This is a genomic window from Curtobacterium sp. AC273 (assembly GCF_979253735.1).
Genome location: NZ_CEEDDU010000005.1, coordinates 53586 through 109168 on the forward strand (window position 1 = coordinate 53586; position 55583 = coordinate 109168).

Annotated in this window: 56 protein-coding genes and 16 pseudogenes (2 of these 72 cut by a window edge); 22 read left to right on the plus strand and 50 right to left on the minus strand. The window is 72.4% G+C overall.

All coding sequences use genetic code 11. The features are described 5' to 3' along the window. Positions 1-232, minus strand: partial view of a Mur ligase family protein gene (locus tag ACZ8AI_RS07180; RefSeq protein WP_464857629.1) — the 5' end (the start) only. It extends 614 nt beyond the left edge of the window; the window shows 232 of its 846 coding nt (coding positions 1-232); the start codon lies at positions 230-232; its stop codon lies off the left edge, out of view. 72 nt (positions 233-304) lie between these two features. On the opposite strand from ACZ8AI_RS07180, the gene ACZ8AI_RS07185 reads away from it, so the two are divergent. The 10 genes from ACZ8AI_RS07185 (at position 305) to ACZ8AI_RS07230 (ending at position 6011) form a co-directional block, all read left to right on the plus strand. Further along, the gene (locus ACZ8AI_RS07185) at positions 305-586 is read left to right on the plus strand and encodes a hypothetical protein (RefSeq protein ID WP_464857631.1); all 282 of its coding nucleotides are present in this window, start codon (positions 305-307) and stop codon (positions 584-586) included. Then, positions 547-1509, plus strand: a complete 963-nt coding sequence (locus tag ACZ8AI_RS07190; protein ID WP_464857633.1) for a mevalonate kinase family protein — start codon at positions 547-549, stop codon at positions 1507-1509. Before ACZ8AI_RS07185 ends, ACZ8AI_RS07190 begins: the two co-directional genes overlap by 40 nt. Then, positions 1433-1966, plus strand: a complete 534-nt coding sequence (locus ACZ8AI_RS07195; RefSeq protein WP_464857635.1) for a GHMP family kinase ATP-binding protein — start codon at positions 1433-1435, stop codon at positions 1964-1966. The genes ACZ8AI_RS07190 and ACZ8AI_RS07195 overlap by 77 nt, the downstream gene beginning before the upstream one ends. Further along, the gene (locus tag ACZ8AI_RS07200) at positions 1921-2208 is read left to right on the plus strand and encodes a hypothetical protein (protein WP_464857637.1); all 288 of its coding nucleotides are present in this window, start codon (positions 1921-1923) and stop codon (positions 2206-2208) included. Before ACZ8AI_RS07195 ends, ACZ8AI_RS07200 begins: the two co-directional genes overlap by 46 nt. Positions 2209-2376: 168 nt before the next feature. Then, positions 2377-2943, plus strand: coding sequence for a hypothetical protein (locus ACZ8AI_RS07205; RefSeq protein WP_464857639.1), 567 nt, complete (start codon positions 2377-2379; stop codon positions 2941-2943). Next, the gene (locus ACZ8AI_RS07210) at positions 2940-3164 is read left to right on the plus strand and encodes a hypothetical protein (RefSeq protein WP_464857641.1); all 225 of its coding nucleotides are present in this window, start codon (positions 2940-2942) and stop codon (positions 3162-3164) included. The genes ACZ8AI_RS07205 and ACZ8AI_RS07210 overlap by 4 nt, the downstream gene beginning before the upstream one ends. Before the next feature lie 281 nt (positions 3165-3445). Next, positions 3446-3961, plus strand: a complete 516-nt coding sequence (locus tag ACZ8AI_RS07215) for a hypothetical protein (protein ID WP_464857643.1) — start codon at positions 3446-3448, stop codon at positions 3959-3961. 129 nt (positions 3962-4090) lie between these two features. Next, complete coding sequence (locus ACZ8AI_RS07220; protein WP_464857645.1) at positions 4091-4528, plus strand: hypothetical protein; 438 nt, start codon at positions 4091-4093, stop codon at positions 4526-4528. Between the two features lie 153 nt (positions 4529-4681). Beyond that, the gene (locus ACZ8AI_RS07225) at positions 4682-5305 is read left to right on the plus strand and encodes a hypothetical protein (RefSeq protein ID WP_464857647.1); all 624 of its coding nucleotides are present in this window, start codon (positions 4682-4684) and stop codon (positions 5303-5305) included. Between the two features lie 16 nt (positions 5306-5321). After that, on the plus strand, positions 5322-6011 hold the full coding sequence (locus ACZ8AI_RS07230; protein ID WP_464857649.1) for a hydroxymethylglutaryl-CoA synthase: 690 nt from the start codon (positions 5322-5324) through the stop codon (positions 6009-6011). Here ACZ8AI_RS07230 and ACZ8AI_RS07235 read toward each other — a convergent pair. From ACZ8AI_RS07235 to ACZ8AI_RS07245, 3 genes and pseudogenes are all read right to left on the minus strand, one after another. Then, complete coding sequence (locus ACZ8AI_RS07235) at positions 5969-6415, minus strand: SRPBCC domain-containing protein (RefSeq protein WP_464857651.1); 447 nt, start codon at positions 6413-6415, stop codon at positions 5969-5971. The genes ACZ8AI_RS07230 and ACZ8AI_RS07235 overlap by 43 nt on opposite strands. Positions 6416-6539: 124 nt before the next feature. Next, positions 6540-6890 (minus strand): annotated as a pseudogene (locus tag ACZ8AI_RS07240) (SRPBCC family protein); the annotation flags it as partial. Positions 6891-6997: 107 nt separating this feature from the next. Beyond that, a pseudogene (locus tag ACZ8AI_RS07245) lies at positions 6998-7326 on the minus strand (ArsR/SmtB family transcription factor); the annotation flags it as partial. On the opposite strand from ACZ8AI_RS07245, the gene ACZ8AI_RS07250 reads away from it, so the two are divergent. Then, positions 7250-7960, plus strand: a complete 711-nt coding sequence (locus ACZ8AI_RS07250) for a DUF7882 family protein (protein ID WP_464857653.1) — start codon at positions 7250-7252, stop codon at positions 7958-7960. The pseudogene ACZ8AI_RS07245 and the gene ACZ8AI_RS07250 overlap by 77 nt on opposite strands. 273 nt (positions 7961-8233) lie before the next feature. Here the strand turns inward: ACZ8AI_RS07250 and ACZ8AI_RS07255 are convergent, their stop codons facing one another. From ACZ8AI_RS07255 to ACZ8AI_RS07330, 16 genes and pseudogenes are all read right to left on the minus strand, one after another. Next, complete coding sequence (locus ACZ8AI_RS07255; protein WP_464857655.1) at positions 8234-8524, minus strand: hypothetical protein; 291 nt, start codon at positions 8522-8524, stop codon at positions 8234-8236. Positions 8525-8689: 165 nt separating this feature from the next. Next, positions 8690-9229, minus strand: a complete 540-nt coding sequence (locus ACZ8AI_RS07260) for a hypothetical protein (protein ID WP_464857657.1) — start codon at positions 9227-9229, stop codon at positions 8690-8692. A 211-nt stretch (positions 9230-9440) separates the two neighbouring features. Then, positions 9441-9905: pseudogene (locus ACZ8AI_RS07265) on the minus strand (flavodoxin domain-containing protein); the annotation flags it as partial. 4 nt (positions 9906-9909) lie between these two features. Next, complete coding sequence (locus ACZ8AI_RS07270; RefSeq protein WP_464857659.1) at positions 9910-10521, minus strand: hypothetical protein; 612 nt, start codon at positions 10519-10521, stop codon at positions 9910-9912. After that, a complete protein-coding gene (locus ACZ8AI_RS07275) occupies positions 10484-11167 on the minus strand; it encodes a GltB/FmdC/FwdC-like GXGXG domain-containing protein (protein ID WP_464858114.1) in 684 nt (227 codons plus the stop codon). The genes ACZ8AI_RS07270 and ACZ8AI_RS07275 overlap by 38 nt, the downstream gene beginning before the upstream one ends. A 393-nt stretch (positions 11168-11560) precedes the next feature. Continuing rightward, positions 11561-12774: pseudogene (locus ACZ8AI_RS07280) on the minus strand (FMN-binding glutamate synthase family protein); the annotation flags it as partial. Positions 12775-12876: 102 nt separating this feature from the next. Beyond that, positions 12877-13530 carry a glutamate synthase central domain-containing protein gene (locus tag ACZ8AI_RS07285; protein WP_464858115.1) on the minus strand — a complete coding sequence of 218 codons (654 nt, stop codon included), beginning with the start codon at positions 13528-13530 and terminating at the stop codon, positions 12877-12879. A gap of 370 nt (positions 13531-13900) precedes the next feature. Beyond that, a pseudogene (locus tag ACZ8AI_RS07290) lies at positions 13901-14131 on the minus strand (glutamate synthase central domain-containing protein); the annotation flags it as partial. Positions 14132-14181: 50 nt separating this feature from the next. Then, positions 14182-14658, minus strand: a complete 477-nt coding sequence (locus tag ACZ8AI_RS07295; RefSeq protein WP_464857661.1) for a hypothetical protein — start codon at positions 14656-14658, stop codon at positions 14182-14184. Further along, positions 14606-15901 (minus strand): annotated as a pseudogene (locus ACZ8AI_RS07300) (class II glutamine amidotransferase domain-containing protein). Before ACZ8AI_RS07300 ends, ACZ8AI_RS07295 begins: the two are co-directional and overlap by 53 nt. Then, positions 15816-16088 carry a hypothetical protein gene (locus tag ACZ8AI_RS07305; protein WP_464857663.1) on the minus strand — a complete coding sequence of 91 codons (273 nt, stop codon included), beginning with the start codon at positions 16086-16088 and terminating at the stop codon, positions 15816-15818. Before ACZ8AI_RS07305 ends, ACZ8AI_RS07300 begins: the two are co-directional and overlap by 86 nt. 22 nt (positions 16089-16110) lie before the next feature. Continuing rightward, positions 16111-16908 carry a fructosamine kinase family protein gene (locus ACZ8AI_RS07310; RefSeq protein WP_464857665.1) on the minus strand — a complete coding sequence of 266 codons (798 nt, stop codon included), beginning with the start codon at positions 16906-16908 and terminating at the stop codon, positions 16111-16113. A gap of 126 nt (positions 16909-17034) precedes the next feature. Beyond that, complete coding sequence (locus tag ACZ8AI_RS07315) at positions 17035-17190, minus strand: hypothetical protein (RefSeq protein ID WP_464857667.1); 156 nt, start codon at positions 17188-17190, stop codon at positions 17035-17037. 1197 nt (positions 17191-18387) lie between these two features. Next, positions 18388-18984, minus strand: a pseudogene (locus tag ACZ8AI_RS07320) (histidine kinase); the annotation flags it as partial. Between the two features lie 177 nt (positions 18985-19161). Then, a pseudogene (locus tag ACZ8AI_RS07325) lies at positions 19162-19590 on the minus strand (LysR substrate-binding domain-containing protein); the annotation flags it as partial. Then, entirely contained in the window at positions 19511-19750 is a 240-nt protein-coding gene (locus ACZ8AI_RS07330; protein WP_464857669.1) for a hypothetical protein, read from the minus strand. The gene ACZ8AI_RS07330 and the pseudogene ACZ8AI_RS07325, both read right to left, overlap by 80 nt. A gap of 431 nt (positions 19751-20181) precedes the next feature. On the opposite strand from ACZ8AI_RS07330, the gene ACZ8AI_RS07335 reads away from it, so the two are divergent. The 3 genes from ACZ8AI_RS07335 to ACZ8AI_RS07345 all read left to right on the plus strand — a co-directional run bounded on the left by ACZ8AI_RS07335 (position 20182) and on the right by ACZ8AI_RS07345 (position 21920). After that, a complete protein-coding gene (locus ACZ8AI_RS07335) occupies positions 20182-20871 on the plus strand; it encodes a hypothetical protein (RefSeq protein ID WP_464858116.1) in 690 nt (229 codons plus the stop codon). Next, positions 20778-21416 (plus strand): EamA family transporter, encoded by a 639-nt coding sequence (locus tag ACZ8AI_RS07340; protein ID WP_464857671.1) that lies wholly within the window; start codon positions 20778-20780, stop codon positions 21414-21416. The genes ACZ8AI_RS07335 and ACZ8AI_RS07340 overlap by 94 nt, the downstream gene beginning before the upstream one ends. A 171-nt stretch (positions 21417-21587) precedes the next feature. Then, positions 21588-21920 (plus strand): hypothetical protein, encoded by a 333-nt coding sequence (locus tag ACZ8AI_RS07345; protein WP_464857673.1) that lies wholly within the window; start codon positions 21588-21590, stop codon positions 21918-21920. A gap of 228 nt (positions 21921-22148) precedes the next feature. Here the strand turns inward: ACZ8AI_RS07345 and ACZ8AI_RS07350 are convergent. The 6 genes and pseudogenes from ACZ8AI_RS07350 to ACZ8AI_RS07375 form a co-directional block, all read right to left on the minus strand. Next, positions 22149-22343: pseudogene (locus tag ACZ8AI_RS07350) on the minus strand (FAD-dependent oxidoreductase); the annotation flags it as partial. Beyond that, entirely contained in the window at positions 22319-23029 is a 711-nt protein-coding gene (locus ACZ8AI_RS07355; RefSeq protein ID WP_464858117.1) for an FAD-dependent monooxygenase, read from the minus strand. The gene ACZ8AI_RS07355 and the pseudogene ACZ8AI_RS07350, both read right to left, overlap by 25 nt. Next, positions 23007-23138: pseudogene (locus tag ACZ8AI_RS07360) on the minus strand (FAD-dependent oxidoreductase); the annotation flags it as partial. The pseudogene ACZ8AI_RS07360 and the gene ACZ8AI_RS07355, both read right to left, overlap by 23 nt. Positions 23139-23347: 209 nt before the next feature. Then, a complete protein-coding gene (locus ACZ8AI_RS07365) occupies positions 23348-23692 on the minus strand; it encodes a hypothetical protein (protein WP_464857675.1) in 345 nt (114 codons plus the stop codon). Then, positions 23656-24324, minus strand: a complete 669-nt coding sequence (locus ACZ8AI_RS07370) for an acyltransferase family protein (RefSeq protein WP_464858118.1) — start codon at positions 24322-24324, stop codon at positions 23656-23658. The genes ACZ8AI_RS07365 and ACZ8AI_RS07370 overlap by 37 nt, the downstream gene beginning before the upstream one ends. A 700-nt stretch (positions 24325-25024) precedes the next feature. Then, positions 25025-25216 (minus strand): annotated as a pseudogene (locus ACZ8AI_RS07375) (TetR family transcriptional regulator); the annotation flags it as partial. 64 nt (positions 25217-25280) lie between these two features. Here ACZ8AI_RS07375 and ACZ8AI_RS07380 point away from each other — a divergent pair. Beyond that, positions 25281-25391: pseudogene (locus ACZ8AI_RS07380) on the plus strand (NAD-dependent epimerase/dehydratase family protein); the annotation flags it as partial. A 34-nt stretch (positions 25392-25425) separates the two neighbouring features. Next, a complete protein-coding gene (locus ACZ8AI_RS07385) occupies positions 25426-26190 on the plus strand; it encodes a Rossmann-fold NAD(P)-binding domain-containing protein (RefSeq protein WP_464857677.1) in 765 nt (254 codons plus the stop codon). On the opposite strand, the gene ACZ8AI_RS07390 is transcribed toward ACZ8AI_RS07385, so the two are convergent. The 3 genes from ACZ8AI_RS07390 to ACZ8AI_RS07400 all read right to left on the minus strand — a co-directional run bounded on the left by ACZ8AI_RS07390 (position 26166) and on the right by ACZ8AI_RS07400 (position 28707). Beyond that, a complete protein-coding gene (locus ACZ8AI_RS07390) occupies positions 26166-27626 on the minus strand; it encodes an NAD(P)/FAD-dependent oxidoreductase (RefSeq protein WP_464857679.1) in 1461 nt (486 codons plus the stop codon). The two genes, ACZ8AI_RS07385 and ACZ8AI_RS07390, sit on opposite strands and share 25 nt — an antisense overlap. A 105-nt stretch (positions 27627-27731) precedes the next feature. Further along, the gene (locus ACZ8AI_RS07395; RefSeq protein ID WP_464857681.1) at positions 27732-28280 is read right to left on the minus strand and encodes a dihydrofolate reductase family protein; all 549 of its coding nucleotides are present in this window, start codon (positions 28278-28280) and stop codon (positions 27732-27734) included. Positions 28281-28296: 16 nt separating this feature from the next. Then, positions 28297-28707, minus strand: coding sequence for a hypothetical protein (locus ACZ8AI_RS07400; RefSeq protein ID WP_464857683.1), 411 nt, complete (start codon positions 28705-28707; stop codon positions 28297-28299). Positions 28708-28811: 104 nt separating this feature from the next. Between ACZ8AI_RS07400 and ACZ8AI_RS07405 the strand changes: the two genes are divergently transcribed. Further along, on the plus strand, positions 28812-29615 hold the full coding sequence (locus ACZ8AI_RS07405; RefSeq protein WP_464857685.1) for an alpha/beta fold hydrolase: 804 nt from the start codon (positions 28812-28814) through the stop codon (positions 29613-29615). Positions 29616-30506: 891 nt separating this feature from the next. Here the strand turns inward: ACZ8AI_RS07405 and ACZ8AI_RS07410 are convergent. The 8 genes and pseudogenes from ACZ8AI_RS07410 to ACZ8AI_RS07445 form a co-directional block, all read right to left on the minus strand. Next, the gene (locus ACZ8AI_RS07410) at positions 30507-30884 is read right to left on the minus strand and encodes a VOC family protein (RefSeq protein WP_464857687.1); all 378 of its coding nucleotides are present in this window, start codon (positions 30882-30884) and stop codon (positions 30507-30509) included. A gap of 71 nt (positions 30885-30955) precedes the next feature. Then, positions 30956-31963 carry a LacI family DNA-binding transcriptional regulator gene (locus ACZ8AI_RS07415; protein WP_464857689.1) on the minus strand — a complete coding sequence of 336 codons (1008 nt, stop codon included), beginning with the start codon at positions 31961-31963 and terminating at the stop codon, positions 30956-30958. Between the two features lie 45 nt (positions 31964-32008). Further along, positions 32009-32440, minus strand: a complete 432-nt coding sequence (locus tag ACZ8AI_RS07420; RefSeq protein WP_464857691.1) for a hypothetical protein — start codon at positions 32438-32440, stop codon at positions 32009-32011. Positions 32441-32813: 373 nt separating this feature from the next. Then, complete coding sequence (locus ACZ8AI_RS07425; RefSeq protein ID WP_464858119.1) at positions 32814-33749, minus strand: SGNH hydrolase domain-containing protein; 936 nt, start codon at positions 33747-33749, stop codon at positions 32814-32816. 163 nt (positions 33750-33912) lie between these two features. Next, positions 33913-35172, minus strand: a pseudogene (locus ACZ8AI_RS07430) (acyltransferase family protein); the annotation flags it as partial. After that, entirely contained in the window at positions 35169-35855 is a 687-nt protein-coding gene (locus tag ACZ8AI_RS07435) for a Gfo/Idh/MocA family protein (protein WP_464857693.1), read from the minus strand. The pseudogene ACZ8AI_RS07430 and the gene ACZ8AI_RS07435, both read right to left, overlap by 4 nt. Then, positions 35819-36193, minus strand: a complete 375-nt coding sequence (locus ACZ8AI_RS07440) for a Gfo/Idh/MocA family oxidoreductase (RefSeq protein WP_464857695.1) — start codon at positions 36191-36193, stop codon at positions 35819-35821. The genes ACZ8AI_RS07435 and ACZ8AI_RS07440 overlap by 37 nt, the downstream gene beginning before the upstream one ends. Beyond that, positions 36190-37221, minus strand: coding sequence for a Gfo/Idh/MocA family protein (locus tag ACZ8AI_RS07445; protein WP_464858120.1), 1032 nt, complete (start codon positions 37219-37221; stop codon positions 36190-36192). The genes ACZ8AI_RS07440 and ACZ8AI_RS07445 overlap by 4 nt, the downstream gene beginning before the upstream one ends. Before the next feature lie 107 nt (positions 37222-37328). On the opposite strand from ACZ8AI_RS07445, the gene ACZ8AI_RS07450 reads away from it, so the two are divergent. The 4 genes from ACZ8AI_RS07450 (at position 37329) to ACZ8AI_RS07465 (ending at position 41000) form a co-directional block, all read left to right on the plus strand. Further along, positions 37329-38342, plus strand: a complete 1014-nt coding sequence (locus ACZ8AI_RS07450; protein ID WP_254785924.1) for an ABC transporter permease — start codon at positions 37329-37331, stop codon at positions 38340-38342. After that, positions 38339-39268: a carbohydrate ABC transporter permease gene (locus ACZ8AI_RS07455; protein WP_071291165.1), complete on the plus strand. Its 930-nt coding sequence runs from the start codon at positions 38339-38341 to the stop codon at positions 39266-39268. Before ACZ8AI_RS07450 ends, ACZ8AI_RS07455 begins: the two co-directional genes overlap by 4 nt. Positions 39269-39272: 4 nt before the next feature. Beyond that, positions 39273-40397: an extracellular solute-binding protein gene (locus ACZ8AI_RS07460; protein ID WP_464857699.1), complete on the plus strand. Its 1125-nt coding sequence runs from the start codon at positions 39273-39275 to the stop codon at positions 40395-40397. Between the two features lie 75 nt (positions 40398-40472). Then, positions 40473-41000, plus strand: a complete 528-nt coding sequence (locus ACZ8AI_RS07465) for a hypothetical protein (protein ID WP_464857701.1) — start codon at positions 40473-40475, stop codon at positions 40998-41000. Here ACZ8AI_RS07465 and ACZ8AI_RS07470 read toward each other — a convergent pair. From ACZ8AI_RS07470 to ACZ8AI_RS07480, 3 genes are all read right to left on the minus strand, one after another. Continuing rightward, positions 40987-41865, minus strand: a complete 879-nt coding sequence (locus ACZ8AI_RS07470) for a PASTA domain-containing protein (protein ID WP_464857703.1) — start codon at positions 41863-41865, stop codon at positions 40987-40989. The two genes, ACZ8AI_RS07465 and ACZ8AI_RS07470, sit on opposite strands and share 14 nt — an antisense overlap. 694 nt (positions 41866-42559) lie before the next feature. Continuing rightward, positions 42560-43189 (minus strand): CatA-like O-acetyltransferase, encoded by a 630-nt coding sequence (locus tag ACZ8AI_RS07475; protein WP_464857705.1) that lies wholly within the window; start codon positions 43187-43189, stop codon positions 42560-42562. 20 nt (positions 43190-43209) lie between these two features. Further along, complete coding sequence (locus ACZ8AI_RS07480; protein ID WP_464857707.1) at positions 43210-43905, minus strand: maleylpyruvate isomerase family mycothiol-dependent enzyme; 696 nt, start codon at positions 43903-43905, stop codon at positions 43210-43212. Positions 43906-43946: 41 nt separating this feature from the next. Here ACZ8AI_RS07480 and ACZ8AI_RS07485 point away from each other — a divergent pair, with 41 nt between their 5' ends. Next, entirely contained in the window at positions 43947-44492 is a 546-nt protein-coding gene (locus ACZ8AI_RS07485) for a YbaK/EbsC family protein (RefSeq protein ID WP_464857709.1), read from the plus strand. On the opposite strand, the gene ACZ8AI_RS07490 is transcribed toward ACZ8AI_RS07485, so the two are convergent. The 10 genes and pseudogenes from ACZ8AI_RS07490 to ACZ8AI_RS07535 all read right to left on the minus strand — a co-directional run. Beyond that, positions 44485-45060 carry an HAD family hydrolase gene (locus ACZ8AI_RS07490; protein WP_464857711.1) on the minus strand — a complete coding sequence of 192 codons (576 nt, stop codon included), beginning with the start codon at positions 45058-45060 and terminating at the stop codon, positions 44485-44487. The two genes, ACZ8AI_RS07485 and ACZ8AI_RS07490, sit on opposite strands and share 8 nt — an antisense overlap. 43 nt (positions 45061-45103) lie before the next feature. After that, entirely contained in the window at positions 45104-45472 is a 369-nt protein-coding gene (locus ACZ8AI_RS07495) for a VOC family protein (RefSeq protein WP_464857713.1), read from the minus strand. A 19-nt stretch (positions 45473-45491) separates the two neighbouring features. Beyond that, a pseudogene (gene hrpA, locus ACZ8AI_RS07500) lies at positions 45492-49351 on the minus strand (ATP-dependent RNA helicase HrpA). A 28-nt stretch (positions 49352-49379) separates the two neighbouring features. After that, positions 49380-51248: a thioredoxin domain-containing protein gene (locus ACZ8AI_RS07505; protein WP_464857715.1), complete on the minus strand. Its 1869-nt coding sequence runs from the start codon at positions 51246-51248 to the stop codon at positions 49380-49382. Between the two features lie 79 nt (positions 51249-51327). Continuing rightward, positions 51328-51858 carry a nucleoside/nucleotide kinase family protein gene (locus tag ACZ8AI_RS07510; RefSeq protein ID WP_464857717.1) on the minus strand — a complete coding sequence of 177 codons (531 nt, stop codon included), beginning with the start codon at positions 51856-51858 and terminating at the stop codon, positions 51328-51330. A gap of 4 nt (positions 51859-51862) precedes the next feature. Continuing rightward, positions 51863-52930, minus strand: a complete 1068-nt coding sequence (locus ACZ8AI_RS07515; protein ID WP_464857719.1) for an NAD-dependent epimerase/dehydratase family protein — start codon at positions 52928-52930, stop codon at positions 51863-51865. Between the two features lie 49 nt (positions 52931-52979). Next, positions 52980-53885 carry a sulfurtransferase gene (locus ACZ8AI_RS07520; RefSeq protein ID WP_464857721.1) on the minus strand — a complete coding sequence of 302 codons (906 nt, stop codon included), beginning with the start codon at positions 53883-53885 and terminating at the stop codon, positions 52980-52982. A 303-nt stretch (positions 53886-54188) separates the two neighbouring features. Further along, positions 54189-54680: an MFS transporter gene (locus ACZ8AI_RS07525; RefSeq protein ID WP_464857723.1), complete on the minus strand. Its 492-nt coding sequence runs from the start codon at positions 54678-54680 to the stop codon at positions 54189-54191. Positions 54681-54783: 103 nt separating this feature from the next. Continuing rightward, a pseudogene (locus ACZ8AI_RS07530) lies at positions 54784-55203 on the minus strand (MFS transporter); the annotation flags it as partial. A gap of 106 nt (positions 55204-55309) precedes the next feature. After that, positions 55310-55583, minus strand: a pseudogene (locus ACZ8AI_RS07535) (MFS transporter); its annotated part runs 29 nt beyond the window's last position; the annotation flags it as partial.

Below are 55583 nucleotides of genomic sequence, written 5' to 3' on the forward strand. Positions count from 1 at the left end.
CGCCGTGACCGTGCCGCCCCGGCAGCGCCGCGAAGAGCACACCCGGCCGGACGTCGGTGGTCGCCAGCGCGACGCCCGTGACCGTGACGTCGACCTGCGGCTCGGGTAGGGCCGAGTGCGCGTGCGACGTCGGCGAGCAGGGTCTGGCGGGGCGCCTCCGGGCGGTGGGCGTGCGACATCGCGGCTCCTCGGTTCGGGTCGACCCCGATGGTGCGACGCGCTCCCGGAGCACGGTCCCAGGATTGCGCGTTCGGGACCGGCGGGCGCTGCGTGGTGCGAGCCGGTTAGGCTGACGTGACCCACGATGACCAGCAACGACCTCGACAACCCAGCGACCACTGGAGCCGGCGACACCCGCCGCACCGGTAGGGCGTCGTCCCACGGCAAGACGATCCTGATCGGGGAGCACGCCGTGGTCTACGGCGCCCCCGCTCTCGTGCTGCCGGTCCTCGACGCCCGGGTCGTCGCCACCGTGACACCCATCGAGCCAGCAGCGGCGAGCACCGGCACCGGCACGACCGCCCCGGCCACCACCTCGAGTCCGCGGTGCACACCGGCCCGCTCGACCTCGCCCCCGCCGCCGTGATGCCGACCGTCACCGCCGTCACCGCGACGCTCCGCCACTTCGGCAGCACCGACCAGCAGTTCCACGTCCGCGTCGACAGTGAGGTGCCGACCGCCCGCGGCATGGGCTCCAGCGCCGCGGTCGCCGCCGCCGTGACCGCCGCCGTCGCCGATGCCCTGGGCGAGACGCTCGACGTGGAGACCCACCACGAGCTCATCCAGGAGTGTGAACGGGTCGCCCACGGGCGTCCCTCCGGACTCGACGCCCACGGGGTCGTCGCGGACGCCCCCGTCTGGTTCGAGGGCGGCCGCATCGAGCCGGTCGAACTCGGGGCCCGGTTCACCTTCGTCGTCGCCGACACCGGGGTCCCCCGGGCACACCCGCGAAGCCGTCGCGGCCGTGCGCGCTCGCCACGACGCCGACCCGGCCGCCGTCGACGAGGTGGTCGACCGCATCGGTGGACTCGCCCGCCGCGCACGGGGGACACTCGTGGACGGCGACGCACAGGCGCTCGGTGCCACGATGGACGCCGCGCACGGACTCCTCACCGCACTCGACGTGTCGAGCAACGACCTGGACCGGCTCGTCGACGCCGCACGTTCCGCGGACGCCCTCGGCGCGAAGCCTTCACCGGCGGTGGGCGCGGCGGATGCGTCCTCGCCCTCGCCCTCGGACGGCGAACACGCGGAGCGCATCGCCGCCGCGCTGCGCGGCGGCAGGTGCCGCAGCCACACTGGACCACTACGATCGGAGACCGCGCTTTGATGACCGCTCACCGCCGTCGCGCACCCCCAACATCGCCCTCGTCAAGTACTGGGGCAAGGCGGACGCGACGCTCGGCGCTGCCCGCTAACGGGCAGCGTCTCGATGGGGCTCGACGTGTTCCCGACGACGACGACCGTCACCGTGGACGGTGGGTCGCGGGTCGGCCTGGAGGCACGTGACGCGTTCACCCTGAACGGTCGCGTCGTCGAGGACGAAAGCGCCCTGGTACGGGTGCAGCAGTTCCTCGACCTCGTGCGCGAGCTGCCGGACAGCGACGCGCGCGCCAGCGTCGTCTCGGAGAACACCGTGCCGACCGGCGCCGGTCTGGCCTCGAGCGCCTCCGGCTTCGCCGCCCTCGCCACCGCGGCGTCGGCGGCCTACGGGCTCGACCTCTCCCCGCGCGACCTGTCCCGGCTTCGCCCGGCGCGGATCGGGTTGGCGACCCGGTCGATCCCCGGTGGCGTGGCGGTCTGGCACGCCGGTGATGGAAGCCGGGGCTCCTACGCCGAGCCGATCCCCGCGCCGCCGATGGCCATGGTCGTCGTGACCATCGACGCGGAGACCCGAAGCCGATCGGCTCGCGCGAGGCCATGCGCCGCACCATCGCGACCTCGCCGTTCTACCCGGCCTGGGTGACCTCGACGACCGAGACGGTGGGGGACATGCTCACCGCGTGTGCCGCCGGCGACTTCACCCGGATCGGCGAGCTCACCGAGAGCAACGCGCTCCGCATGCACGCCACCATCGAGGGTGTTCCCCCCGATCCGCTACCTGAACGCCCGCAGCGTCGCGGTGTTCGACGCGGTCGCCGAACTGCGCGCATCCGGGGTCGAGGGCGTACGCCACGGCCGACGCCGGACCCAACGTCGTCGTCCTGACGAAGCCCGAGGACCGGTCCGCCGTCGCGTCCGCGCTGTCCGGCTTCGGCGACGTCATCGAGTCCGGCACTGGACCCGCCCGCGCGCGTGGTCCGCTCCGAAGGAACGGGGACGCCCGAGCGGGCGCCGCCCCGACCAGGAGGAGCGCACCGAGAGTGATCGAGTTCCGTGCCCACGGCAAGCCTGTTCGTCGCGGGCGAGTACGCCGTCGTCGAGCCGGGCCAGCCGTCCGTGCTCATCGCGCTCGACCGCGCCATCACGGCACGGGTGACCGAGGGCCACGGTGCCGGCAGCATGTACTCCGAGGAGTACGGGCACCTGCCGCTCACCTGGACCCGCGCCGAGGACGGCATCGCACTCGACACCGAGCACCACCCCTACGACTACGTGATGGCGACGATCGACCTGGTCGAGAAGCTCCGCGGCGAGCAGGGCATCGCCGCCTCGTTTCCACGACCTGCGGATCCACAGCCAGCTCGACGACGCCAGCGGCCGGAAGTTCGGCCTCGGGTCGTCCGCGGCGGTCACCGTCGCGACGGTCGGTGCCCTCGACCGCTTCTACGGCCTCGGGCTCTCGCAGCGGAAGCGGTTCCAGTCGCCCTGCTCGCGACGATCCGGGTGAACCCGCGCGCGTCCGGCGGGGACCTCGCGGCAAGACCTTCGGCGGCTGGCTCCGCCACAGCAGCGCGCCGGACCGCGAGCGCCTGGCCGCGCAGCTCGACCGTCGCAGCGTGACCGAGATCCTCGGCGACGCCGAGGCACTGGGAGGGGTTCGACGTCCAGCGCCTCCCGGCGCCGGAGAACCTCGAGCTCCTCGTCGGGTGGACCGGTTCGCCGGCGTCCACCACGAAGCTCGTCGGCGTCGTCCGCCGGCACCGCAACGGCGGGTACCAGGCGTTCCTCGACGAGAGCCGGGCCTGCGTCGACGACCTGACCACGGGCCTCCAGACCGGTGACGCGGACCGCACGCTCGGCGCGCTCCGCCGTGCACGCGGGCTGCTGCAGCGCCTCGGCGCGTCCGTCGGCTCGCAGATCGAGACCGAACGCCTCGCCACCCTGTGCGACGTCGTCGAGGCCGCGGGCGGGGCGGCGCGCCGTCCGGTGCCGGCGGCGGCGACTGCGGCATCGCGGTCGTCCCGGCGGAGACCGGACTCGCCGGTATCCACCGCGCCTGGGAGGCGCACGACATCAGAACACCTCAGCGTCGGCGGTGCAAGCGCTCAAGAAGGGAGCGTCGATGACTGACCTGCTGACCCCGATCCCCACGAAGTGGGTGGGGCCGATCCGCATCAGCGGCAACGCGGTGGAGGGCGAGCACGAGGTGCCGCTCGCCACGTACGAGTCGCCCCTCTGGCCGTCCGTCGGCCGCGGCCGCTCGTGTCTCGCGCATGGTCGAGGGCGGCATCGTCTCGACCGTCGTCGACGAGCGCATGACCCGCTCGGTCGTGGTCCGTGCCGACAGCGCGGCCGCCGCACACCCTCGGCCGACCGGGCGGTCCTCGCCCGGCAGGACGAGCTCGAGCAGATCGTCGCCGGGCAAGAGCCGGTTCGCGAAGCTCATCGAGGTGCACCCGGAGATCGTCGGGGACCTGCTGTTCCTGCGCTTCGCGTTCACGAGGGCGACGCCTCCGGGCACAACATGGTGACGCAGGCGGCGAGCAAGCGCGCCGGCGATCTCTCGCGTGGGAGCCGGGCCTGCGGTACGTCTCCGTCTCCGGGAACTTCTGCACCGACAAGAAGGCCACCGCGGTGAACGGCATCCGTAGTCGCGGCCCAGGAACACGATCGCCGAGATCATCATCCCGGGCGAGATCGTCGAGAAGCGCCTGTATCGGTGCGTCGGCCGCGCGGATCGCCGAGCTCAACGTCGCTGAAGAACCTGGTGGGCTCGACCATCGCCGGGGCCATCCGCTCCGCGAACGCGCACTACGCGAACATGCTGCTCGGGTTCTACCTCGCCACCGGGCAGGACGCGGCGAACATCGTCGAGGGGTCCCAGGGCATCACGAGCGCCGAGGACCGCGACGGCGACCTGTACTTCGCGACCTCGCTCCCGCACTCGTCTTCCGTCGGCACGGTCGGCAACGGCAAGGGCGGCGACCTGCCCGTCGTGGAGGACGCTTCCTGGTGCGCCTCGGCTGCCGACAGGAGCGGGCCCGAGCCGAACGCCCGACGCCTGGCCGCCCTGTGTGCCGCGACCGTCCTCTGCGGGGAGCTCTCCGCTGCTCGCCGCGCAGACCCTCAACCCGGGCGAACTGGATGGCCGCGCATGTCGCCATGGAACGCCGGGGCGCGAAAGCCCGCAGGGGGAGCAGCATGACCGCGCCGCAGCCGCTCTCCGTCGGCATCCACGACATCGCGATCGCGACCGGACACCACGTCCTCGAAGCTCAGATGAGCCTGGCCGAGCGCCTCGGCGTCGACCTCGGCGAGAAGTACCACGTCGGCATCGGGCAGGACGCGCTGTTCAAGCGTGCCCGCCGCCGACGAGGACATCGTCACGATGGGTGCGGCAGCCGCGAAGGAGAGCAGGATCATCGACCGGCACGGCGTCGAGGGCATCCGCACGGTGCTCTTCGCGACCGAGTCCGGTGTCGACAAGTCGAAGGCCGCTGGGGTAAGTTCGTGCAGCGGGCTGCTCGGTCTGCCGCAGAACGTCCGCGTCGTCGAGCTGAAGCAGGCCTGCTACGGCGGGACCGCAGCCGTGCAGCTCGCCCTCGAAGCGTCGCCCGCGCGCCGCACGAGCGGGTGCTCGTCATCGCCGCGGACGTCGCGCGCTACGACGTCGAGACCGCCGCCGAGCCCACGCAGGGGTGCCGGCGCCGCCGCGATCCTCATCGCGGCCGATCCTGACCTCATCGAGTCCGAACCGGCCGCTGGGGTCTTCACCGCGGACGTCGACGACTTCTGGCGTCCGAACGACCGCTCGACCGCCCTGGTCGACGGCCGCCTGTCGGTGAGCGCGTACGTGAACGCCTTCGTCGGCGCGTGGGACGACTCCTCGCGGCGCAGGGCGGGCCGGCGTACGAGGACATCGTGCGGTTCGTCCACCACCAGCCGTTCACGAAGATGGCGATCAAGGCGCACCGGAAGCTGACGCAGCACAAGTCGGGGTGCCGTTCGACGAGTCCGAGCTCGCGATCGGCTTCACCTACAACCGGCAGACCGGCAACACCTACACGGCGTCGCTCTTGATCGGGCTGGCGGCGCTGCTCGACCTCGACGACGACCTCGGCGAGGAGCGCATCGCCCTGTTCAGCTACGGTTCGGGCAGCGTCGGCGAGCTCATCACCGGCATCGTCCGGCCCGACTACCGCGACCACCGCCGCGTGGGCCGCGTGCGCGAGCTGCTCGACGCCCGGGTCCCGCTGACGGTCGACGCCTACCGCGAGCTGCATGCCGGCGGTGCTCGCGACGAGCGAGGACGTCGAGCGTCCGCGCGTGACCTCCGCGCCGTACCGCTTCGCGGGCGTGCGCGGCGGTGCCCGGCCACTACGAGGCGACCGCGCAGGACTGACCGGGCCGCCGGCCGGGCCGGCCCCGACGCCCTCGCGACGTGGACGGTGGTGCGCGGCCGCGATCTGTCGCTTCCGCGCACGAGACGCAGCCGGCGGACGGCCGGGAGGCGCGGTGCCAGCTGGCACCGCGCCTCCCGGCCGTCGCCACCACGTCGCGGGCGTGAGATCGCAGTCTGGTCGGTCCGCGCGGCACGGCCGCGTCCCGAAGTGCGATCTCGGGCGACCGGCCGACCGGCTGGCGGTCACGCCGCGGCGGTCAGGACCTCGCGTTCGAGCCGCTGGTAGCTCGTCTCCATGCCGTCCGTCATGCCGGTCGCGAGGATCATGTCCCGCTGGGCCAGGTCGGGGTGGGTGATGAGCAGCGTCATCAGGGTGACGCCGTCGGCCTCGGCGAACTGCAGGTCGTTGACGTTGGCGGGGAACGGTGCACCGGTCATGCGCTCGGTGGTGACCATGCGGCGCTCGGGCTCGATGACGAGGTTCTCGCCCTCGAAGCCGAACGCCTCGCCCGCGGTGTCGCCGACCGGTGCCCACGCCTGCCGGAACGACCCGCCCACGACCAGGTCGTTCTCGCACGCGGTCATCTCCCACCCGTCCGGGCCGAGCAACCAGCGGCGCATCAGCTCCGGCTCGGTGTGGGCGCGCCAGAGCAGGTGCTGGGGCGCCTCGAACGCGCGGGTGATCCGCACGTGGGTGTCGTCGACGAGCTCGGTGACGGTGCCCTTGCCGGAGCGCGTACTCCCGCAGGTCGGCGAGCACCACGTCGAGCTGGCCGAACGCCTGCGTGTAGCCCTCCTGCATGCCCATCTCGACGAGCTGGTCGAGGTCGGCGGACGACGCGAACGCGGTGACGACGGTGACCCGCGACCCGGCGTCGACGGACTCGAACGACAGCACCGTCTCGCTGCCCGGCATCGACTCGTCGACGTCGCCGTCCTCTGTCGCGAAGAGGTCGCGGAAGACGATCCGCCGGGGTGCGTCCACCTCGCTGATCTCCCACATCGACAGGAAGCGCTCGTTCTGCGGTGAGGTCATCCGGTAGTGGGCGAGACCCCCGGGGCGCAGGTCGAACGACGTGAAGGTGGCGGGGAACCCGGGCGGGCCCCAGAAGCGCTCGAGCTGCCGCGGGTCGGCGAAGGCGCCCCAGAGTCGCTCGACGGGCACCGGGAACTCGGCGACGAGGTCATCGTGGTTCCTCGGGATCGGTGTGGACGGACGTGGTCGGCATCATCGGCTCCTGGTATCTGTGTGGGTGTCTCGATCGGCGTCGGGTCGTCCCCGAGCAGTGCGTCGAGCCGGTCGATCCGGCTGCGCCAGAGGTCCGCGTAGGTGTCGAGCAGACCGCGGACCCGGTCGATCTGGCTCGGTTCGGCGCGCACGATCCGCGTGCGGCCGCGGGGTGCTTCGTCACGAGTCCCGCTCCTTCGAGGACGGCCACGTGCTTCTGGACGGCGGCGAACGACATGGCGTACGCGTCCGCGAGCTCGCTCACGGACGCCCCGCCGACGAGGGTGCGACGGACGATGTCCCGCCGGGTCGCGTCGGCCAGGGCGTGGAAGACCCGGTCGACCTCGGTGTCGCTCCAGTTCGATTCGTACAACCATTTGGTTGCACGTTACGCGCGTCCGTCCTCCCCCCCCCCCCTCCCCCCCCCCCCCCCCCCCCCCCCCCCCCCCCCCGGGGGGTGTAGAAGGACTCATGGGTCAGCTCATCTACGACGGCGAGGTCCTCGACCTCCGGATCGACGACCGCGCCCTCGCAACCTGCAGATCGTCATCGTGAACATGCTCAGGCGGGAGCACCGGTTCGTGTTCTCGTGGAAGGACGACGTCGTCCACGGCAACGGCCGGAGCAGCATCTGGCTGCACTGCCCGGACGTCAGCCTCCACTTCAAGTTCGGCGGCAGCCGCGTGCCGTCGATCAACCGCAGCTGGCTCGAGGAGCTCTACGCTGCGGCGAGCCTCGAGGTGCCGGTCTCGTCCTGGACGCCGGAGCCGGCGGACACCAGCACGGCGGACGACTCGGCGTGGTCGCGCGCCGTGGTGCCGGGCGACGCCGACGATGCGTCCGAGGACCGCCACGCCCCGGCGGGGACCCGGCCTGAGCAATACCACAGGGGCGATCGTCGGTCAACGGGTTCCGCCGTCGCGCGCATCGACGTACGGTGCTCCTACCGCGATTGCGGTCCTCGCCGGAACAGGGACCGGGGTGGACACGTCCGCGGTCGAGGGTGAACCACGTGGTGGGAGTCCTGGATCCGGGCCTCCCGGGCCACGAACGCTCCTCGCTCGCCGCCCCGGCGTGGTTCGGGTTCCGCACCGGGGCGGCGGACACCGCGCTCCGTCGCGCGCGCGCGGGGTCAGGTACACTCGCGGACGTACCGATTCCCCGCGCCGCATGTCGGCCAGGGTACGCCTGCGCGTCGTCCTCGCCGCGGCCGCGCTGCGTCCCGATGACGGACAGCAGCGCCGACTCGATCGTCCTTCGCCATCCGCGAGGCGTCGCCGCTACACGTACACGTGCCCGCCGTCCTCGAGCCACCGGTACAGCTCCGCGCCCTGCTCGAGCATCCGGGTCTGCACGTAGACCTTCTCGGCCTGGTCGCGCGAGAACGCCAGGTCGAGGCGGTGCAGCACCCCTGCTCCTTTCTGCAGTGACGTGAGCTCGTCCTGGTACACGAAGTCGGTGTCGCGGTGCTGGTCGTCGAAGAACAGCCAGTTCCGGCCGGTCGCTCCGGAGACCGCCCGCTCGTGCAGGAACCCGCGGAACGGGGCGATGCCCGTGCCCGGCCCGATCATGATCAATCGGCGCGCTGTCGTCCGTCGGCACCCCGAACGCGGCGCCCGGTTGCAGGTAGACGTCGAGCCGGTGCCAGGCCGTGGGAGACCCGGTCGGCGAGGAACGTCGACGCCACGCCGGCGTACATTCCGGTGCGGGCTCGCCGTACCGGACCGAGGCGATGGTCAGGTGGATGCGGTCCGGGTGCGCCAGCGGGCTCGATGAGATCGAGTATTCGCCGCGCCCAGGTGCAGCGTTCGGAGGTTCGGCAGCAGGCTCGTCGAGTCCCGGCGCGGCCGGGCCGGCGTCGCGGAGCAGGTCGAGGCACGTCGCGGCCCCAGAGCCACCGGTCGAGCCCGTGCTTGTCGCCGTGCGAGACGACGGCTGCGAGTTCGCTCTCGACGGCGGCCCTGCTGCACGAGGTCTGCGATGAGGTCCTTCGACTGCGTCCGACCTCGCGGTCGGTCTCGGAGGACCTCGGCGATCGGCCGACCGTCGAACGCCTCGTCGCCGGTCGCGCCGACCTGGTCGAGCAGCTGCTCGACGAAGACCTCGTCGTTGACGGGCACCACCGCGAGGGCGTCGCCGGCCGCGTACTCGATGCCGGAGTCGCCCAGGTCGAACTCGTAGTGCCGGATCTCCTTCGCGCTGCGCGGCGAGGAGAGCAGCCAGTTCTCGACCAGGCAGCGACGGGCAGTACGGGTTGCGCTTGTTCCACTGGGCACCCGTGCCGTGCTGAGGCGCGGCTCGCCCCCGGCGCGCCGGCTGCGGTGGCGGACGCAGGCCGGTGCGGCGCGCCCGCCGTCGGTGCGGCCCCCGGCCTCGGCAGCGAGCCGGTCGAGGACCGGCGGCGGTCCAGAGCGCAGCCTGGTCCTCGAAGTCCACGTCGCAGTCCACGCGGTCGTGGATCCGCGTCGCGCCGAGCTGTTCGAAGCGGGTGTCGAGGAGCTTGCCGCCTCGCGCGGAACTCGTCGTAGCTGGTGTCGCCGAGCCCGAGCACCGCGTACCTTGCAGCTCCTCGAGCCGCGGCACGGTCGTCGCCTGGATCGCGTCCCAGAACAGTCCGGCGTTGTCGGGCATCTCGCCCTCGCCGTACGTCGAGGTGACCACGAGCACGTGGGACATCCCGGCGAGCTGCTCCGGCGTGACGGCGTCGAGCGCGCCTGCCCGGCCGCCGAGTCCGCGGGCCGTCGCACCCGCGACGAGTTCGTCGGCCAGGAACTCCGCGTTGCCGGTCTGGGTGCCGAAGAGCACGTCGATCGTCGTCGTCGGCGCGGGGGCGGCGGTCTTCTTGCCGGCCGCCGCGATGCCCGCGATGAACCCGGCGAGCCAGGACTCCTGCGCGGCGGAGAACGGGGCGTCGACCGGGATCAGCGAGCCGGTGGGGGGCAGGGTGCTCACGCGGTCACCGCCTCGGTCGGGGCCTGCGGTGCCCGGCGGGCGATGTCCTCGATGCCGCGGTCGAGCAGCTCGTCGAAGCGGGCCTTCGCGAACGCGGCCGTCGTTCTTGGCGTTCTGGTGGTGCATGATCCACCCGGTGGTGCCGGGCGCGTCCATGCTGCGGTTGTTCCGCTGCGAGCGCGCGCTTGTAGTCGTCGAGGCGCTTGATCGCGATGAGGGTCGCGAGCTCGTCGTCCGCGAACCGGTCGAGCGTGCCGCGGAGGTACTCGTCGACGCGCTGCTTCACGAAGAAGTCCTCGGTGAGGATGAGGTTCTGGACCGCCTCGGTCACCTGCGGGTCGTTCGGCCCCGCGGCGCCGGGGACGCGCTCGAGCGCGAGGTCCTGCGCGACGCCGAGCACCGTGCACGAGGACAGCAGCGAGAACATATCGTCGCCCTGGTCGCCGAGCGACGGGGCGCGGCCACCCAGCACGGCGCGCTGGTCGCGGTAGTCGACCTTGAACGCGCGGAGCTTGTCGGTGGCGATCGAGGTCGCCAGCTCGTCGAGCAGCTCGTTACGGGTCGCCGCCGCCAGGATCTCACCGGCGTCCTGAGTGAGCAGGAGCGCGCGGGGCATGCCGACGTAGACATGGGTGGCGGGGTGGTCTCCCAGTTCGGCGAGCAGTCGTTCGGCCAGCAGCGGGCCGGTCGCCTCGAGGTGCTACTCGAGGAGCAGCCGTGCGGCGTCCTCCGTGGAAGGCGCCGCGGGCGGTGTCGGTGACCGGGAACACCAGGAGCGAGTCCGCGCTAGCGCGCTCGGCGACCTGACCGGAGTGGTCGTACTGGTACAGGAACCCGCCGGACATGCCGTTGCCGAGGCCCTTGCCGAACCCGCCGAGGTTGAACACGGCGCCGCCGGTCATGTACTCGCAGCCGAAGTCGCCGACGCCCTCGACGACCTCGCGGTCGCCCCGGAGTTGCAGACCGCGAACCGGTCGCCCGCCTCGCCCTCGACGAAGGTGCGGCCACCGGCGGCGCCGAACAGCGCGAAGTTGCCGACGAGGACGCTGCCGCCCTCGCTCGGCGCGCCGCCGCCCGGCGCACGGACGATGATCCGGCCGCCGCTCTGGCTCTCGCCGACGCCGTCGTTCGCGGTGCCGGTGTGGTCGAGCACGAAGTCGTCGTTGTTGAACACGCCGTAGGACTGCCCGGCCGACCTTCTGCGTGCGGATCGTCACCGCGCCGTCCACCAGGCGACGACGACCACGGTCGTCGGTGGTCATGGTGGGGAGCCCGGCGACGTCGTCCGCGCCGAGCTCGTGGTTGAGCAGGCGTTCCAGGTCGATGCCGAGCTGGCCGCCGACCGACTTGTCCGCGTTGCCGAGCAGCACACCGTGCACGAGGACGTGCTCCTGCGCGTGGTCGACCAGGGCCGTGCGGACCCGCTCGAGCAGCGCGTCGTCGGTGTGGAAGTCCTTCTCGAGGTACTCCGGGTCGGCGACGACCTTCTCGGGCACCTGCGCGAGGAGGGCACGGACGTCGAGCCGTCCGACGCTCGCCGGGTGGTCGAGGAGTTGCAGCAGGTCGGTGCGGCCCCGGGCCTCGCGCAGGGAGCGCAGGCCGAGGCGGGCGAGGATCTGCCGGACGTCGTGGGCGATGTTGAGCAGGTACTGCGCGAGCGCGCGCGGGTCGCCCTCGAACGCCTCGGCGTTCGTGGTGAGGCCCGCCGGGCACTTCACGTTGCAGTTCTTCGCCATCACGCAGCCGAGCATCATCAGCGCGGTCGTGCCGAACTCGAAGCTGTCGCCGCCGAGCAGCGCGCTCGTGACGACGTCGCTGCCGGTCTGGTGCGCGCCGGAGCAGCGCAGCGTGACCTTCTGGCGCAGGCCGTTCGCGACGAGGGCCTGGTGCACCTCGGCCACGCCGATCTCCGCCGAACGCCCGGCGTACTTCGGCTCGTGACCGCCGCGGCTCCGGTCCCGCCGGTGTTGCCCGCGACGTTGATGACGTCCGCGCCGGCCTTGGCGACGCCGACCGCGATGGTGCCGATGCCCTCGGAGGACACCAGCTTCACGATCACCCGGACGCGGGCGGCCTTGCAGTCGTGGATGAGCTGCGCGAGGTCCTCGATCGAGTACGTGTCGTGGTGCGGCGGCGGCGAGATGAGCTCGACGCCGGGCGTGCCACCACGGGCCGCGGCGATGTCCACCGTGACCTTCGGCGCGGGCAGCTGACCGCCCTCGCCGGGCTTCGCGCCCTGGCCGATCTTGATCTCGAGCTCCTCGAGCATCGGGTCGGCGAGGTAGCCCGCCCAGATGCCGAACCGGCCCGAGGCGAACTGCTTGATGCGCGAGCCGCGGATGGTGCCGTAGCGCGAGTGGTGCTCGCCGCCCTCACCGCTGTTCGACATGCCGCCGACCATGTTCGTGCCGTGGGCCACGGCCTCGTGCGCGGTGGCGACGAGCGCCCCGTGACTCATCGCGCCGGACGCCAGGGTCCGGCTGATCTCGTGGGCCGGCTGGACCTCGTCGAGCGTAGCGACGCTCGCCGGGGCGCGTTCGAGCAGGGCGAGCAAATCGACCGCGGGGCCGGTGGCGCGGAGCGTCTTCACGGGGTCTTGTCGACGGTGTCGACGTCCACCAGGGCCCTGGTGCAGCAGCGCGAGCCCGTCCGCGAGGGCCGCGTGGCGCAGTGCACCCGTGGTCTCCGTCGAGGTGAGCTGCAGGGCGGAAGCGAGCCGCTCCTCGGCGGTCTGGTCGTCCGACGGACGCGGCCGGACAGTCCGCGCACCGTGGCTGCTGGCGTTGCCGGTGGTGGCGAAGCGGCCGAGCTCGCGGGCGAAGTCCTCTGCCTCGTCGATGCCCGTGACGTCCGGCAAGCGCGCGAGCACGTCAGCGGAGCGCGGCGGGGCGGCGGGAACGCTCGTCGTGCGTGGTCTGCAGGAACGTGACGTAGCCCGGCGTGATCCGGTGCGCGTCGATCTCGGCGTCGCTCAGCCGGTCGTACCCGGTGTTGCGGTACGCGGCGTCGGTGATGCCGAACGAGTCGTCGAGCTGGCCGAGCGTGAGCAGGCGCAACGCGTCCGAGTCGCCTGAGCGCTGAAGGCCAGGAAGGCGCTCCTCGGTCTCCCGCCGAAGCCGCGCACGTGGCGACGCCGAACGAGTGCTCCTCGGCGCCGTCCGAGCGCCCCTTGAACAGGCCGAGCAGGGGCACCTGGCCCTCGGACTCGACCGTGCGGGCGCGCTCGTGCCAGTCCGTCGCCGCCTGCGCGATGCGGGCGAAACCGACCCCGCCGACGGGTGCCTGCATTGCGGGAAGACCCGGGCGAACAGGTCGTCGCGGGTGTCGAGAAGTAGTTCGGCTCGAAGAACTCGCCGCCGATGTAGCTCTCGGCCGTGCACAGGCCGACGCGGCCCATCGTCTTCGCGAGGGCCTTCTCGGCCGCCTTCCGGAACTGCTTGAGTGCCAGGTCCGTCGCGGTCAGTTCCCGGCGGGTGCCGGCGCAGCGGGGTACTTCTCCTCCGCACGCAGACCCCCCCCCCCCCCCCCCCCCCCCCCCCCCCCCCCCCCCCCCCCCCCCCCCCCCCCCCCCCCCCCCCCCCCCCCCCGGGACAGGCTGTACACCGCGGCTGCGCCAGAAGCCCAGCGCCGTCGCGACGTGGTGCGATCGACGGCAGCTGCCCGGACTCCGCGACGACGGAGACCCGCAGCCGCAGGCCGGTCTCGGTGAGCCGCTGGTTCACGGCGGCCACGGCGAGGATCAGGCGGGAGCGCGGCGGTGGACGAGACCTCGCGGTCGGTAACCACGGCGATGCCGCCGGTGGCCTTCGCGAACTGCTCGACGGCGTCGCAGAGCGCGTCGACGGCGGCGCGCATCGCGTCCGCGTTGGCCCCGTTCGTCGCCGAGCACCGGGGTGTACAGCATGTCGAAGCGGCTCCAGCGGCACGATGTCCTGGTCGCGCAGGCGCACCATGTCGAGGTGTCCGAGGACCGGGGACTGCACGACGAGCCGCTGGGTCGGCATGCCGGTGCCGCTGCCCGTGCCGTCCGGCTTGCTGCCGAGGGTCACGCGCATGCTCATGCCGTCGGCTTCGCGAGGGATCGAGTCGAGCGGCGGGTTCGTCACCTGGGCGAAGCGCTGTCGAGACACGGTTTCGCCATGCGCTTGCTCCTCGGTGTCGCTGAGGGCGTCGATCGTGTTGCCGTAGCCCATCGCCGAGATGCGCTCGGACCCGTTCTGCAGCATCCGGGTCGAGCATGAACTGGAAGCTCTCCTGGTTCAGCGAGTACGCCACGTTACCGGCCCTGCAGCGACAGGTCGCCGTCGTAGCCGAGCGTGCTCGTCGTGCGGTGGTACTCCTGCGCCGGCAGGTCGTCGAGGTTCACGCGGGCAGCGTCGAGCAGGGTCTTGTAGTCGCGACGGTCGGCGAGCATGCGCAGGACGTCGTCGGTGCGCATGAGCGTGCCGGTGCGGTGGTCGACGACGAGCATGCCGCCGGCCTCGATGCGCCCGCGGTGCACGACCTCGTCGGCGTCGAACTCGACCTGGCCGGCCTCGGACGACACCATCAGGTACTCGGCGGTCTGCACCGAGCGCAGCGGGCGGAGGCCCAGGCGGTCGAGTCGGGCACCGACGACGTCGCCGTCGCTGAAGATCACGGCGGCGGGGCCGTCGTTCTTCTCCTCGTACAGCGAGAAGTACTCGAGCATGTCGCGCACGTCAAGCGTCAGCGTGCGGTCGTTCTCCCACGCCGGCGGCATCAGCGAGACCACGGCTTGGACGATCTCCGAGGCCGTCGTCGAACACGCGGCTCTGCAGGGTCTGGTCGAGGTGGCTCCGGTCGGACTGCCCGGGGCGGATGGACGATGCTCCGGGTGCGGGCACGGCCAGGGCCTCGTCGGACAGGCGGTTCTTCCCGGTCCTTAGGTTGAGCTCGCCGTTGTGCGCCATCAGGCGGAACGGCTGCGCCATCGTCGGGTGCGGCTCGGTGTTCGTCGAGAAGCGCGTGTGGAAGTACAGCGTCCGCACCGAGTGGCGCGGGTCGCGCAGGTCGGTGAAGTACCCGATGACCTCGCTTGAGGTTCAGGGGCCCTTGAGGATCTGGGTCCGGGCGCTGAGCGACAGCGGGTACAGGGCTGCGTGCTCGGCGCGGTCGGCGGCGGCCTGCTCGTAGGAGACGGCCTCGATCGCGAGCAGCGCGCGGTTCGCGGCGGCGTCGACCTCCGCACGGGCCCATTCGTCGGGCGCGCGGAAGACCCACTGGACGATCGGCAGCTGGTACTGCTCGGCCTCGGGGCGGGCGACGGAGTGGTCCACCGGGACGTCGCGGACGAGCAGGAGCTCGAAGCCCTGCTGCTCGATGGCGTCGGTGACGGTGCGCTCGGCTGCAGCCCGTTCGTCCGTGCCGTCCGGGGCTGCGCTGGTCGGCGCTGGCACGGTCGGCACGAAGCAGTTCGCGACGCCGAGAAGTGGCCCGCGCGGAGCTCCTGACCGGTGATCGCGCTGAAGAACTCCCACCGACAGGTCGATGCTGACGCCCGCGCCGATCCCCGACACCCTCGGCGGGCTCGCCGCCGCGGTGGGTGGATCGCGCAGTGTGCTTCGTCGCCCTTGCGGATGACGTCGTGGCTCGGCGTGCCGTCGAGACAGGGTGATGAAACCGACGCCGCAGTCGCTCGATTCGCGGGCAGGGTCGTAGAGACCGGGAAGGAGGAGGGGGTTCACGTGTGCGGGTCCGGATGGGGCGTTGCCGGTAGCGGACGGCCAGGCTGCATCGATGGAGCGCCTCGCCGCGGGCAATGACCGGTGGTGACAGTCGGGCCCTGTGGGGTGGTGGTGCGGTAGGGGCGATGCTACGGCCTGGTATACCGAGCACGCAACACCACAGCGCGCGGGCCGTTCGGCGGGATCGGCCAGCCGCCCGGTGGGGTCAGCGCGGGAGCAGGATCTGGACGACGGCGATGACCGCCCGAGCGCGGCGATCGGGACGCCCGCGATCCAGGCTCCGGCGCGCATCTGGGTCTGGCGGATGGTCGGCGCCGCGTGCGAGCTTGCGTGCGAACTCGGTCGCCGCGACGAAGCTCGGCGCGGCAGCGGGTGGTGCGGGTTCCGGCTGGGGGCGGTCGTCCTCGAACGCGGGGACCTCGACGACCAGGTCCTCGGGGCGCGGTCGGCCGGGCAGTCGTGCGAAGTCGTTCGGCATGTGGGCCTCCTCGTCGGTGTGCTCAGTATGCGCCGTCCGCCGGCGCGAGGGCTGGCCCCGAGTCTCGCGCCCACTCCGTTCTTCGCAACACGCAACGACGGCGACTCCTCGCAGCGGTGTTCCGCTGCGGGCAACCGCCGAGGTTGCGTTTTGCGGGCGGCCGGCGGCCGGGCGGCCGGGCGGGCGGGCGGCGCGAGCCGGCCGGCCGGCAGGGGCCCGGCGCCAGCGCCTGCCCGTCAGGCGGTAGCGGCGGGCGGCCCGGACGGCAGCCGCGGTAGGACCCGCCGAACAGGAACACGTGCAGCAGCAGCGGGGCGAGTTGGTGCAGCTCCACCCGCTCCTGCCAGCCGTCGGCCAACCGGGACTCGGCGTCGTACGCGTCGAGCACGGTCTCGGAGTCGGGGGAGAGCCCGAACAGCGCCAGCAGCGCCAGATCGGTCTCGGCGTGGCCGCCGTGCGGGTTCGCGTCGATGAGCACGGCGCCCGTCGGCTCGGAGCGATCCACCCGGGCCAGAGGACGTTGCCCGCCCAGAGGTCGCCGTGCACGCGCGCGGTCGATCCTCGACGAGCGGGGCTGCGGTGACCCGAGCGCGTCCCGTCCTGCACCCGGTCCGCGACCCGCTCGAACAGCGCGACCTCGTCGGGATCGAGGAAACCGGGATCGAAACCGGGCCCGAAACCGGCGCCAGAAGCCGCTGTCCGCCCCGCCGCGGTCGACGATCCGGCGCACGTAGTCGCGGATGCGGTATTCGGCGTAGAACTCGCCCCACGTCGCCGGTGCGTCCGCCGCGGTGACGAACGCCGTCCCGGAGCGGCCCATCCGGAGCGGCCCGTCGTCGAAGCGCGGGCCGGCGTTGCCCTGAGCCGTCCGCGCCCGCAGCGTGGGTGTGCGCCAGCGACCGGCCGAACCGCTCCGCCTGCTGCGCCGTGGGGGAGCCGTCGTCGATCAGCTCGAGGTCGAGGACGGTCCGGGCTCGGACGATCGAGGACGCGGGCGATCCGCGTGCCGCCGGCCTGTTTCGGCCTCGGCCAGCCAGGCCAGTCCGGCGGCCTCGGCAGCGGTTGTGCGGGGTGGTGAAGTCTTCACGTGCGTCTCGGCCATGGCCCATCCTGCCGACCGCGTCCGGCCGACGACTCAGTACCGCCGACCTCCAGCGCCGTGCGGCGTGGACCACCAGGGCGAGCTGCACCCGGTTCTCGACCCCGAACTTCTCGTAGACGTGCCCGATGTGCGTCTTGACCGTCGCCAGCCCCACGAACAGCTCGGCGGCGATCTGCGCGTTCGACGCCCCGGTCCGCCACGGCGAGGGCGACCTCGGTCTCTTGCTCGGTCAGGAGCGCGAGCAGTCGACGCTCCTCGGCACCGTCGGTCTCGGGCGTCGGCCGGGGCTGCGCCGCGAACGCGATGACCCGGTCGAGGACGGACGGCGACAGGATCGAGCGGCCCGCTGCGACCGTCCGGACCGCCTCGACGAGTTCGTGCGGCGGGGTGTCCTTGAGCAGGAACCCCCGTGCTCCGGCCTGCAGCGCCCCGAGGACCATGTCGTCGCCCTCGAACGTCGTCAGGACCAGCACCGCGAGATCGCGGCGACGGCGCACTCCCGCTCGGTCGCGACGAGCCCGTCGCACCGCGGCATGCGGATGTCCATGAGCACGACGTCGGGTTCCGTCGTCGCGATGACGTGCCCGGCCTCGGCCCGTCGCCGGCTTCGCCGACCACCTCGACGTCGTCGTCGCCGGAGAGCAGCAGCCGGAGGCCGGCGCGCACCAGGTGGTCGTCGTCGACGAGGACGACCCGGATCCGACCGGTCACGCGGTCCACGGCGGCACCACCTCGACGACGTGCACCCGGTCGGTCCCGATGCCGGCCCGGAAGGTGCCACCGACGAGCCGGGCGCGCTCGGCGAGCCCGGCGCAGGCCGTGGCCGGCGGTGTTCGTGGGGGCGGTGCCGTCCGCCAGCGGGTTCGACACCACGACCCGGAGCGCGGGACCGCCGACGACCTCGACCACCACGTCGACGACCTGCCCGGGGGCGTGCCGACGCGCGTTGGTCAGGCTCTCCTGCACGATCCGGTAGGTGTGGCGTCCCACGGCCGTCGGCGCCGCCGAGGCACCGGCCTCGAGTTCGCCCGGACGACCGCACCGCCGGCGCGCGCCGCGTCGAGCAGCTCGGGCAGGTCGACCAGGGTCGGCTGCGGAGGCGCGGTGGCGGTGACCTCGTCGCCCTCGGTCGAGGGCGAGGTCGCGCAGGACCCCGAGCACGTCGCGCAGGTCGGTGAGCGCCGAGTGCGCCTCGGCCCGGCCCACGCCGGCCGCCGCAGCGGTCTCGTCGGGGGTGAGTCCGGGGCCGCGGTACTCGAGCGCGCCGGCGTGCAGCGCGACGAGCGAGAGGCGATGGCCGAGCACGTCGTGCATCTCGCGGGCGATGCGTGCGCGTTCCTGTTCGCGGGCGCGGTCCTCGCGCAGCTGCTGCTCCCGTTCGACCAGCGCCGCCCGCTCGCGGAGCGACAGCAGGAGGCGCGCCGCTGCCCGATCCCGATGCCGATCGCCACGAGCAGCGCGATCCCGCCGGCCCCCACGGCGACGATCTGCCACAGCGGCATGTCCTGGTCCGGCGCGAGGACGACGTCGTAGAGCACGGTGGCGCCGAGCATGACCGCCCCGGCGATCGCGAGCTCGACGGCCCGGCGCCGGGTGGCGAGCGACATCGAGGGCGAGCGCGGCGGCGCCCACGGCCAGCGTCGACACCGAGCTGAGGACGGCGATGACCACGGTGACCAGCAGCGGCGCGCGGTGCCGGAACGGCAGGAGGACGACGGCGACCAGGCCGGCGGCGAGGTCCCCGAGGACCAGGCCCCCGACGTGCGCGTCGCTCCATCCCCCGGAGGTGTCCATCGTCGGCCAGACCAGCGCGGCGGTGACGAGAGCCGGTCAGGACGGCGACGGCCAGCCGCCACGACTCCGCCTTGGCCACCCGGCGCCCCCGGGTCATCGTCGGGCAGTGCGATCGTGGTCATGTGACGAGCCTAGGGAGCGGGGGACCCCGGCGGATCGCCCCGAAGGTCGGACACGTCACACCGCGTCGACCAGCGCCCGAGCGAGCGGGTGCCACGCCCGCGAGGACGGTCCGCTCAGCACCAGCGTCCGCCGCTCGAGCCGCCGCGCCATCGGCACCATCACGAGGTCCGGTGGCAGCATCACGCGCCCCAGCGTCGGCACGATGGAGACACCCTCGCCCCGCTCGATCATCCCGAACATCGTGCTCATCTCACGCACCCGGTGGGCGTAGCGGAAGGGCTGCTCCGCGTCAGAGCTCGTGCAGCTTCTGGATCTGGTACTCACACCCACCGCCACCGGCGACCAGGCCGTCCTCGGTGCAGGTCGTCGAGCGTCAGGGCGGGCAGGTCCGCGAGCAGGGTGGTCACGGCGCACGACGGCGGCCATCTCGTCCTGCGCGACGACCACGCCCCCGTCGGGCACCGGCGTCGGGTCGACCAGGACGGCGGCGTCGACCGTGCCGGCCTCGAGCCACCTCCGGCATCTCGTCGTCGTCGCCCTCGTAGACCTGGACGTCGACGTCGGGCAGCTTCGTCACCGCCCACAGTTCGCGGAGCCGCGGCAGCAGGCCCTGGCAGACGGTGGGGACGGCGGCGAGACGCACAGTGCACCGCACCGCGGGCCGTGGCGGGCCGGACCACTGCCTCCAGGGCGTCGACGGAGGCGAGCACGCTGCGGGCGTGGGCGAGCAGTCGGTCGCCGAGGGCGGGGTCGTGGCGGCGGCGCCGCCACGGCGGACGACGGGGCCACCGACCTCGCGCAGCTCGAGACCGGCGACGGCGTGCAGAGACCATGGCGGACTGGCCGACACCGAGCGAGGCGGCGGCGCCGGTGAACGACCCGGCGTCCACCGTCGCGACGAACGCGCGCGGAGTTGGGGAACGAGAGACGACGGTCATGCGTCATCCTCATGTCGACATGAACCGCATGCGCTTTGCCGCATGCGCTGCGAGGTGTCGACACTAGGCCACATGAACGCGGTCCTCTACCTCCTCGTCGCACCTCACCTGGGGCTCGAGCTTCCTGTTCGCGAAGATCGGGCTCGACGGCCTCGCGCCGCAGCAGGTCGCGACCGTCCGCACCGTGCTCGAAGCGGTCACGCTCGTGCTGATCCTGCTCGGCGACCCTCGTCGCCGCTGGCCCCGTGAGCCGAAGGTCTGGGCGCACCTCCTCGTCGTGTCGGTGTTCCTCAACGCCGAGCGTGCCGTCGTCGCTCATGGCCTGGGCCGGCAGACCGTGCCGTCCGGGCTCGCGAGCATCTACAACGCGACGACGCCGAATCATGACGATGGCGGCGCTCGCCGTGCTCGTGCCCTCCGAGAGGCTCCGCGGACGACAGGTCGTCGGGATCGTGCTCGGCATCGTCGGCGTGCTCGTCCTGGTCGGACCGTGGGACGTCATCGGCGACCCGGCGGTGCTGGCGAGCATCCCGGGGCAGGTCGCGCTCCTCGGGATGACCGCGTGCTACGGCATCGGGCTGGCGTACCTCCGGCGCGTCGCCTGACGAGTTCGTACGACCCGGTGACGCTCGCGACGGTGCTGCAGCTCACGCTCGCCTCCGGGCTGCTCCTGCTGGTGCGCCCGCGATCGCCACCGGTCCGGTGCAGCTGGACTGGAGGATCGTGGCCGCGATGGTCGCACTCGGTTGCGTCGGCACGGGGCTGGCCTACGCGTGGAACACCCGGATCGTGCAGGCCTGGGGCGCGGGCCGGGCCTCGACCGTGACCTACCTGACGCCGGTCGTCGGCGTGGCGCTCGGGGTGCTGGTGCTCGGCGAGCGGGTGCGGTGGAACGAACCGGTCGGCGGACTCGTCGTGCTGGTCGGGATCGCGCTGGCGTCCGGCGTGCTCACCCGTCGTCGTCTGCCGACCCGTCGGAGAGGGCGCCCGTACGCTGGCCCGGTGACCCCTCGTCCGCGACGTTCCCTGCCGAGTCTCCTGGTGGCGTCGTCGCACCCGGGCCCCACCCTGACCGTGACGGTGCTCGCCGCGGTGATCGCCGGGGCGGTGGGGCACCCGGCGTGGCTCGTCGTCCTCGTGGCGCTGACGGTGGTCGCCGGACAGCTGTCGATCGGGCTCGCGAACGACTGGATCGACGCCGACCGCGACCGAGCCGTCGGGCGGTCGGACAAGCCGGTCGCACAGGGCCTCGTCGCCGTCGGCACGGTCCGGACCGCGGCGTTCGTCACGGCCGGGTTCGCCGTCGTGCTGTCGGTCTTCCTCGGGCCGGTGGCGGCGGTCGCGCACCTCGTGCTCGTCGCCGCCTGGTGAGGGCCTACGACGCCGGGCTCAAGCGGACGGTGTGGTCCGTCGTGCCGTTCGTCGTCGCGTTCGGACTGCTGCCCGTGGTGGCCGTGTCCGCCGGTCCCGACGCACCCTGGCCGGCGTGGTGGGCGGTGGCGACGGGCGCAGTGTTCGGGGTGGCGATCCACTGCACGAGACGTGCTGCCCGACCTGGTGGACGACGCGGCGACGGGCGTCCGCGGGTTCCCGCACCGGCTCGGCCTGCGGGGTGCCGGCATCACGGCCTTCGGCTCGCTCGTGGTCGCGGCGCTGCTGGTGCTCGGCGGGCAGGTCCTCGGCGACGACCCGGTGCGCGGCGTCGGGGTCGTGCTGGCCGTGGTCGGCACCGTCGTGGTGGTCGTGCTCGCGGCGGTCGGGATCCGGCTGGTGGTCGTTGGGCGCGCCTCGAGGACCCTGTTCCGGTTGGTGATCGCATCGTCGCTCGTGCTGGTCGTCGAACTCGGGCTGGCTGGCGCACGACTCGTGGCCTGAACGCAGCGCCTCGTGACCGGACCCGTCAGGACCAGCGCATGGCGTAGAGCCGGGCCAGGCCGTGCGCGGTCGGCAGGGACAGGGCGGTCCGGAGCAGCGCCTCCCGGCCCACGGCGCCCAGGCACCCAGCGGGCGGCCGAGCGCCATGTTGACCTCGGCCTGTCGTGCCGCGCGACCGGCGGAGGCCTGCCGGCGTCGCGCGTAGCCGGGCCACGGCGCCGGGTGATCGGAGGCGACCGCGTCGGCGAGGAGCGGGGCGAGCTCGGCGGCGTCGAGCCAGCCGAGGTTCATGCCCTGCCCGCCGATGGGGCTGATCTCGTGCGCGGCGTCCCCGGCGAGGACGATCCGTCCGACGCCCACGCGGTCGGCCGCTCGGCGGCGCACGCGGAACCCGCTCGTCATCGAGCAGCTCGCGGGGTCGGGCGCGACGCCGGTCCGTTCGGCGACGAGCGAGGCGAGGCGGACGGCGACCTCGGGGTTCCGGTTCGCCGTAGCTCGTGCCGGCGGCGGCGAAGGCCTCGTCGTCGGGCACCAGCACGACGTAGCGGCGTCGTCCGTGGGGGAGCGGGAAGGACTCGACCACCCCGTCCGGCCCGACGTCGACGAGCGCGGCGGACCGGGCGGACGGTTCCTCCGGGTCGGCGAAGTCGCCCATCACGTAGCGGTCCGGGTAGTCCCAGACCGGTGGTGCCGATGCCGAGCAGGTCGCGCACGACGCTGCGGGCGCCGTCCGCACCGACGACGAACGCGGCCCGGACGGTCACCGCGACGTCGTCCGGTCCGGTGCCGGTCACGTCGACGTGGTCGCGGTGGCGCCGGAGCCCGGTGCAGGGCGGTACCGGTGCGAGCGCCGTCGGGGCGAGCTCCTCGAGGCGGTCGCGCAGGAGCGTCTCGGTGCGGTGCTGGTCGAGCGTGGCGACGTACGGGTGCGTTGCCGAGGCGCGGTCGAAGGTGAGGGTGCCGAGCGCTCGGCCGCGGCTGCGGGCCACCCCGGTGCGCACCTTGGTGGCCTCGGCGAGCACCAAGCCCGTCGAGGCCGATCGTCGCGAAGGCGTCGAGCGACGGCGGGTGGATCCCGATCGCGCGGGAGCCGACCGGGGGCGCCGCACGACGCTCCCACACGGCGACCCGCACGCCGCGGGCGGCGAGGAGCGCAGCCGTGAAGAGGCCGACGGGGCCACCGCCGACGACGAGGACGTCGACGCGCTCCGTGGTCACGGTGCGAGCCTACGGGGGCTGGGTGACGTGTCCACCCAGCCCCGCGGGTGGCTCTGGGTTCGCGTGCTGCGCGGGGTCGCGTCGGGGGAGCAGGAATCGTCGGGTCGCCCGGGTGCACCCGACGGTTTGTGCTCCCTCGACCGATCGGACGGGGACTGGGACTCGGACTGGAGGCACGGTGCGGGGGCCGCCCCGCGCCCTCCCGTCGGTCAGGTGGTCGCGTCCGCCGTCTCGCGGCCGGACCGGTCGGCGGCGACGAGGCGGCGCGCCTCGCGCAGCCGCTTCCGCGCGCGCTCCACCGGCACCCTCGACGGCGTACGCAGCGCCGACGGCCACCAGCAGGGCGACCGCGACGAGCCAGACGTCCCCCACGGCCCGATCGTGAAGGTGCCGAGCAGGGCGATCACGAGCGGGTGCCACAGGTACGCCGAGTACGAGACGCGTCGACCGAACCAGGACACCGGCGTCCACGCGAGTGCGACGGAGACGGGCGAGCGGACGGACACGAGCCCGCCGATCAGGAGCGCCGAGACGAGTCCGGTGACGGGCAGCACGACGCCGAACGAACAGCGTGCTGCGTCCAGTCGCCGTCGATCCAGAACTGCACGCCGACGAGGAGCGCGAGGCCGACCCAGGTGCCGACGTGTCCGGCGACCCCGGCTGCCCAGGTCCGGACCCGCTCGTCGTCGAGGAGCAGCGCGAGCAGGCACCCGGTCGCCAGCGGCACGACGCCGAGCACGGGGGAGAAGTACACATCCGGGGTGGCGCCGCCGTTCGGCGTCCGGTAGTTCGCCCACGACGCCGCCGCCGCCCCGACGATGACGACGCCGAGGCCGGCCATCAGCCAGTGCCGGCGCGACCGAACCGCGAGCAGCAGCACCAGGACGGGCGGCCAGACGAGGTAGAACTGCTCCTCCATCGACAGGCTCCACGTGTGCGCGAAGACGCCCTGCGTGGTGTCCCAGTACGACCGGAACAGGTTGCCGGTGTAGCTCAGGGCGATGAACGCGGCCTCACCGGCGAGAACGACGCGCCCTTGTAGTCGCCCACCCAGTTCCAGAGCGCGAGCCCGACGACCACGAGTGCGAGCAGCGCCGAGGTAGAGGCGGAGGAGCCGTTTCGTCCAGAACGACCCGAGCCGGATGCGTCCGGTGCGTCGACGCTCGCCGAGCAGCAGCGTCGAGATAGAGGAAGCCGGAGAGCACGAAGAAGACGGTGACGCCGATGAAGCCGCCCTCGAACTGCGGCACGTGCAGGTGGTAGAGGATCACGATCATGATCGCCACCGTGCGGAGGCCGTCGAGTGCCGGGGCGTGGTGGGTCATGGCGGCGGTGGGGTCGCTCGGGCCGGGCGCCGCCGCGGGCGGGTCTGGTCCGCGGGCGCTCCGTCGCGAGTGTACTCGTCTCCACGTCCCCTCCCTGCGGGGTCGGCCTGCTGGTCTCCACCAGGGTCTCTCCGCAGGTAAGAGCGGCCTCAACGACCGGGGTGCACCAGACGGGTCAGGGCGTCGAGCGCTCGTCGGCGATGGCGGCGAACGGCCGGTCCTCGTCGGCGGCGATCCACTGCGCGAACACAGGTGGAACACCGTGACGGCCGTCTCGGCCGCCATCGTCGCGGCCGGCTCCGGGACACCGCGCGCGCGGAGGACCTCGCCCAGCCGTGTCTTCAGGGTCGCCAGCTTGCCGAGTTCCCGCTCGCCGAGGGCCGGGTTCATGTCGATGATCACCTGCCGTTGCCTTGACCACGGACGGCGGTCGTCGGGGAAGAACGCGCCGCTGGCGACGAGCGCGAGCCGCACGAGGTCGAACGGCGCGGTGTCGGCCGGGGCGGCCTCGATCGGACCGGTGAACATCCCCAGGAAGTCGTCCTGCCCGGCGAAGAGGACCTCGCGCTTGTCGGCGAAGTGCCGGAAGAACGTGCGCTCGGTGACCTCGGCGGCAGCGGCGATCTCGGCCACCGTCGTCTGGTCGTAGCCGTGCGACGCGAAGAGCTGCAAGGCGGTCGCCTGCAGGCGTTCGCGTGTTCCGGTTGCCATCGGGCCATGGCCGAAGTCTACTGATGACAGTCTGACTGACATCGAGTGCTACCCGGTGATGTCAGTTCACGGCATCACGTTGTGGACACCCGTGAAAGGACTCACCATGCACGTGTTCGTCACCGGGGCCTCGGGATGGATCGGCTCCCACACCGTCGACGACCTCCTCGCAGCCGGGCACACCGTCACCGGCCTCGCGCGGTCCGACGCCTCCGCCGCAGGGCTCGAGGCGGAGGGTGTCACCGTCCTCCGTGGTAACCTCGACGACCTCGAGGCGTCCGCCGCGGGGCGACCTCGATGCCGAGGGCGTCCTGCACCTCGCGAACAAGCACGACTGGGCGAACCCGGCCGCCACGAACGCCAGCGAGCGTGCCGCCGTCGAGACCATCGCCGAGGCCCTCGTCGGCACCGACCGTCCGTTCGTCGTCGCCCTCCGGGGTCGCCGGACTCGCACAGGGCCGGCCGGCGAACGAGCAGGACCCGAACCACCGTTCGTCGGCTCGGACAGCATGCGCGGCGGCAGCGAGAACCGTGCCCTCGACTTCGTCGCCCAGGGCGTCCGGAGCATCGCCGCCCGCTTCAGCCCGACCACGCACGGCACCGGCGACCACGGTTTCATCGCCGCGATCGTCGGCGCCGCGCAGCGCACCGGCGTGTCCGGCTACGTCGGCGAGGGGACGAACAGCTGGGCCGCCGTGCACGTCACCGACGCCGCGCGACTCGTCCGGCTCGGACTCGAGCAGGCACCCGCTGGCACGAAGCTGCACGCCGTCGCCGAGACCGCGATCCCCACCCGGGCGATCGCCGAAGCCATCGGCGAGGGACTCGGGCTGCCCGTGACCTCGGTCGACCCGGCCGACGCGGTGTCCCACTTCGGGTTCATCGGGCAGTTCTTCGGCATGGAGATGTCCGCGACGTCCGACGCCACGCGCGACCTCCTCGGGTGGGAGCCGACCGGACCGGGGCTGCTCGAGGACATCGCCGCAGGCGCCTACTCTGCTGTGCGGGTGGCGTAGCGAACACGCGCTGGGCTGCGTGGTCCGTCGAGGGAACAGAAATCGTCGGGTGCCATCGAGGGACCCGACGATCTCTGCTCCCCCGACGCCCCGGCGGACGCCCGCGCCCCCCCGTGCCCCGCGCGCCCCGCGCCTACTCGGCCTTCTGCATCTGCCACGGCTCCGGCTCGCGGTCCCCGTTCGGGCGCACCGGCCGGACGTCGCCCACGATCGGGATCGAGCGCTTCCGCATGAACCACAGGTAGCGGACGAAGAAGTGCGACAGGGTCGACAGCCGGTTGCCGTTGCCGAGCAGCGACGCGATGTGCACCGCCACCCAGGCCGCCCACGCGATCGGCCCGACGAACGTGATGCCACCCCGGAGCTGCGCGACCGCGGCGTTCGTGCCGATCGTCGCCATCGTGCCCTTGTCGAAGTACTTCGAGAGTGCTCGCTCGGCTTGCCCTCGATGCCCCGCACGATCTGCCGTCGCAGTGCCGGCCTCCCCGCGCCGGGGGCTGAGCGAGGCGTGGGCGAGGGCGTCGTCCTGCGCGGCGATGTCGCCGGCGGAGAAGATCCGCTCGACGCCCTTCACGCTGAGGTCGTCGTTCACCTGGATGCGTCCGCCGTGGGTCTGCCGGCAGGCCCCACCCGGCGACCTCCTTGTGGGCGGCGACACCGGTCGCCCAGATGACCTGCGACGCGGGGATGAACTCGCCCTCGGCCGTCATCACGCCGTCGGGCTTGACCTCGGAGACACCCGTGTTCAGCCGCAGCACGACGCCGCGCTTCCGCAGGATCTTCGCCGCGTACCGCCGGAGCCGCGGGGCGAACGGCTTGAGGAGCTCCCCGCTGCGGTGCACGAGGGTGATCGAGATGTTGCCCCGCTCGATCTCGGGGTACGCGCCGACGAGGGCCTGGTCGCGGAGCTCGGCGAGCGCACCGGCCATCTCCACCCCCGTCGCACCGCCGCCGACGATGACGACCTTGATCTCGTCGGGGCCCTGGTTCGCCGCGGCTTCCTCGAGCCGGGTGAACAGCTCGTCGCGGATCCGGAGGGCCTGCGAGCGGGAGTACATCGAGTACGCGTACTCGTAGGCGCCGGGGGTGCCGAAGTAGCTGGTGTTCACCCCGTTCGCCAGGATGAGCCAGTCGTAGTGCAGGTGCTCGCCGTCGGACATCTCGGCGATGCGCTCGTCCGTGCGGATGCCGGTGAGCAGGCCGTGGCGGAACTCGGCGTTGCTCTGCTTCGCCCGGAGGCTGCGGAGGAAGTACGTCACGTCCCCGGCGTTCAGGCCGCCGGTCGCCACCTGGTACATGAGCGGCTGGAACATGTTGTAGACGTGGCGGTCGACCAGGGTCACCCGGACCGGAGCGTCGGCGAGCTCGCGCATCGCGGCCACACCGGCGAATCCACCGCCGACGATGACGACGTGCGGGCGGGTGTCCTGGGGCATGCTGACTCCGGCTTCCTCGGTTGGTGAGATGGTCACCTCAGAGGGTACGCGCGGTTCGCCCACGCCCCGTTCACAGGGCCGGCCTGGAGGCGCGGCTCGTCGCCGTCACGCCTCCCGCGGCGCGTAGGTGCTCAGGACGTTCCCCTTGCTCGTCACGGTGCTGTCGACCAACCGCAGGCGCGTGGGCGGGTCGGTCGGCTCGAAGAGCTTGCGGCCGGCGCCGGCGATCGCGGGGTGCACCATGAGCTGGAGTTCGTCGAGGAGACCGGCGACGAGCAGGTGCCGCACGACGGTCACGCTGCCGCAGACCGCGATGTCCGCGCCGTCACGCTGCTTGAGGTCCCGCACGAAGTCGTCGAGGTCGCCCGTGATCCGCGTGCTGTTCTGCCACGCCAGGTCGTCGCCGAGGGTGGTCGACGCGACGTCCTTCTCGATCGGGTTGATCCACTGGCCGAAGCCGTCCTCGAGGTGGGCGGGCCACCACTCGGCCCACTCGAGGTAGCTGTTCTTCCCGAGCAGGACGGTGTCGGTCCGGGCCATGAACGCGCCCATCCCGGCCCCGAGCTCCTCGTCGAAGGAGTCGTACTGGAACGTGTACGGGTCCTGCACGACGTTGTCGACGGAGGCGAACAGTCCTGCGGTGACCTTGCGCATGACCGGAGCGTAGCCCTCAGCTGTTCCCGGCGGAACCGCTGGTGTCGGATCCGGTCCCCGTGCCGCCCCGGGGGCCGTCGCCGGGGAACTGCCCGGTGCCGCCGCCGTTCGTGCCGGGGACCTGCGTCGTCCCGTGGCCGGCGCCCCCGATGGCGTGCCCGACGGCGAAGCCGACACCTCCGCCGACGAGCAGCGCGGCGAGGCCGACGGCCACGGCGACGATCGGCCAGAACCACGGCGGCTTGGGTCCCGTCCGCGGCGCCGCGGCAGCCGTGCCGTACCAGGGCGTCGGACCGGACGGGCCGAACGTCGGGGGCGGCGGGGTCGTGGAGGTCGCGGTGGAGGTCGGGGCCGGTGCGGCTGCCCACCCGCTGGGCGTGGCGTCGGTCGGGCGGTCGGCGGGCGTCGTGGGGGAGTCCTCGGTCATGCGGACGAGTGCACACCGGTTCCCTATCAGCCGCTGATGACGAGGCTGACGCGTGACTGTGGAGCGGACGCGGGCGTGCAGGACCCGCCGCGTACCCTCGGCTCGTGGGCGCGAAGGTGGAGACGGTCTCGGTCGACGGACTGTCCGTGCGCCTGCACACCCTGGCCCCGGCCGGACGGCTCCACGACGACCTCGCGCCGACGGTGGTCTTGGTGCACGGCATCGGGATGTCCCACCGGTCCTTCCGCCGGACGCAGCGCGCGCTCGCGGTCACCCACCGCACCGTCGGCGTCGACCTGCCCGGGTTCGGCGGGGTGCCCGGCGCCGGACGCCGGCTGCAGATCGAGGAGCTCGCCGACCTCGTCGTCCGCGCGGTCCGGTCGCGCGGTGCCGGTCCGCTCGTGCTCGTCGGGCAGTCGATGGGGACCCAGGTCGTCGCCGAGGCAGCTCGTCGGCACGCCGAGACCGTCGAGTCCGTGGTGCTGATCGGGCCCGTCATCGTGCCGGGTCGGCGGTCGGCCGTGCTGCAGGCGCTCGACCTGGCGCGCGACTGCACGGTCGAGGGCCTCCGGATGAACACCGTCGTGCTGACCGACTACCTCCGCAGCGTGCCGCAGTACCTCCGCGAACTCGGACCCATGCTCCGGCACCGCCTCGAGGACACCCTGCCGCACGTCGGGCAGCCCGTCCTCGTGGTCCGCGGCACCCGGGACCCGATCGCGCGGCGCGACTGGGCAGCACGACTCGCGGCGGCGGCTCCCGACGGCAGGGTGGTCGAGCTCCCCGGGCCGCACCACGTGCAGGAGCACCAGCCGGTGGCCGTCGCCCGCCTCCTCGACGGTCTGCGGGCCGTCCCCGTGCCCGACGGCCGCACGCCGGACGACCAGACCCTGGAAGGGCTGCGATGACGGACGCGACCACGTCCGGAGCCGGACCGACGCGCACGGACCGCACCGCGCCTCCCGTCCGGATCTCGCTGGTGCGCCGCGGATGGTGGGCCGCACTCGACTGGTGGTACGCGGCCAGGTGGCAGCTGCGGAGCCTCGGACCGACGACCGCCGACGACTACCGGACCGGGGACGGCCAGCCCGTCGTCGTGGTCCCGGGCGTCTACGAGACCTGGCACTTCATGCGACCGCTGATGGACGCCCTGCACGATCGCGGACACCCGGTGCACGTGCTGCCGGTGCTGCGGCACAACCTGCGGCCCGTGCCCGAGTCGGCGCACGAGGTGCTGGCGTACCTCGAGGAACACGGCCTGCAGAACGTGCTCCTCGTGGCGCACAGCAAGGGCGGGCTGATCGGCAAGTACGCGATGGCGCGCCTCGACGACCACGGGCGGATCGACCGGATGGTGGCGGTGTCCACGCCGTTCGCGGGCTCCGGGTACGCGCGACTCGCGCCGGTGCGGCACCTGCGGGCGTTCCGCGCGGCGGACCCGGTGCTGTCCGGGCTGGCGCGGGAGCTCGATGCGAACGCGCGGATCACCTCGGTGTTCGGGGTGTTCGACACGCTGATCCCGGAGGGCAGTGCGCTCGCCGGGGCGACGAACGTGCGGGTGCCGGTCGGCGGGCACTTCCGGATCCTCGGCGACGCCCGGACCCGCGAGGCCGTGCTGGCCGCCGCGGATGCGCCGCCCGCCGGCGGCGCCCCGGCCGGCGGCGGCGCCCGGGCGCCCGAGATTCGGCCTGAGCGACACTTCTCGCGCCGAACAGCCCGAGAACTGTCGCGCAGCGCGAAACTCGGAGCGGCGCGCGCGTCTCGGGGCGGCGCCAGCGAGACTCGGGGCGCCCTGCGGGTCAGGCGCCGGGCAGGAACAGGCAGAACGGGTGGCCGTCGGGGTCGAGCAGCACCCGCACGTCCTCCTGCGGCTGGTGCTCCGCCTGCCGGGCACCGAGCCCCTCGGCCCGGGCGACCGCGGCGGCCAGGTCCTCCACCTGGAAGTCGAGGTGCAGCTGCATGCCCGGAGCGTCCGTCGTGCCCGGCCAGGTCGGCGCCACGTACGCCGGTTCGTACTGCACGGAGAGCCCGGGGCCGTCCTCGGGAGCGGACACGTGCCCAGGTCGGGTCGTCCTCGTGGACGGTCCACCCGGTGAGCGCCCCGTAGAAGCGGGCGAGGGCGACGGCGTCCGGGGACTGCAGCACGGTGGCGGAGAGCGTCGGCATCGACGGGGCACTGGCGGTCATGCGGCGGAGCGTACGCCGCATGGCGTCCACGGCCTCGAACGAAGCGGGGCGCGGGCGGACCTCAGCGCGGCGCGACGCTCTGCCGCTCGACGATCCGGTGCGGGATCACGACGGTCTCGGGCGGGGCGTCGCGGTCCTCGATCCGACGCGTGAGCAGGTCGAGGGCAGCGGTGGCGAAGGCCCGACGGTCGAACGACACCGTGCTGAGCGCGGGGATCGCGTACGCGGCACCGTCGACGTCGTCGAACCCGATGACGCTCACCTGCTCCGGCACCCGGACGCCCCGGGCGGCGAGGACGTGCAGCACGCCGAACGCGATCGAGTCGGTGAACGCGAAGACGGCGTCGGGCAGCGGGTGCTCGTCGAGCCAGGTCGCGAACGCCGAGGCGGCCTCGCTCGTCGTCCAGCCGGCCAGCGGAACGCGCAGCGCCGGGTCGGGGTCGATGCCGGCGGCGGCGAGCCCGGCGAGGTACCCGCGCTCCCGCAGCTCGCTCGTGGCCGTCGGGGCGGTGGCGCGCGCGGCGCCGACGATCGCGATCCGACGGTGGCCCCGTCCCGTCAGGTACGTGGTGACCTGCTCGGACGCCGCCAGACTGTCGACGTGCACCTGGTCGACGTGCTCGGGCTCGACCTCGCCGATGACGACGGTCGGCGGCAGGCCCTCGGTCGAGGCGAGGACGCTCGCGCTGAGCGACACCGGGTTGAGGATCAGCCCGTCGACGAGGTGTGCGCGTGCACGGGAGACGAGGTCGCGCTCGCGGGCCGGGTCGTTGCCGGTCTGGTCGAGCTGCACGGTCCAGCCGCGGTCGCGGGCGAGTTCCACGAACCACTGCGCCAGCTCGGCGGAGTACGCGCTCGCCATCTCGGGCAGCGTCAGCGCGATCGCGCCCGACCGCCCGTTCCGCAGGCCGCGCGCCGACAGGTTCGGCACGTAGTCGAGTTCGGCGAGCGCCTGCTCCACGCGCTCGCGGGTCTCCGGGCGCACCACGACGCCGCCGTTGATGACGTTGGAGACGGTCTTCGGCGACACCCCGGCGAGGGCGGCCACGTCCCGCACGGTTGCGCGCATCGGGACGAGCGTAGCGCGGGCGGGCGGGGACGGTGCACCCGGGCGTCAGGGCCGGACGTACCGGTGCACGTGCGTCGTGTACTCCACGGGGACGGTGTCGCGACCGGCGGTGTCCGGGTCCTGGTCGAGCAGCCGTTGTACGGCAGCGAGCAGCGCGGCCCGTTCGTCGTCCGGTCGCACGATGACGTAGCTGCGCGAGGCCACCATGTCGAGGAACGCCGAGCGCTCCTGCTCGTGCACCCACCGGAACCGCTCGTACCCGCCGTCGGCGAACGGGGCACCGACGACGGGAGCACCGTGGTCCATCACCCGTGACTCCGGCTGCTGGATGAGCGCGCTGAGCCGGGCGGACCACGGCCGGGTCTCGTCGCGCACGTTCCACACCAGGCCGAGCACACCGCCGGGTCGGAGGACGCGCGCGACCTCGGCGGCACCGCGTGCCGGGTCGACCCAGTGCCAGGCCTGCGCGAAGGTCACGGCGTCGGCGGACCCGTCGTCGAGGGGGATCGCCTCGCCCAGAGCCGTCGACCACCCGCACGTCGGACACGGCGGCGGCGAAGCGCGCGCGCATCTCGGCGTCCGGCTCGACCGCGGTCACGGAACGCGCGTGTCCGACGAGCGTCCGGGTGAACTTCCCCGTGCCCGCTCCGACGTCGACCACGAGTCCGGTGTCGTCCGGCAGGAGCCACTCGACCGCCGCCGACGGGTACCCGGGCCGTCCCCGCTCGTAGGCGTCGGCCGCCGCCCCGAACGACCGCGCGTGCTGCTCGAAGGTCATGCTCCCAGCCTGCCCGAGCACCCGTGCCCGAACCCGAGAACCCGGACCCGGGTCCCTGAGAACCCGTGCCGGTCAGCGCGCGCGGGCCGCCTCGACCGCCGCGGTCACCTCGGGCTCGAGGAACGGCGCCATCGACCGCGCGTACGTCTGCGTGACGTGCTGGACCTGCCGGTACACGACGACGCCGCCGATGACGGCCGGGCAGGTGCCGTCGGCGCAGAACATCGCGGTCGAGTCGATGAGCGTGACCCCGGGTGTCGTGCGGGCGGCCTGGGCCACCGGGTCGTCGAGCAGGGCGTCGGCCTCGCTGACGTCGCACGCCGACCCGTCGCCGTGCTGCTCGACGCAGCTCGGCACGTCCGGCACCCCACCGATGGCCGGGTCGGGGTTGTCCCGCAGGGCGACGACGCTCGACCCGGCCTGCTGCAGCCGCACCCAGGTCGTCGCGTAGGCGGCTGCGGCGTCGTCGCGGATCGCCGGGGTGAGCTCGTCGGCGTGCCGGACGAGGCCGTGCGGCCACGGCGTGCGGGACAAGGCCGCGACGAAGACGACGTCGTAGCGCTCCTGCTGCAACCGATCGAGGGTGTCGGCCTTCCAGGTGTCGCACGACGCGGTGATGAGCGCCCGGGTCATCGGGCAGCCGGAGTGCAGGTAGGTCGTCAGGCTCCAGTGCTTCGCCTTCGCGATCAGCTCGAGCGCGGGCACGTAGTTGGCCGCGTGCGAGTCGCCGACGATCGCGACCCGGACGGTGCCGTCGGGGTCGCCGACCTCCGCACGCCTTGACGGTGGTGTCGTCGCCGGCGATCTGGCAGCCGCTGCCCGCGTGGTCGGCGAAGTCGTCGGTCGCCGCCTGCACCGGGCTCGGGGCGATGTCGTCCGGCGACACCTGCGGGCAGTCCGCGCCGGGCTGCATCGCGGCGGCGCCGTAGCAGGCGGGGCTGCTGAGCGTGCCGTCGGACGCCGTGGTGACCCCGGTGACGGCGCTCGCCGACTGCTCCCGCACGACACTGCCGTACATGCCGGCCGCGGGCAGCGCCACGATGAGCATGCCGGCGATCGCCAGCACGAGGATGCCGCGGTGGCGCGGCCGTGGCGCGCGCATCCGTTCGGTCGAGAACGCGATCACCGGCTGTTCGATGAGCCGGCGCGAGGCGTGCGCGAGGGCGAGGGCGACGACGAGCACGATGCCCTTCGCCCAGAGCGGTGTCGCCTCGTCCGCGGTCAGCCCGATCACGAACGGCATGACGATGAGCAGCGGCCAGTGCCAGAGGTACAGCGAGTAGGACACGTCGCCGAGCCACTGCACGCTCCGCAGCCGGTACAGGAACGACGGACCCCACCGTGGCTCGGGCATCCCGCCGGCGATGACGAGGGCGACGCCGGTGATCGGGACGATCGCCGTCCAGCTCGGGAACGGCGTCGACGCGTCGAACCGGAGCGCGGTGGTCAGCATCAGTGCGAGGCCGGCCCAGCTCATCGTCGCCGCGAGCGGCGGGGGGATGCGCACGCGCTGCAGGCCGAGCCAGAGCAGGCCGCCGGCGGCGAACTCCCACGCCCGGGTCGTGGTGAGGAAGTAGGACGCCGGCGAGTGCGCGGTCTCCCAGATCGACGACGCCAGCGACAGCACGAAGACGGCTCCGAGGGCGATGGCGATCGCCGGTGCGAGCGACACGCCGCTCCGGCGGCGGCGCCGGTAGCGCAGGAAGGCGCAGAGCCAGAGGACGAGGGGCCAGACGGCGTAGAACTGCTCCTCCGTCGACAGCGACCAGAAGTGCTGGACGATGCTCGAGTCCGATGCGAGCGCCGAGTAGTCCACGGAGTTGCCGGCGAGGGCCCAGTTCTCGACGTAGAGCGCGCTCGCGATGATCTGCTCGGTGAAGTCCTTCCAGAGCGTCCGGGGCACGAACATCGCCGTCAGGATCACCGTGACGAACAGCGTGGCCATCGACGCCGGCAGCAGCCGCCACGCCCGTCGGGCGTAGAAGACCCGGAAGCTGAAGCGGCCGGTGGCGAGCGGCTTGGCGATGTGCGCCGTGATGAGGAACCCCGAGATGACGAAGAAGACGTCGACGCCGACGTAGCCGCCGGGCAGCACCTGGGGGAACAGGTGGTACAGCACCACGGCGGCGATGGCCACGGCACGGACGGCCTGGATCTCGAGTCGCAGGCTCCGGGTGGACGCCGCGGCACCCCGATGGCTCGTGACCCGTCGTGAACGGTGGCGGGCGTCGGGTGCATGGCGCGCTGCGCGCGGCGGCGCGACGGTCACGAGACCCCCTTGCTTCACGGTCCGCGGTCGGGCCCGCGCCGCCTGCGAACCTACCGCTCGGGACGGTGCCGACACGAATCCGGGAGGCGCGGGGCGGCGCCGCCACGCGCCTCCAGACCGACCTGCGGGACGGTGCGCGGCGGGGCCGCCCCCGCGGGTCACGCCGACGGGACGGCGACCGTCCGACCGGACCGCTCCGACTCCCGTGCTGCGAGCACGATCGACAGCGTGCGGAGCCCGACGCCGACGTCCGGCTGGGGCTGCACGCCGGACCGCACCGCGTCGAGGAACACGCGGAGCATCGTCACGTCCGGGTCCGCGCCGTACCGCAGCTCGATCGGTCGCCCGTGCACCGCGTCGAGCCCCCGTGCCGCAGCGCCGAAGAAGTCCACCGACACGGTGCCGCCCGTGCCCGCCACGTCGAGGGTCAGCCCGCCCCACACCGGCGATGTGTCCGGTCGGCTCCACGAGCAGTCGATCGTGGCGACCATCCCGGAGTCGTACGTCACGGTGACGAGCCCGGCGGTCTCCGCGCGGGCCCGGTCGGCGTGCAGGACCCGGTTCGCCACCGCGGTGACGGACACCGGGGCAGCACCGGTCAGGCCCTCGAGCAGGTCGGCGATGTGCACGACGTGGTCGACGAGGGCTCCGCCACCGCTCATCGCCGGGTCGGTGAACCAGTCGCGGGTGCGCGGCAGCATGCCGGTGTTCGCACCCCGCACCGAGAACACGGTGCCGAGGGCTCCCGAGTCGTGGGTGGCGCGCAACCGGTCGAACGCCGAGGTGAACCGCACCGGGAACGCCATCATCAGCAGGACGCCGGCGCGCTCGACCGCGTCGCGCATCGCCAGCCCGTCCTGCCACGTGGTCGCGAGGGCTTCTCGCAGAGCACGTGCGCGCCGGCTGCGGCGGCGCGCTCGACGAGTTCCCGGTGCCGGGCGTTCTCGCTCGTGACGACCACGGCGTCCGGCGCCCACGCGAGCAGTTCGTCGTACGAGTCCGCGTACCCGACGCCGAGGGCGGCGGCGAGGTCGGCGCCCCGCAGCTCGCCCACGGTCGTGCCGGTGGAGACCCCGTCGGGATCGGCGCCGCGCACCTCGACGTCGGGCATCGCGGCGAGCGCGGCCAGGTACCCGATCGCGTGCGTGTGGGCGAACGACAGCACGCCGACCCGGAGCGTCACAGGGCCACCTCCACGGGCTGTCCGGACTCGATCGACTCGAGGGCGGCGGTCGCGATCCGGACCGCGACGGCGCCGTCCTGGGCGGTGACGCGGGGGAGCGGGCCGCCGTCGAACGCGGCGAGGAAGTCCGCGAGTTCGAGGGCGTACGGGTCCTCCGCGGGGTCGACCGCGGGCAGGAACCCGTCCACCGCGGTCGGTGCGGCGAGGTCGCTGCGGGTGGACTCCTCGGCGAGCGACGAGTGCGACAGGCTGCCGAGGGTCCCGGTCACCGAGTACTCGGTGGTGAAGGCGAGGTGCTGCGGTCCCCAGAGCCCGGCGACGTGGCTGATCGCACCGGACGCGTGGGTGAGGAGCACGTGCGCGGCCTCGACCGGATGCTCGTCGTCCCCGGTGCGCACGGACACGGCGGACACCCGGACGACCTCCCCGGCGACCCAGCGCGCGGCGTCCAGGTCGTGGATCATCTGGTCCATCACGATCCCGCCGGACTGCGCGCGGTCGCCGAACCAGGCGACGCGGGTCGGGAACGCTCCCGATCGCGAGAACCGGAGGACGGCGAGGTCGCCCAGCACGCCCGAGGCAGCGGCCTCGTGCAGTCGTGCGTACGCGGGGAACCACCGGACGACGTGCGCCGGGTAGAGCTGCAGCCCGGCGTCTGCGGCGCTGGCGACGAGGTCGTCGGCGTCCGCGACGGTGCGGGCGAGGGGCTTCTCCGACACGACGTGCTTGCCGGCAGCGAGCGCTGCCCGGACCACCGCCGCGTGCGCCGGCGTGGGGACGACCACGTCCACCACGTCGACGGCGGCGAGCAGTTCGTCGAGGGAGTCGGCGACGGTGATCGTGCTGCCGACCGCTGCCGCCTCGTCGGCGAAGGCGTCGGCGAGGGCGAGCGCGCCCTCCTGCGAGTGGACCACGACGTCGCCGAGGCGGAGCAGCCCGGGGACGTGGGCGACGGCGATGCCGCCCGCTCCGACGAGACCGATCCGCCTGCGCGGGCGGGGTGTCGACTGCAGCGTCAGTGGGGCCAGCGTAGGAGATGGACCGTTACAACGATGGAAAGGTTTGGCAACGGGTTGCCGCACGGTTGCCATGAACGCGAGGGTCGCTCCAGGAATCCAACGGAGGGGGCCAACGAGTGACGAAGCTCGACGACCGCGCGACGAACCGCACGCGGACCGCTGCACACCACGATCCAGGGGCCGCGCCACCGCCCGATCCGGGCCTGCGTCGCCGGACCCGGTGGCAGCGGATCCGGCGCGACAAGGTGCTGCTGTTCATGGGGCTGCCGGGGCTGGCGCTGCTGCTGGCGTTCCAGTACCTGCCGCTCCTCGGGAACCTCATCGCGTTCCAGGAGTACCTGCCGTTCGTCCCGCTCGGCCGGAGCCCCTGGGTCGGCGTCGAGAACTTCTCGGTGATCTTCGACGGCAACCCCGAGTTCCTCCGCGCGCTCGGCAACACGCTGCTCATCACGCTCGTGCAGGTCGTGTTCGTGTTCCCCGCGCCGATCATCCTCGCGATCATGCTCAACTCGCTGCTGTCCGAGCGGATCAAGGGCGTCGTGCAGTCGATCCTGTACCTGCCGCACTTCCTGTCGTGGGTGATCGTCGTCGCGGTGTTCCAGCAGATCCTCGGCGGCTCCGGGCTAGTCAACAACGCGATCCGGGCCGCGGGCGGCGACGCGATCGACTTCCTCGGCAACCCGAACGGGTTCATCGCGCTGCTCACCAGCCAGGTGATCTGGAAGGACACCGGGTGGGCGACGATCCTGTTCCTCGCGGTCCTCAGCTCGATCGACGCCAGCCTGTACGAGGCGGCGAAGATGGACGGCGCTTCCCGCTGGCGGCAGCTGTGGCACGTCACCCTGCCCGGCATGCGGGGCATCATCATCCTGCTGCTCATCCTGCGGCTCGGGGACTCGCTGACCGTCGGGTTCGAGCAGATCCTCCTGCAGCAGCAGGCCGTCGGCCGTGCCGCGAGCGAGGTCCTCGACACCTACGTCTACAACAACGGCGTGCTCGGCGGGCAGTGGGGCGTCGCCGCGGCCGTCGGCCTCGTGAAGGGCGTCGTCGGCGTCCTGCTCGTCCTCGGCGCCAACAAGCTCGCGCACGTCTTCGGCGAAGCGGGCGTCTACCAGAAGGAGTCGCGATGACCGCCACGCAGACCGTGACCGTCCCCGGACGGAAGAAGCCGCGCCGCCGCCCGGTCCTCGACGCGCCACCGCTGCCCGGGCGGCTGCTCACCGGGTTCGTCCTGCTCGTGATCTGCCTCGTCGTGATCCTGCCGTTCGTCGGCATCGTGTCGACGAGCCTCGCGCCGGTCGCGCAGGTGAACGACGCCGGCGGGTTCGTGATGTGGCCGAAGGGCCTGGACTTCGGCGCGTACGAGAGCATCTTCGCGGGCGGCGTCGTCACCCGGGCGATGGTCGTCAGCATCGGGATCACCGTCGTCGGCACGCTCATCAGCCTGTTCGTGACCGCGATGCTCGCCTACGCGCTGAGCCGCCCCGGGTCCTACGGGTCGGGCTTCGTGCTGAGCCTCGTCCTGGTCAGCCTGCTGTTCGCCCCCGGACTCATCCCGAACTACCTCGTCGTGAAGCAGTTCGGTCTGCTCGACTCGTACTGGGCGCTCATCCTGCCGACGGCCCTCAGCGCGTTCAACGTCATCGTGATGCGGTCGTTCTTCATGGCGATCCCGAAGGAGCTCATCGAGTCCGCCCGCATCGACGGCGCCGGCGACTTCGCCGTGTTCTGGCGGATCGTGCTCCCGCTGTCGAAGGCCGTCCTCGCCGTGATCGGCCTGTTCTACGCGGTCGGGTACTGGAACGCGTTCTTCAACGCGCTGCTCTACATCAACGACACCGCGAAGTGGCCGCTGCAGCTCGTGCTCCGCACCTACGTGATCAACAACGCGCAGCTCGGCGGCGCCGACCTCGGCACGTCCTCCGACGCGCTGCCCCCGCAGGCCTCGATCCAGATGGCGATCCTCGTCGTCTCGATCGTGCCGATCCTCATCGTCTACCCGTTCCTGCAGCGGCACTTCGCCAAGGGTGTCCTGACCGGCGCCGTGAAGGGCTGAACCCATGCACCGCAACACGACCTCCCAGGGCCTGGCGACGCCCTTCAGTCGCCGCGCGCTCATCGCGGGCGGACTTCGGGCCGCGGCCACGGGCCTCCTAGCCAGCTGCTCCACCGTGACCCGGTCGACGGACGTCAAGGCGATCAACAAGGCCGTGCGGTTGCCGGACTACGTGCCGTGGACCGGCGGGCCGGAACCGGTCCTGCCGAAGACGAGCGCGCTCATGCCGAGTGCCTTCCGCAAGATCCCGGACCACCTGGTGCCCACCCGCGGCACACCCGGTGACGGCTCCACCGTGCACGGGAGCGTCCCGACGAACTCGCCCATCCCGCCGTCGAAGGGCAGCAACCCGTACTGGCAGGGCCTCGACGAACGGATGGGGATCGACCTCGACCTGACGATCACCCCGAACGCGGACTTCGCCAACAAGTTCGCCACCCAGGTCGCCGGCGACACCCTCGGCGACGTGTTCACCATCAACGGGTCGTTCTCGTACCTGCCGCAGTTCCTCGAGGCGAAGGCCGCCGACCTCAGCCCGTACCTGTCCGGCAGCGGGGCCCGGGACTACCCCTACCTGGCGAACCTGCCGACCGCGTCCTGGCGGGGCACGGTGTTCTCCGGCGGCATCTACGGCGTGCCGGTGCCCCGCGGGCCGCTCGCCTCGCAGGCCCTGCACCGTCGGCAGGACGTCTTCGAGCGGCTCGGGGTCGACCCGGCGTTCTCGAGCGTCGACGAGTTCGTGCAGCTGTGCCGCCGGGTGTCGGACCCGCACGCCAACCGGTGGGCGCTGGCGTCCGTGCCGACGAACATCCTCGCGCCGATGCTCGGGCTGCCGAACCAGTGGCAGCAGCAGGGCGGACGGCTCACCCACATGTACGAGCTCGAGGAGTACCAGGAGCTCCTCGACGTGTCCCGCCGACTCATCGCCGAGGACCTCGTCCACCCGGACAGCATCACGGCCTACAACGGCAAGGTCTGGTTCGTGCAGGGCTCCGCCCTCATGCTGGCCGACACGGCACACCGCGATCCCCGGACTGCTGCAGCAAGCGACGCCCGGGAGCGGGTTCGAGCTGACGGTCGCACCCTTCGTCGGCCCCTCCGGTGCGTCCGCGAAGCCATGGCTCGGTGACCCGAACAACACGATCGCGTCGATCGCTGCCGGGTCCGAGGAGCGCGTGCGGATGCTCCTCGAGGTCCTGAACTGGTGCGCGTCGCCGTTCGGCACCGAGGCCTGGACGTACCGCAAGTTCGGCATCGAGGGACGCGACTTCGAGTACCGCGACGGCGCCCCGGTGCTCACGAAGACCGGCAACAGCGAGACCGCCCTCGGCGAGTTCCCGCTGCAGTACTTCACCGAGTGCCCGCTGCCGCTCTACTACGCCGGCAACGCGGCGATGACGGACACCGTGCACGAGTCGCTCTGTCGTGGCTCGACGACGGGCTGCCCAACCCGGTGTACGGCCTGTACTCACCGACCAACTCGACGAAGGGACCGACGCTCGGCACGTTCGCGACGAACGCGATCAACGACGTGCTGCTCGGCCGGGCGAAGGTGTCGTCGTGGAAGGCGACGGTCCGCGACTGGCGTCGCCGCGGGCGGCGACGCCATCCGGCGGGAGTACGAGCAGGCGCTCGAGGCGCGCGGGGATCTGAGCGTCGGGTCCTCGGACTGGAGGCGCGGTGCCGGCTGGCACCGCGCCTCCCGTCCGTCACCGAGTTCAGTTGGTCTTGACGAACACGCTTCCGTCTCCGAACGACACGATTCCACCGTGGAAGGTGTTTGGGACCTGGAACGCGATCTGCCCGGAAGCGCTCTGACCCAAACCAAGCGTCACGCTCGGCATCTCCTTCACGTCGCTGAGGTACTCGGAGTCGTAGACGGAGCCATCGGTCTCGGCGAGGGCGACGTCGTATGCGGCAGAGCTGGCGTCGACGCCAGCGGTGGTCGCCGTGACGTGCACTGTCAGGACCACGTACTTCATGCCGCCGTCGGGCTGTTCGTACTCGTTGGGTGCCACGAAGTTGTCGTTGTAGCCGTCGACCCACTGCGTGTAGTCCGCTGTCGACCCGTCGATGCGGTTGGTGTTCGTCATCTCGAACTTCGTGCCTGCAGGAGCCGGATTCGATGCGCTGGAGCCGTCGTCGACCGCAGCTGTCAGTGCAACGGCCGAGCCGGGCTCCACAGTCGTTCCCGCGGCGGGGTACTGGCTGGCGACCTGGTCGTCGGACGTTGATTCTCCAGCGTTGACGGTGAAGCCCGCTGCTTCCAGAGCCGCTGTTGCTTCGCTGACTGTCTTTCCGACCACGTCAGGCACGGCAACCGGAGCGGCGTCCGCTGACCGAGTTTCGGACTTCTCCGATGCCGCGGCTTTCACGGGTGCCTCGGTCGAGGAAATGAAGGCCAGACCGTAGATCGTGCCGAATATGAGAGCAAGAGCCGCCCCAGAGGCGCCGAGAACGGTGCCCACCATGGCCCGAGGTGTTCGACGGCGATGCGCGACGAGCCCGAGGACAAGGGCGATGACGCCCGCGACGAATCCCAAGTGCAGCAGGATCGGGATGAACGCGAGGACTACCGCGACGATGCCGAGGGCCACCGCTGCAGTTGCAAGCCCAGCACCTCGAGGTCTTTGCGACTGCGGATGGTAGGAGCGAACTGCGGCTGCGGCGTACCCGGGGCGTACGGACCGGACATGGAGGACTCCTGAGTTGAGAAACGATCAGGAGAAACGTAGTTGGTTCCAACTACGCGATGGAAGATCGGCCCTATCCCCAGATAGGGAGGGATATTACAGTCCGGACCAGCCAGCACGACCAGGTTGCCGGTGGGATCACGGAAGTGGCCGACGGTGACGCCACCGGCCTCGTTCCGCTGCGGTGGCAGCGCGACCGCGCCACCGAGCTCCTCGGTCTGTTGCAGCGCCGCCGTCGCGACGTCGTCGACGCCGACGGAGAAAACCGCATGCGGTGGAACCCCGCCCGCCGCCCATGCAGTGCTCCGGCGGAGGAGTCCCAGCCGAACAGCGCGGCGGGGAAGGTGCGGGGCCGATGAGCTCGACGTGCACGACGGCGTTCACCATGACGTCGTTCTCCTCCGGGCCAGCGCGGTCGGGACGGTCAGATCCGTTTCGGTCCATGTCGGATCCGGACGGCTCAGGCCGGGTTCTGCGGTCCGGATCCGACATCAGCCTGCAGGAACGTCCCGCCCGGCGGAGCGGACCACATCGGCGCCCACGCGCCGTGCCGTCGCTCCCGCGTCCGTCGGCCGGACGCGGCGGACGCGACGGACGGTCAGCGCAGCCACGACGGGTCGGCGAACAGCTCCTCGAGCTCGGTGAGCAGCCGCGACGCGTGGAAGCCGTCCGCCGCCGCGTGGTTGACCTGCAGGGCCAGCGGCATCACGGTCCGTTCGCCCACGACCCGGTAGCGGCCGAGGGTGATGATCGGCATGAGGTGGTCGTAGCCGTCGCGGACGTGCAGGGCGAATCCGGTGAACGACGTCCGGGGGAAGGTCGAGACGTCGAACACGTTCCGCGGTCGGTCGTCTTGCGGGAACATCCGGACGTCGTCGCGGTACCGCTCGATCATGTCGACGGCGGCGTCGTGGAACACACGGAAGTCGTCGTCGTACGGCACGACCAGCGCCGAGAAGGTCTCGGTCTCGGGGTGGAACACCGTGAACATCGGGTGCACCACGTCCCAGACACCCGGGGAGCCGTCGTCCAGGAGCTGCATCCGGAACTCCTCGTGGTGGTTCACCACGGTCGCGATCGCCCAGATCTGGGATGCGTAGGTCCGGACGTCGCTCGCGCGGACGGCCGCGACGAAGGCGGTCACGTCCACGTCGACGGTCACTTCGTACGAGCACTGCACGCGCTGCCGGTAGTGCTCGAAGTGCTCGCGCCGGGGCCACTGCGTCACGTCGATCGGTCGGGGTTCCATCACGGCACCAGTTTCGTCGCCAGGGCCGCGTCGAACGCGGCTCGGTCGCCGTCGATCGTCAGCGCGACCGCGTCGAGCTCCCGACGACCCCAGAGGACGAGCAGGAGGTCCTCGGCACGGCCGGTCACCCGCACCGCGGGGGCTCCGCCGGCCGTCCCGGCGAGCGTGCCCGTGCCGGCCGCGTCCGAGAACGCGATCACGACCGTCGCCGCGAGCGGCTCGACGCGGCCGAGCCGGACCTGACGCGGGTACAGGTCCTCGAGCACCTCGCGGACGCCGTCCGCGGCGGTGTCGGCCTGGAGGCGCGGCGCGGCCCCGACGGCGTTCCGCGCGTCCCACAGGTGGATCACCGTTTCGTGCGCCTGCCGTCGTGCCCAGGTCGCCGCCCGGTCCGGCGGGTAGATCGCCGGACAGGCATCGTCCGGCCCGCGCTCGCGGAGTGCGGCGACGAGGGCGTCCGCTCCGGCGGTGAACCGGGCGGCGAGGTTCGTCCCGTCCGCCACGGCAGGCGGCTCGGCGCCGGTGAGCTGCCCGAGGACCCAGCGGTGGATGTCGGCGACGTGTTCGCCCAGGTCGGTCATCGTCCATCCGGGGCAGCTCGGGATCGCGGTCCGGGGGTCGGACGACCGGAGGACCTCGGCGAGTCCGGTTGCAGCGGCCTCGAGCGTGGCGATGTCGGCGTCGTACGTGGCCATTGCTCCAGAGTGGTCGGGGTGGCGCTCCCTAGGGTGGAGCCATGCCGACGCTCGAACGAGTCCCCGCCCTGGTCGCCACCGGATTCCTCGCGATCCCCGTCGCCGAAGCCCTCGTCGCCCTGCCGAGCGAACTGCTGACGCGCATCGAGGGAGCGCCGATCGACCCGGACCTCGCCGACACCGCAGCCTTCTCGGACGCCTACGGATTCCCGCTCGAGGGCGGTGCGAACTGCATCGTCGTCGCGGGGAAGCGCGGCGACGAGGTCCGGTACGCGGCCTGCGTGGTGCTCGCGTCCACGAGGCTCGACGTGAACCGTGTCGTGAAGCAGCTCCTCGACGTGCGGAAGGCGAGCTTCGCCCCGATGGACGAGGCCGTCGAGCTGACCGGGATGGAGTACGGCGGCATCACCCCGATCGGCCTGCCCGCGTCGTGGCCGGTGTACGTCGACGAGCGCGTGCTGAGCGCCCCCGACGTCGTGATCGGCGCCGGTCGACGGGCCGCGAAGCTGTTCCTGCCCGGTGCCGTCCTGGGCGCGCTGCCCAACGTGACCGTGGTCGGTGGCCTCGCGACCGAACCCGTCAGCTGAGCACGCCCCGCGCTGCCAGCGCCGACCGGAGGCCGTCGACCCCGGTGTAGTGGTGCACGGTCATCCCGAGCGTGACCGCACCCGCGAGCTTCCGCTCGGAGTCGTCGGTGAAGAACGCCTCCGGCCCGTCGACCCCGAGGGCGTCGAGCACGTGCTGGAACGCGCGGACGTCGGGCTTCGCGACGCCGATCTCGTGCGAGCTGAACACGGCGTCCACGCGCTCCGGCAACCCGAACGACGCGACCTCGGCCGGGACGCCGTCGGTCCCGTTCGTCAGCACGGCGGTGGTGTGACCGGCGGCGCGGAGGTCGTCGAGGAGCACGAGGACGTCGGGGTCGGGCGTGAACGGCTGCCGTCCCCACGCCTCCGCCGCACTCGGGCTGCCGACGTGCTCGCCGATCGCCCGGACCCAGTCCGCGCGGCTGATCCGACCCGTCGTGACGTCGTCGATGACCGGCGAGGCGAAGGCGAACGACTCGATCGACCCCACCGGGAGGTCGTGGTCACGTTCGATGCGGGCGACGTACTCCGGGTCGAAGTGCCGGATCACTCCGTCCAGGTCGAACACGACCGCACGGATCGCGACAGCGGTCGGCTCAGGGGTCCGCACCTCAGTCGTTCGGACGGATGAGGCAGAACGGGTGGCCCGCTGGGTCGAGGTAGACGCGGAACGTGTCGGTCCCCGATCCGGTCGCGGTCGCGCCGATCGCGAGCACCGCGGTCTCGCCCGCGTCGAGGTCGTCGACCTTCACGTCGAGGTGGCTCTGCTGCGGGACGTCCTGCCCCGGCCACTCGGGCTTCCGGTAGTCCGCCACCTGCTGGAACGCCAGGATCGGACGGTGGTCGGTGAAGGGGAGCGCGACCTCGGCCCAGTCCTCGTCGAAACCGACGATCTCCCCGCCGAGCAGTTCGGCGTAGAAGCGGGCGAGGACGCGTGGGTCCGGGCAGTCCAGGACGACGACGTCGAGTGTGCCGATCATGGCCGACACAGTAGCCCGATCAGCGCGCGGCCGTCAGGGCCTTCGTGATGCGCTGCAGCGACACCGTCTCAGCCGTGCCGAGCTCCTGCGCGAAGAGGCTGAGACGGAACTCCTCGAGCATCCACCTGGCGTGCACGAGCTCCGGGTGTGCGCCCACCGCGGGCGGGAAGGTGCCCCCGGCGTCGACGTAGCGGTCGGTCGCGACGGTGACCTCGCGCATCCAGGTGGCATCCCGCCCGGGGTTCTGCAGCAGCTTCTGCACGCGGGCGTCGACGCCCTGCAGGTACACGCGGATGCGCCGGAGACGGTCGAGCCCGGCCACCGAGACGAACCCGGGGAACACCAGCCGTTCCATCTGCTGGCGCATGTCGGTCAGTGCCGGCAGGAGGGACATCGAGTTCGCCTGCTTGAGGGACCGCTCGGCGGCCCGGTGGGCGGCGAGGACCGCGGCGACCTCGGACACCGCGGTGAACATCCTGTCCACGACGGTCGATGACACGGTGTCGCGCACGGCCTCGAACGCGGCCTTCGTGAAGACGAGTCCGTCCGGGTGCTGGCGGCGGATGCCCGCGTCGACGACCGCGGCGAGGACGTCGTCGAACAGCGCGGCTGTCGACGGGTAGGGGCTGGCGGCGAGAGCGAGCTTCTCCTGCGCGGTCAGGTGCGACTGGATGTAGGAGACGGGCGACGGCACGGCGTGCATGACGAGGCGACGGACACCGGCGGGCATCCGGACGGCGCGGTCGGACGGTGTGGCGAGCAGCTGCACGCCGACGGTCGCCTTCGGCCCCTCGCCCTCCTCGACCAGTGCGGGGTAGGCGCGGATCACACCACCGGCCTGCTTGGTGTCGAGGACCTGCGGCAGGTCGTCGGACGGCCACGCGGTCAGGCCGGACCGTTCCACCTGCAGGCCGCCACCGGCGGACGCGACGCGAGCCGCGCCTCCAGGTCGGTTCGCAGCCCGAACCGTGGCGGAGGCGACGCTCTGCTGCGTGCGGTCCTTGAGCTTGGTCTGCAGGACCGACAGGTCCTTGCCTGCTTCGACCCGGCGACCGCGCTCGTCGACGACCGCCCAGGTCGGCAGCAGGTGCGCTGGGACGCGGGACAGGTCGAAGTCGGACTCGGAGACGGGCACGTAGGTCATCCGCTGGATGGCCTTCGCGAGGGTCGCGCGGAACGACTCGGTCGGCTCGGTCGGGGCGTCGTCCGGCAGCTCGGCGACGATCTTCTCGGCCCAGTCCGCCGCGGGCACGACGTTCTTCCGGATCTGCTTCGGCAGCGACTTGATGAGGGCGGTGACGAGTTCCTTCCGGAGTCCGCGCACCTGCCAGTCGAAGCCCCTCCTCGCGCATCCGGGGCAGCAGCGCGAGCGGGACCTGGACGCTGACGCCGTCGTCCTGCGCGCCGGGTTCGAAGCGGTACTTGATCGCGAGCCGTTGATCGCCGCTCCGCCACTGCGTCGGGTACTCGTCGTCGTCCTCGGCAGCTTCGGCGGCCGACTCGTCGAGCAGGTCCGACCGGCGCATCGTGAGCAGGTCCGGTTGCTCACGGCGGGTCGTCCGCCACCAGCCCCTCGAAGTCGCGCATCGTCGCCACGTCGGCGGGGACACGGGCGTCGTAGAACTCGTAGACCTTCTCGTCGTCGAGCAGGATGTCGCGGCGGCGGGTGCGCTCCTCGAGCTGCTCGAGTTCCTTCCGGAGTCGCCGGTTCGCGCGGTCGAACGCCTGCTGCGACTCCCACTCACCCTCGACGAGGGCGTGCCGGATGAAGAGCTCGCGGGAGTGAACCGGGTCGATCCGGGCGTACTGCACGCGGCGGCGCTGCACGATCGGGACACCGAACAGGGTGACGCGCTCGTAGGCGACGACGGCGCCCTGCTTCTTCTCCCAGTGCGGCTCACCGTAGGTGCGCTTGAGCAGGTCGCCGGCGAGGGGCTCCACCCACGTCGGGTCGATCCGGCCGACGGTGCGGGCGAACAGCCGGCTGGTCTCGACCAGTTCGGCGGCCATGACCGCGTCGGGCTGCTTCTTCGCCAGCACGCTGCCCGGGAAGACCACGAATCGGGTGTTCCGCGAGCCGAGGTAGTCACGCTTCTCGCGGTCGCGCAGCCCGATCTGGCTGAGGAGCCCGGCGAGGAGCGAGCGGTGCACGGCGTCGCCGTCCTCGCTGCGGGACTGCCCGACCCGGACGTCGACCTGCTTGGCGGCACGGGACAGCTGGCGGTACAGGTCCTGCCACTCGCGGATGCGGAGGTAGTTGAGGAACTCGGCCTTGCAGAGCCGCCGGAATGCGCTCGACGACAGTTCGTCCTGCTTGTCCTCGATGTGGTTCCAGAGGTTGAGCAGGGTGAGGAAGTCGCTCGTCGGATCGGCGAAGCGCGCGTGCAGCTGGTCGGCCTGGGCACGCTTCTCGAGCGGTCGTTCGCGGGGGTCCTGGATGCTCAGGGCGCTGACGATCGCGATGACCTCACGCCCGACGCCCTGACGTCCGGCCTCGAGCACCATCCGGCCGAGCCGCGGGTCGATCGGCAGGCGCGTGAGCTGCTTGCCGGTCTTCGTGATCTGGCCGCCCTTGTCGACCGCTCGGAGTTCGCGGAGCAGGTCGAGGCCGTCCTTCACACCGCGGGAGTCCGGTGGCTGCAGGAACGGGAACGACTCGATGTCGCCGAACCCGAGCGAGATCATCTGCAGGATCACGGCGGCGAGGTTCGTGCGGAGGATCTCGGGGTCGGTGAACTCCGGACGGCGGTCGAAGTCGTCCTCCGAGTACAGGCGGATCGCGATGCCCGCGCTCGTGCGGCCGGCGCGCCCGGAGCGCTGGTTCGCACTCGCCTGCGAGACCGCCTCGATGGGGAGCCGCTGCACCTTCGCCCGCGGCGAGTACCGCGAGATGCGGGCGGTCCCGACGTCGATCACGTACTTGATCCCGGGGACCGTCAGGGAGGTCTCGGCGACGTTCGTCGCGAGCACCACCCGCCGGCGAACGCCCGGGGTGTGCCGTCGCTCGAAGACCCGGTGCTGGTCGGCAGCGGACAGTCGGCCGTACAGGGGCAGGACCTCGGTGCCCGGGTAGCGCTTGCCCTCGATGGCGTCCTGCGCGTCGCGGATCTCGTTCTCGCCGGACAGGAACACGAGGACGTCGCCCGGGTCCTCACGTGCGAGTTCGTCGAGGGCGTCGGTGATGCCCTGCATGGTGTCGCGGTCGTCGGCGTTGCTGCCGCTGTCGCCGGTGCGCGAGTCGGACTCGTCGTCGACGTCTCCCTCGTCGCCGGCGTCCTCGGCCACCAGCGGCCGGTACCGGATCTCCACCGGGTAGGTGCGGCCGGAGACCTCGATGATCGGGGCGTCGCCGAAGTGCTTCGAGAACGACTCCGGATCGATCGTCGCACTCGTGATGATCAGCTTGAGGTCGGGTCGACGGGCCAGCAGCCGCTTGAGGTACCCGAGCAGGAAGTCGATCGTGAGGGACCGCTCGTGCGCCTCGTCGATGATGATCGTGTCGTAGCGCTTCAGGTCGCGGTCGAAGTGGATCTCGTTGAGCAGGATGCCGTCGGTCATCACCTTGATGCGGGTGTCCGAGCTGACGCGGTCGGTGAAGCGGACCTGGTAGCCGACCAGGCCGCCGAGCTCGCCGCCGAGTTCCTCGGACACGCGCTCGGCGATCGTGCGCGCGGCGATGCGGCGCGGCTGCGTGTGTCCGATGCTCGTCCGCCCGAGTTCGAGCGCGATCTTCGGCAGCTGCGTCGTCTTCCCGGAGCCCGTCGCACCGGCCACGATGACGACCTGGTTGTCACGGATGGCGGCCGCGATGTCGTCCCGCCGCTGCGAGACCGGCAGTTCGGGCGGGTACGTGATGACGGGCGTGGTCGACATGAGCATTCCAGCTTACAGCCGCGCGTGGCGCTGCTCAGCCGCGATCGGCAGCGTCGCCGAGCTGTGCGGCGAGTTCGTCACTGGTTCGGGCCGGGAGCGCGCAGACCCGGTCGTGGCAGACGTAGCCCGCGGGGTCCGCGGAGTCTCGGGCCTCGAACAGCTCGAAGCCCGCTGCGGCCCACTCGGACGCCTGCGCCGGCGTGACCAGGGCGACGACCGTACCCGGCCGACGAGCGGCCCGTGCCGCCGTCCGGAGCGGGTCCGACGGGTCGGACGCCACGACGACGACCTCACGCGACGGTCGTTGCAGTGCGAGGGCGACCCCGAGGGCGTCGGCGTGACCGAGTGGCCGCTCCGTACCGGTCTCCGCGCGGTCCGCGACGAGCCGGGCGGCAGCGGTCCGGTACGACGCGTCGCCGGTGAGTGCGGCGAGCGTCGCCGCGGCGGACGCCAGCGCGACCGTCCCCGAGCGGAGCGCGGTCTGCGGCTGCTCGCCGGTGGCCGTGCCGGCGGCTGCGAGCACCGGGTCGACGTCGAACCGCTCGGCCAGGCCGTCGTCGACCAGGGAGCGTGCGACCTCGGCGGTGCGCACGTCGCCCGTCACGAGGGCCAGCTCGAGCAGCCCCTCGGCGAGGAGCCCGACGTCCTCGATGGTGGGCGGCGCCGCGGACGCTCCGCGCGGTGTGCTCGACCGCACCCTCACGTGCCCGTCCTCGACGTGGGTGGCCAGCAGTGCATCCGCTGCGCCGCGTGCGAGCGCGATCATCTCGTCGTCCCCGTGCCGCGCGCCGGCAGCGGCGAGTCCCCGGATCGCCAGGCCGTTCCAGCCGGTCAGGACCTGGTCGTCGAGCGGCGGCGGGTCGAGGCGCGCACGCTCGTCGAGCGGCAGCCGGTACCACTCGCCCTCGACGCGACGGCCGTCGATCGTCGACTCGCTGTCCTGTGCGGCGACGAACGCGCCGTCCTGGCGGCGGAGCGTGTCGCGCAGGAAGTCCGCGATGCCCCGTGCCTGCTCGGGTCCGGCGACGGCGAGGAGTCCGGCGTTGTCGTAGAGCATGCGCTCGTAGTGCGGGACGGTCCAGTCGCGCCGGGTCGCGTACCGGAAGACGCCGCCGTCGGCGTCGGTCAGCTCGGAGCTCCGGATCGCGTACAAGGACCGGTCGAGCAGCCCTGCCGCTGCGTCGGCGCGGCCGTCGGCGCCCGCGCCGTCTGCGGCCACGTCGGCGAGGAACTCCAGCAGCGGCGCGCTCGGGAACTTGGGTGCGCCGCCGAACCCGCCGAACGTGGTGTCCTCGGCCTCGGACAGCTGGTCGGTGACGGCCCGGATGCGGTTGACGGCCGGGAGGCGCGGCTCGGCCCCGGCACCCGCCGCCGCCGAGCGGGCGGTCGCGTCCGCCTCGGCACCCTGCCGGATCGCCGTCGCGATGGCGCTCGCGTTCGCGTCGACCTCGTGCCGACGCGCCGTCCAGGCGTCGAGCACGGCGGCGGTGATCTGGAGGAACGACGGCACCTGCCCGACCGGCGTCGGCGGGAAGTACGTCCCCGCGAAGAACACGTGCCCGTCCGGGGTCAGGAACGCCGTCAGGGCCACCCCCAGCTGCTGCGTGAAGGCGCTCGCCGCGGCCATCAGGCTGGCGTCCACGTCGGGGCGTTCCTCGCGGTCGACCTTCACGGCGACGAAGTCCTGCCGCAGCAGTGCGCCGACCTCGGGGTCGGAGAAGCTCTCGCGCGCCATCACGTGGCACCAGTGGCACGTCGCGTACCCGACCGACACCAGGACGGGCACGTCGCGTTCGCGTGCCTCGGCGAAGGCGTCGGGCCCCCACTCGCGCCAGTCCACCGGGTTGCCGGCGTGCTGGCGGAGGTAGGGGCTGACCGAGGCACCGAGTCGGTTGTCGTTCATGGCCCCAGCGTGCACGGTCCGGCCTGGGCGGTGGCGTCGGGAGCGCCCGCTGTGGACGGATCGGCTTCCTCCACAGGCCTCAGTGGGGAAGCCACCCCGTCAGGGACGCGAGCCGACGTGCGATGTCGGCCGGGGCGGTGGCGTCCGTGTCGATCCGGGTGACCGTGTCCGCGGTGGCCCTGTCGAGCCTCCCGGCCGTCCGCGTGCTGTGCGTGAGCTGCGCTGCCGGAACGGCACCGCCTGCCCGTCGGGCGAGCCGCTCGGCGGTCGCGTCGTCGCCGGCCCGGAGCAGCACCACGGTGACGACGGGTTCGTCGCCCATCGCGGCGGCCAGTCGCTCGTGCTCGAGGACGGACACCGTGTTCGTGTAGACGAGCCGGTGGTGTCCGAGCTCGCGGTACGCAGCCCACATCGCGGCGAGGTTGCGCTCGGCCAGGCGTGCGTCCGGGTGCTCGACGTGCGGGGCCGGGTGCGCCAGGTCGAGGAAGTCACCCTCGATCACCGCGTGCCGGACGTCGGCCGCCACGAGGAGGTCGTGCAGCGCCTCGGCCGCGGTGGACTTCCCCACGCCGGAACGCCCGCCGATGAAGAGCACCTCGGAGCGGGGCACCGCGTCAGTCCAAGCCGAGCGAGAGCAGAGCGAGGGCGGCGTCCTCGGGGCCGTAGTCGAACATCCGGTCCCAGAACGGGTCGTCCGCCCACGGGACGTCGCCGTCGGCGGGGACGGCGTGCGCGGTCTCGACCAGCCAGTCGAGCTCGGGGACGACCGCGGTCGCGAACGAGGGCGGCTGCCAGCCGAGGGCCCGCGCAGCCGACGTGTCGAGCACGAACGGTGAGGGGGACGACCACGGCGTGGTGCCGACGAAGGCGGGGGCGTCCTCGTCGAGCAGGACCTCGTCGAAGGGGTGGTCGAGGTGCCCGGCGATCGTGCGGACGATCTCGAGCACCGACGGCGCGGACTCGTCCGCGACGTTGAGGATCCGCCGGTCCGGGCTGTCCGCGAGGAGCCGGACGAGCGAACCGATGCCGCTGGCCGCGGTGGTGTGGTCGACCCCGCGACCCCGGTCGGCCAGCAGGATGCGCTCCCGGTCGTCGAGCACCCGGCGGACCACGAACCACTCCCGCGGCCGGCCGATCCCGACGCCGTACACCTTCGACGGACGGAGCACCGTGACCGGGGCGCCGTGGTCGAGCAGGACCTGCTCGGCGGCGACCTTCGCGGCGCCGTAGCCGTCACGGCTCGTCGGATCGCCGTCGGACGCGGTCACGGTGGGCTGCAGCTCGGTGACGACACCGCCGAACACCGGCTTCTCGACGGAGTTCGCGTGCCGACCCTGCTCATCCACGTACACGGCCTTCGACGACACGAACACCGTGGAGCCGACGTCGTCGAGGAACGGGCGGAGTTGCACGGCGTCGTCTCGGGTCAGCCCGACGGTGTCGACGAGCAGGTCGGCGCCGGGGCGCAGGAGCTCTCGCAGCGTGCTCGTGTCGCGGCGGTCGCCGGGGAGGAAGGACGCCCCGGCAGCGCTCAAGCCGTCGGCGATCGGACCCCCGTGACGGGCGACCACGTCGACCTGCCAGTCGTCACCGCCCCGGCCCGAGGCGTCGAGGAGTTCGCGTGCCACGGCCGAACCGATCCCGCCGGTCCCGCCGAGGACGACGGCGCGTCTGGTGCTCATGCGTGCAACGGTAGTGCGCTCGCGCGCCGTGCAACCGCCGTCCGGGGTGTCAGGACGCGAGGGGCTCCGGTTCGCGGCGCCACCAGTCGAGCAGGGAGCCGTCGTAGACGCGCACCTTCTCGTGCCCGAGGACCGTCAGCGCGAGGGCGTCGGAGCACGCGGCGCTGCCCACGCCGCAGTACGTCACGATCTCGTCGGCGTCGATCACCTCGGCGAAGGCGGCCGCGAGTGCCGATCCCCGCAGGTAGGCGTTCGTGTCCGGGTCGACGATCGTGTCGAGCGCGATCGAGGTGCTGCCCGGTACGACCGGTGGGTGATCGGTGCCGAGCGAGGACTGCGGTGCCGCCAGCACGAGGGAGGCAGGCTGCTCACCGGTGACGGCGCGGCGCACGCGCTCGTGGTCGGCCCAGAGCGGACGCTCTTCACCGGCGAGGAAGACGTCGGTGTCGGCCCCGTGTGCCGCGTCCGTCGGGGTCGGGCCACCGGACGTGCGGCGCGGTGTGGCCGGGGTCCGGAGGGCGCCGACCCGCACCGGTCGGCCTTCGTCACGCCACTTCGTGAAGCCGCCGTCGAGGACCGCGACCGAGTCGAACCCGAACGACTTGAAGATCCACCACAGCCGTGCGGACCACTCGCCGAGGCTGTCGTCGTAGACCACGACCGTCGACGTGTTCGTCACGCCGAGGTCCCGCGCGGCGACCTCGAACTGCTCGGCCCCGGGGCGAGTGAACGGCACGTCGGCCTCGGGGGTGGAGAACGCTTCGACCAGGTCGGCGTAGCGGGCACCGGGCACGTGGCCGCGCTGCTCGTAGGTGGCCCGAGCGGTGTTCCACATCGTGTCGAGGCCCGTGCCCTCCGTGTGCACGGAGGCGTCGAGCACGACGAGCTCGTCAGCACCGAGGTGGTCTGCGAGCCACTGCGTCGACACGAGCGGCGAGGTCAGGACGGGGGCCATGGCGTCAGGCTAAACGGGACCCCTGACGACTGCGAGGGAATCGGACACACGGCGCAACGCGGGCGGGTTCGGTCGGGCCCGGTCGTGGGGCGCCGTGGGGTCGCTTTCCGGCGCCGACTCCGAACGACACCGTGGACGTCGTACGACGTCGTACGACGTCGTACGACGTCGTCCGAGGTCGTCCGAGGTCGACGCCGCCCCACACCGCCCCGCACGACGAACGCGCCCCCGCGGCACGACGAACGGCCCGCCCCGGCAGACCGGGACGGGCCGTGCAGTGCGCCGAATGGCAGCGCGCGGACGTCAGTGCGCGGCGGTCGGGATGCTCCCGGTCACCGCTGCGCTGGCGTGCGCGAGCTTGTCCAGCCGGACCTTCTGCCGGTTGATGAGGAGCCCACCGGCCAGGGCGACCAGGACGAGCACGCCCGCCGAGATGCCGAACGCCACGTGGTACCCGTCGAGCACCGCCTGCGCCTGCTGCAGCTTCGTGGGCGCCGCCGACAGCCCGGAGAGGCTGTCCTTCACGACGTCGGCGAAGATCGTCGACAGCAGCGCGGTGCCGATCGAGCCCCCGATCTGCTGCATGGTGTTCACCGTCGCCGAGGCCACTCCGGCATCGGCACGGGCGACCCCGGTCGTGGCGGTGTTCATCGCGGACGAGAAGATCGTCCCCATGCCGAGGCCGATCACGATCAGCGCGGGCAGGACGGTGCCCGCGTACGAGCTGTCGAGGTCGGTGCGGAGAAGCAGCAGCAGACCGGTCGCCGCGACGAGGCCACCGGCGAAGATGAGCACCTTCGGGCCGACGCGGGGCAGCAGGGCGACCACCGATCTGGGTCGCCGAGATCATGATCGACAGGGGCATCGGCAGGAACGCCAGACCGGTCTGCAGCGAGGAGAACCCGAGGGTCTGCTCGAGGTAGTAGGTCAGGAACAGGAAGATGCCGAACATGCCGATCGCCACCAGGCCGATCGCGATGAACGATCCGCCGCGGTCACGGTCGAGCACGACCCGGAGCGGGAGCAGCGGGTGTGCGACGCGGGTCTCGATGAAGACGAACGCGGCGATCAGCACGACGCCCGCGGCGAGCATCGCGATGGTGACGGGGAGTCCCAGCCGTTCGTCTCGGCGTTCGAGAACCCGTAGACGACCCCGACCAGGCCGAGGGTGATCAGTGATCACGCCGAGCACGTCGATGCGAGGCCGCTCGACCTTCGGCGGCTTCGCCATGAAGACGAGCGCGCCGATCACGCCGAGCACGGCGAAGACGACGTTCACGTAGAGGCACCAGCGCCACGACGCGTACTCGGTGAGCACGCCACCGAGGAGCAGGCCGATCGCCGCACCGGAACCGGCGATCGAGGCCGAAGATGCCGAACGCGCGACCGCGTTCCTTCGGGTCGCGGAAGGTCGTCGTCAGCATGCCGAGCGCGGACGGAGCGAGCAGTGCGCCGAACACGCCCTGCAGGGCACGGGCGGCGACGAGCAACCCGAACGAGTCCGCCAGACCGCCGAGCACCGACGCGACCGCGAAGCCGACGAGGCCGATGATGAAGGTGTTCTTGCGCCCGAAGAGGTCACCGAGGCGACCACCGAGCAGGAGCAGTGAGCCGAACGCGAGCGAGTACGCGGTGACGATCCACTGGCGCTGGTCGGTACCGAAGCCGAGGTCCGCTTGGGCTGAGGGGAGCGCGATG

Excerpts from the sequence above, each read along its gene's own strand:
- ACZ8AI_RS07185 (WP_464857631.1), top strand. The coding sequence starts at position 305 with ATGACCAGCAACGACCTCGACAACCCAGCGACCACTGGAGCCGGCGAC.
- ACZ8AI_RS07195 (WP_464857635.1), top strand. The coding sequence starts at position 1,433 with ATGGGGCTCGACGTGTTCCCGACGACGACGACCGTCACCGTGGACGGT.
- ACZ8AI_RS07200 (WP_464857637.1), top strand. The coding sequence starts at position 1,921 with ATGCGCCGCACCATCGCGACCTCGCCGTTCTACCCGGCCTGGGTGACC.
- ACZ8AI_RS07215 (WP_464857643.1), top strand. The coding sequence starts at position 3,446 with ATGACTGACCTGCTGACCCCGATCCCCACGAAGTGGGTGGGGCCGATC.
- ACZ8AI_RS07250 (WP_464857653.1), top strand. The coding sequence starts at position 7,250 with ATGTCCCGCCGGGTCGCGTCGGCCAGGGCGTGGAAGACCCGGTCGACC.
- ACZ8AI_RS07255 (WP_464857655.1), bottom strand. The coding sequence starts at position 8,524 with ATGATCGGGCCGGGCACGGGCATCGCCCCGTTCCGCGGGTTCCTGCAC.
- ACZ8AI_RS07270 (WP_464857659.1), bottom strand. The coding sequence starts at position 10,521 with ATGCCCCGCGCGCTCCTGCTCACTCAGGACGCCGGTGAGATCCTGGCG.
- ACZ8AI_RS07275 (WP_464858114.1), bottom strand. The coding sequence starts at position 11,167 with ATGACCACCGACGACCGTGGTCGTCGTCGCCTGGTGGACGGCGCGGTG.
- ACZ8AI_RS07305 (WP_464857663.1), bottom strand. The coding sequence starts at position 16,088 with ATGCCGAACGACTTCGCACGACTGCCCGGCCGACCGCGCCCCGAGGAC.
- ACZ8AI_RS07310 (WP_464857665.1), bottom strand. The coding sequence starts at position 16,908 with ATGGGCCGCTCCGGGACGGCGTTCGTCACCGCGGCGGACGCACCGGCG.
- ACZ8AI_RS07315 (WP_464857667.1), bottom strand. The coding sequence starts at position 17,190 with ATGGCCGAGACGCACGTGAAGACTTCACCACCCCGCACAACCGCTGCC.
- ACZ8AI_RS07340 (WP_464857671.1), top strand. The coding sequence starts at position 20,778 with ATGGTCGCACTCGGTTGCGTCGGCACGGGGCTGGCCTACGCGTGGAAC.
- ACZ8AI_RS07390 (WP_464857679.1), bottom strand. The coding sequence starts at position 27,626 with ATGCCCCAGGACACCCGCCCGCACGTCGTCATCGTCGGCGGTGGATTC.
- ACZ8AI_RS07395 (WP_464857681.1), bottom strand. The coding sequence starts at position 28,280 with ATGCGCAAGGTCACCGCAGGACTGTTCGCCTCCGTCGACAACGTCGTG.
- ACZ8AI_RS07400 (WP_464857683.1), bottom strand. The coding sequence starts at position 28,707 with ATGACCGAGGACTCCCCCACGACGCCCGCCGACCGCCCGACCGACGCC.
- ACZ8AI_RS07415 (WP_464857689.1), bottom strand. The coding sequence starts at position 31,963 with ATGCGCGCAACCGTGCGGGACGTGGCCGCCCTCGCCGGGGTGTCGCCG.
- ACZ8AI_RS07435 (WP_464857693.1), bottom strand. The coding sequence starts at position 35,855 with ATGCGCGACGCGGTCGAGCGCGCCGGCGTCCTGCTGATGATGGCGTTC.
- ACZ8AI_RS07455 (WP_071291165.1), top strand. The coding sequence starts at position 38,339 with ATGACCGCCACGCAGACCGTGACCGTCCCCGGACGGAAGAAGCCGCGC.
- ACZ8AI_RS07460 (WP_464857699.1), top strand. The coding sequence starts at position 39,273 with ATGCACCGCAACACGACCTCCCAGGGCCTGGCGACGCCCTTCAGTCGC.
- ACZ8AI_RS07480 (WP_464857707.1), bottom strand. The coding sequence starts at position 43,905 with ATGGCCACGTACGACGCCGACATCGCCACGCTCGAGGCCGCTGCAACC.
- ACZ8AI_RS07485 (WP_464857709.1), top strand. The coding sequence starts at position 43,947 with ATGCCGACGCTCGAACGAGTCCCCGCCCTGGTCGCCACCGGATTCCTC.
- ACZ8AI_RS07495 (WP_464857713.1), bottom strand. The coding sequence starts at position 45,472 with ATGATCGGCACACTCGACGTCGTCGTCCTGGACTGCCCGGACCCACGC.
- ACZ8AI_RS07505 (WP_464857715.1), bottom strand. The coding sequence starts at position 51,248 with ATGAACGACAACCGACTCGGTGCCTCGGTCAGCCCCTACCTCCGCCAG.
- ACZ8AI_RS07515 (WP_464857719.1), bottom strand. The coding sequence starts at position 52,930 with ATGAGCACCAGACGCGCCGTCGTCCTCGGCGGGACCGGCGGGATCGGT.
- ACZ8AI_RS07520 (WP_464857721.1), bottom strand. The coding sequence starts at position 53,885 with ATGGCCCCCGTCCTGACCTCGCCGCTCGTGTCGACGCAGTGGCTCGCA.